Consider the following 57,671-nt stretch of genomic DNA (forward strand, 5'->3'; position numbering starts at 1 on the left):
TGTTCTCGATCTCCGGCACCAAGTACGAGGACCTGACCGGCGACGGCAAGACGGCGGACGACGTCGCCTGGTCGCATGGTCCGGTGACGATCTTCATCGACGACGACAACAGCGGCGACTTCAGCGCGGGCGACCGCACGACGACGACCGATGCTTCCGGCAACTGGTCGATCGGCGGGCTGACGCTGGCCGATGTCGGCAAGCACATCTACGAGCAGGTTCCCGGCGGGTCCGAGGAGACCGGCATCCTGGTGCAGACCATCGACAACCCCGGCAGCGGCGGCACCGATACCGGCAACGACTTCACCAACTTCCGCAACTTCTCGATCTCCGGCACCAAGTACGAGGACCTGACCGGCGACGGCAAGACGGCGGACGACGTCGCCTGGTCGCATGGTCCGGTGACGATCTTCATCGACGACGACAACAGCGGCGACTTCAGCGCGGGCGACCGCACGACGACGACCGATGCTTCCGGCAACTGGTCGATCGGCGGGCTGACGCTGGCCGATGTCGGCAAGCACATCTACGAGCAGGTTCCCGGCGGGTCCGAGGAGACCGGCATCCTGGTGCAGACCATCGACAACCCCGGCAGCGGCGGCACCGATACCGGCAACGACTTCACCAACTTCCGCAACTTCTCGATCTCCGGCACCAAGTACGAGGACCTGACCGGCGACGGCAAGACGGCGGACGACGTCGCCTGGTCGCACGATCCGGTGACGATCTTCATCGACGACGACAACAGCGGCGACTTCAGCGCGGGCGACCGCACGACGACCACCGACGCTTCCGGCAACTGGTCGATCGGCGGCCTCACACTGGAGGATGTCGGCAAGAACATCTACGAAGTGGTGCCGGCGGGCTCCCAGCAAACGGGTATCCTTGTGCAGACGGTCGACAATCCAGGCAGCGGCGGCGTCGACACCGGCAACGACTTCACCAACTTCCTGCCACCGCCGGGTCAGGGCTTGACGCCTGGCTTCTGGAAGAACCACATCGATATCTTGAATCAGGAGTTGGGTGAGTTCCATCCGGGCTGGAACTCCAACACCTCCTTTGAAACCATCTTCGGTTTCCAGAACCTGAACATTATCTCTGGAACGCCCTCGATCGCGAATGCGTTGGCAGCCAAGGGTGGCGGCATCCATCACCTCGAACGCTCGTCGGCGGCGGCGTATCTCTCAGCCGCCGTCACTGCGGTGCCCGACGGCCCCGGCGGCAAACCGGAGCTCAATTTCAGTTTCTCCGCCGCGACCAGTCCAAACCCGGCCATCATCTCTATTCTCAATCTGATCGATGCGAACCATGATCACACGCTCCAGCCGGGCGAGGTGACAGCCGCGGTGCGGGACGTGCTTAACGACACCGGCGCCCCGACCTCCAATTTCGGCCTGACCGGGCAACCGGGGATCGAGGATGTCGCCAACGCCTTCGATGCGATGAACAACCAGACTCATCCGGACGCCAGCGTCTTCCTCATTTAACGAGCTGTGCGCAAATCTCGTGATCGGGGGCACCTTGCCCCCGATCGTTCGGTGACAAAACGCAATAAACACAGGGCTTACGCGATCAATTGGGCGATCACGACCGCGGCACCATGTCCAGCGTCGGAAGCAGCGCCTAACCCCTCGCGACCGTGGCGTATTCCATCGCCACCACACCGTTGCCGAGCGGCGCGGCCGAGACCAGCTCGAGCGCGACCGGTGCATCATGCGGAAACAGTTGCTTGCCCTGGCCGGCAGCTCCTGGATAGACGAGCAGCCGCACGCGGTCGACCAGCCCGGCGCCGAGAAGCTGCCGGGCGACGCTCAGGCTGCCATGCACATGGATGTTGCCGCCGGATTGCTGCTTCAGCCGGGCCACCGCCTCGGGCAGGGGGCCTTCGAGGAGCTCGGCCGGTTTCCAATCGACCGTCTTGAGGCTGGCCGAGGCGACATATTTCGGCAGCGCGTTGAAGCGATCGGCGAAGGCGCCGGTCTCCGAAGGCCAATGGCCGGCAAAGATCTCGTAGGTAACGCGACCGAGAAGCATGGCGCCGCTATCGGCAAGCTCGTCCTCTTTAAACTTGTTCATCGCGTCGTTCCAGACGACGTTGGGCAGCCGCTCGTGTTCGGCGATGCCGTCGACGGTGATGAATTCGGTGACGATCAATTTGCGCATCGCATCCTCCGCATTCGACCAGAATGCCGCATCAATTCGAATATCGAATCGTATGGCAATGGAAATATGCCAACGAAACGCTCGGGGGCTCAGCCGCCCCCGATCGTCATTAGGCCGCAGACCTGCACAGGATGAATCAGGCAAAAAAGAAGCCCGCCGACCGGCAGGCTTCCTTTGCTTTGGCTGGAGGCCTTTGCTTAGAGCGTTTCACCGTTTCACGGAAACGGTGAAACGCCCTAACTCTTTGTTTTTACGCAATTCCGGACGGAAAACCGCTCACACTTTTCCTGCAATTGCTCTAGTTGAACTTGTACTTGGCGCCAATCTGGACGGTGTGGAAGGACGGCGTCGTGGTCGCAAGCCCGCTCGGGATCGGGAATTCGTCCGAGAAGTCTTCCTTGGCGAACTGCGAATAGCGGTATTCGATGCCGACGGTCATCTTGTCCGACAGGGCCGTTTCCAGGCCCGCGCCCACCGAGAAGCCGCTGGAGCCCCAATCGACGTCGAGCGGCGCCGGAGCATCGAGCTTGAAGTGCTGCCAGCTGTAACCGGCGAGCGCGTAGGCCAGCGTCGCTTCGTTGACCTTCATGCCGATGCGGCCGAGCACGTCGAAACCATAATCGGTGTTGAGACTGATCGAATCGACGCCGCCACCCAAGAGCCCGCCCAGATCGAGCTTCGACTTGATGCCGGAGAGACGCGCGTCCACCAGTCCGCCGACCACCCAGCTGCCCATGTCCTGGTCGTAGCCGATGCTGGCTTCGCCGAACACGCCTTCGCCGCCGAGGCCGTTGAACTTCGCGCCGGCAAGCGGCGGGATCTCGATCTGATGCACAACCGCGCCGGCGCCGAGCCCGCCGCCGACATAGAAGCCGGTCCAGTTGTAGGAAGGCGTCTCGAAGCTGGCGGCGCCACCATCAGCCGCGTTGAAGCGGTAGCTGGCGGCCACTTCGAAGGTGTGGCGCGAGGTGTCGAGATTGAGCGCGCCATCCGGCACCGGCAACCCGGCATCCGAGAGCAGGCTGTCATTGGTGCTGAAGCGGGTGTAGCGATACTCGCCCTTCAGCGTCCAGTTGCTGTTGATCGCCGTTTCGACACCGGCGCCGACGAAGTAGCCGCCCTGGTCCCAATCGAAACCGAAGCCGCCGATATTGGTGTCGAGCTTGTACTTCTGCCAGGCATAGCCGCCCAGGACATAGCCCAGCGTGGTCGGCGTCAGCAGGTAGCCGGCGCGCACGCCGACGTCGAAGCCGTAGGTCTCCTTGATGTCGGCATTGAAGCCGGCGGCATCCAGCGACGTCTTGATCGTGCCGACATGGGCGTCGATCAGGCCGCCAAGCAGGAAGCGCTGCGAGACCATGTAGTCATAGCCGACGGTCGCCTGGCCGAAGACGCCTTCGCCGCCGACGCCGTTGAGCGAAAGACCCGGCAAGAAATCGCTGCTGAGCTTGTGCACATTGGCGCCGGCGCCGACGCCGAAGCCGACATAGACGCCGCTCCAGTTGAAGCCGGGAGCCGCCTGCTCCTGGACAACGTCGGCGGCATGCGCGGCCGACATCAAGGCGACCGCCGAAACGGCGCCCAGCAGAATGGATTTCGTGGAAACACGAAGAAGAAGCATAGCCCATCACCCCAAGTTAAACCCGCGGCGTTTCTAGCAGGGGTTGTTGAAATTTGTGGTTGCAGAAATGCAACAGTCGGGGATCGAACTGCCTAACGCCTGGGCAACTTTCCGCAGGACTCGCGGCTTCCGGCAAAAATGCACCCAAAAAAGGTCAGTTTGGTTGTGGAGGCGCCCGGGCGGCTTCGCCGAGGGACTCGATGAACCTCGACATCGTCATCTCCAGTGCCGCCGCGCCATCCGCCTGCCCGACGACCGGCGTCTCCCGGCACCGAGTCCCGCGCGCTGACCTCCGCAACGCCGAACATGCCCGCCGCGCCGGCGAGCGAGTGGGCGAGCCGGATTAGCGAATCGTTGGCGGGGAGAAGAGTTACCTGATGCGTGATGCCTTCAGCTCGGCGAGCTGATCGGCGCAGCGGGCAAAGAAGCGTGGAGGGGAGTGAAGGGGTCGGTGGAGATGGGGGGCTCCTGGGGTGGTGGAGCGGGTATTCAAGCAGAACGTGGGGGAATGGCGGGAGGTGAAGCCGCTTGCACGTAGAATTCCTTAATGTGATCGGCACCGCGCCGCTTTTTTCGCCGCTAACAAGCCGAAGTTCCTTCTCGAAAGCGGGTACCAACTTACCATCGGCGATGGCGGTAGCTTTTGATAGCGATCCACAAGAGTGAACATCCAGCATTTGCCGGCGGTGAACCTCGGTGGCCTGCCTCCGAATAGGTAGAACTAGCCGTTTGCTGCGTGACCGCCTGGGAAGGCACTGAGGGATCCGACCCTTGTTTGACTTGCCGAGCATCGGACACCGGTGCTGACGATCGAACTTCTTCACACGGTGCCCGGGTCTGGAACATCACTGTGTAAATTCGTCGGAATGACTTTACAGAAGTCCGCCATCCTCAAATATGATCACCTTTCGATTTCGATCGAAGGAACAACACCATCAATCCCATCTCGACGATATCCGCTGCTCAGTTCGCGACCGTCTTCGATCTCCGACCGAATCTGGTGGCATGGTTCCTCGGTGCTGGCGCGTCGGCCGCCTCCGGCATTCCGACCGGCTATGCCATGATCCGGGATTTCAAGGCGCAAATATTCTGCCGCGAGACCAACCTGTCGAAGCGGGAGAATTGACACGGCGGATCCGATCTGGATCTCAAGGATCGATGCCTTCTTCCGGCAAACGTCGCTACTGCCGCCTGACGGCGACCCGACGGAATATGCCAAGGCCTTCGAAGCGGTATATCCGCAGCCCCGGCATCGCCGGCAATATATCGACGACGCGATCTCCAAAGGCACGCCCAGCTTCGGCCACAAGGTGCTTGGGAGCCTGATGGCGGCTGGCAAGGTCGACTGCGTCTTTACGACGAACTTCGATCCACTGATCGAGGAGTCGGCGCTTTCAGCAAACGCGATCCTGCAGGTCGCCGACCAGAACCGCCCGACAGTAGCGGCGATCGATTCCGCCAACCGGGCCATGCGCTGCCTCAATGAATCGGACTGGCCTTTGGTCGCGAAGCTTCACGGTGATTATCAGTCGATCGCTATCAAGAATACGGGATCGGAGTTGGAAGAGCAGGACGCCCAAATGCGGCGTGTGCTGGTGGAAGCCGGCAAGCGGTTTGGGATGGTAATTGTTGGTTATAGCGGTCGCGACGCTTCGATCATGGAGGCACTCACCGCCGTTCTCGACACGCCGTCGCCATTTCCCAACGGCCTCTATTGGGTCACCTCGTCATCCTCACGCCTGTTGCCCGCGGTCAACGAATTCCTGAATCGGGCCCAGGCGTCAGGCGTGGACGTGGCAGTCGTTGAGTGCGCGACCTTCGACGAACTTGCTGCCAACATCATCAACACGACTGATCTGCCCCGGCCGCTCTTCGGTCGGGTGATGGAGGGGCGCCCGACACCACGCCTGGTGCCGGTGCAACTGCCAACCGCCGAAGCCCGAGCCTTTCCCGTCCTGCGCTATTCCTCTCTTCTGGTCGAAAGGATGCCGCGTACGGCGCGGCGTATGAGACTGGCACAATCCACGACCTCTCCCGCCGTCCGAGAGCTGCTGAAGGAGAAAGGTGTTCGGGCGACGGTTGCGGCGCACGGCAGGGAACTAGCCGTCTTCGGCGAGGATCGGGATATCCTCAATGCGCTGGCATCACTCGGTGCGACGCTCGATGGCGAGGTCGAACTGGATCCGGTCGCCGACAGTTGGGCGATGGGCCTCCTTTACGACGCTCTGGTCAGGGGGCTGGCACGGCGCCTGCCGCTCATTCCGCGCTACAGGCGTGCCGTGCATTCCCTCGTTACCGCCCCACCTCGCGAAGGAGACGATCCGGAACAGGCCCGTTGGCGCACGCAAGTGCTGTCCAATCTTCGGAGCGCATATAAGAGCGATCTGACTGGTACCGTTCCGGGCCTCGGATTTCCATTTCAAGAAGGCGTGTTCCTGAAGCTGGACATGGTCGACGGGCGCTGGTGGTGCGGCTTCGAACCCTACACCTTCGTGCATGTCCCGCGGCCCGAGGAGCCCCACAATGGTGATCCGGGGTATGAGGAACGCTCTAATGCGGATCCGATGGGTGCGCTCCCTGACCGCGGCGGTGATCCGGCGGGCGACTGGCGCCGGGAGCGCTGGGCGCAGCGCTACAACAAGAACTGGGCGAGCATCATTGCTGCCTGGGCTCAGCTGCTCACCAACACTAGCGGCGGGACGAAGCGGGCGTTCGGGCTGGAGGACGGCGCCGGAATCGATGCCGTGTTCCAGGTGTCCCCTGTGACCGGCTGGAGCCGGCCAGGCCATCACCACGTCTATTTCGACAGGACCACGTAATGGCCACTCCTGCCTCGTTGACAAAACTTCCGCCGTTCACGCTGCTAGACGAGCCGGACCTGTCCTTCTCGCCTTCGGATGCTACCCAGGTCGACGTTCATCCGCTCCGAGGCCTCGCGAATTTCGGGCCCTATTCGAAGGGGTCGTTCGGCGACTTCACCTCCCGGATAAGGATCGCGACCGTAGGCCCGGAGAGCGCCTTTAAACGACGCGGCGAGTTGATGCTGTCGCTGCGCAATGCTCATCGCCCGACTGATAGGTCCGAATATGTTCCACAATATCCGGGCTTTGAGCCGCTCTTCCATGTGGCACTAGAATCGGCCCCACGCGACGCCCACATCAAATGGCCCGAGCATCTGCACGAGCTGCCCGGTGAGGGCGATCCGCAAACCCGGCTCTACCTCGCGATGGAGGCGGCGCTCCGGCGGCTCGATATGGTCCGCAACGCGTTTGATGTCGTGTTAGTCCACTTCCCTGACAACTGGAACCCGGCCACCCGCGGCAAATTCTTCGACGCCCATGATGCTCTCAAAGCGCTGGGCGCCAAATACAATATTCCGACCCAGGTGCTGAACGATCGAGCTTTCACCTTCACCCATAAGGCGTCGCTCGCATGGCGTCTGGCGACCGCCCTCTATGTGAAGGCAGCTGGCACGCCGTGGAAGCTGGCGCCGCTGAAGGGCGTGCCGGCCGATACTGCCTATATCGGTCTGGCCTATGCGCTGCGCGGCGACCAACGGGACGCGCATTATGTGACGTGTTGTTCGCAGGTGTTTGACATGGATGGCGGCGGCATGCAGTTCGTGGCCTTCGAAGCGCAGGACCCCGTCGCCGACGTTGCCGAGGCGCGCAGAAATCCGTACTTGAGCCGTGACGACATGCGCGCCGTTCTTGCTCGTAGCCTAGAACTCTATCAAGGCCGCAATGGCGGCAACCTGCCTAAACGGATGGTCATCCACAAGACGACAGCCTTTAAGGACGGCGAGATCGAAGGCGCGTTCGATGCGCTGGCCAGTGTCTCGGAAATCGAGTGCGTCGAGATCAGTTCGGCATCTTGTTGGCGCGGCGTCTGGCTTATTAAGTCGGGCGTGCAAAGGCCTCCTACCAAGCCGTCAGGCTATCCTGTTCCGCGGGGTACGATGGTGGTGCGGTCCGGCAATTCCGCGCTAGTTTGGGTTGCCGGCAATGCGCCTGAGGTCTCGACCAAGGGCGATTACTATCAGGGCAAAAAGAGCATCCCGAGGCCACTACAACTGATCCGTCATGCCGGCAGCGGACCGCTCGAATTGAGCGCTCACGAGGCGTTGGCATTGACCAAGATGGATTGGAACAACGATGCACTCTACGATCCGGTGCCGGTTAGCATCCGCTATTCGCAGAAACTAGCGCGCACGATCGCAAATGTCCCGGACCTGCCGCGCAACGTTTACCCCTATCGCTTGTTCATGTAGCGTCTTCGCATCCATCGTCGCTCGGTTCGGGATGAGCCCGTTGCGGTCGCGTCAATCCGGGCATTTCGCCAGGGATTCCTTGTGGCCATTCCGGAAACTTATGGCGAGTAAGATACTCGTGCCTGGGGCGGCGATTGGTGCGCTTCATCCCCCTTGCCAACCTTCCCACCTTCCCCTACTCTCCGCCCTGAGAAAACCTTTTCCCAACTCACCCCGCGCTCGCTGACCTCATCCGTCATCACCGCGCAGGGCGGTAAGAGAAAACCTTTTCCCAGCTAAAGGAATCCGCCGCGCCCATGCCTTCCGACGCCGAGCCAGCGCCAGTTTCCGCCAAGCCGCCGGTCACGCTGCGCGAGGTCGCGGCCGAGGCCGGCGTCAGCGTCGCCACGGCATCCAAGGCGCTGAACGGGCAGGGGCGGATGACGGCGGAAACGCGCGAGCGCATCCGCGAGACGGCGCGGCTGCTCGGCTTCCGGCCGAACAGCCTGGCGCAGAGCCTGCTCAGAAAACGCTCCTTCACCGTCGGGCTGCTCACCAACGATACCTATGGCCGCTTCTCGCTGCCGTTGATGGCCGGCGTCTCGGATGCGTTGGTCGACAAGGGCGTCTCGGTGTTCCTCTGCAATGTCGAGGACGACCAGCGGCTTGGCCAGCTGCATGTCGAGGCCATGCTCGACAAGCGCGTCGACGGCATCGTCGCCACCGGAAAGCGCATCGACCGCCATCTGCCGGTCGATCTCTCCAATCTGCGCATTCCGGTCGTCTACGCTTTCACCCAGCCCGATCCCGGCGCAGTCGGCCTCGTCTCCGACGACGCCGGCGGCGCGCGGCTGGCGGTCGAGCATTTTCTGCGGCTCGGGCGCCGCCGCATCGCCCATGTCAGCGGCCCGGCGAGTTTTGCCGTGGTGCACGCGCGGGCGCAAGCCTGGCGCGATGTCCTGATGGAGAACGGCCTCGCCGTGAGCGAGCCGCTGCTCGGCGCCTGGTCGGAAGCCTGGGGCCACGAGGCGGTGGCAAAGCTGTTCGGCCGTGCGGGGAGGGAAGAGTGGCCGGATGCCGTCTTCTGCGGCAACGACCAGATCGCGCGCGGCGTCATCGACGCGCTGCGCGAGCGCGGCATTGGCGTGCCCGAGGATGTCGGCGTCATCGGCTTCGACAATTGGGAGATCGTGGCCGAGGCGACGCGCCCGCCGCTCACCTCCGTCGACATGAATCTTTCGACGCTCGGCCGCGAGGCCGGGCTTGCTTTGCTTTCGCTCGTCGATGGCCAGCCGGCCGCGCCGGGCATCAGGAAACTGCCGTGCCGGCTGGTGGTGCGTCAGTCATGCGGAAGTCCGCCGGAATGAAGCAACAAGGCCACGCGCCCGCATCCGCCGGGCGGCGTCGCCGAAACTGGGAGGAGAACCATGAGGAGGAGTAACGTGAAGACCATGCTTGCCAAGCTGATGCTTGCCGCTTCCGTCATCTGCGGCGGCCTGCAGGCGGCGTCCGCCGAGACCGCCAACATCTGGGTGCGCGCCGACGGCTCGAACTTCATGCCGCGCATCGTCGACGCCTTCAACAAGGCGAACAAGGACCAGATCAAGCTCGACATCATTCCCAACGCCGAGATCATCCCGAAATATGGCGCGGCCGCGGCCGGCGGCACCGCGCCCGACGCGCTCTCGCTCGACCTGATCTACACGCCGTCCTTCGCCGCCGCCGGCCAGCTGGAGGACATCACCGACTGGGCGAAGTCCTTGCCCTATTTTTCCAGCCTGTCGCCGGCGCATGTGAAGACCGGCACCTACAAGGACCGCATCTACGGCCTGCCGTTCTCGGCCGACGCCTCGGTGCTGATCTGGAACAAGAAGCTGTTCAAGCAGGCGGGGCTGGACCCGGAGAAGGGGCCGGCCAACTGGGCCGAGATCGCGGCCGACGCCGAGAAGGTCAACGCGCTTGGCGGCGACATCAAGGGTTTCTACTTCTCCGGCAATTGCGGCGGCTGCAACATCTTCACCTTCACGCCGCTGGTCTGGGCGTCGGGCGGCGACATCCTGTCGGAGGACGGCTCGAAGGCGACGCTCGACAGCCCGCAGCTGCGCGGCGCGATCGACCTCTACCGCTCGATGATCAAGAAGGGGCTGGTGCCCGAAGGCGCGCAGACCGACACCGGCGCCAATTTCTTCGCCGCCTTCGCCGGCGGCAAGATCGGCATCTCGCCCTCCGGCGCCTTCGCCATCGGCGCGCTCAACACGCAGTACCCGGACATCGACTACGGCATCACCTTCCTGCCGGGCAAGGATGGCGGCTGGTCGTCCTTCGCCGGCGGCGATAACTTCGTCGTCACCAAGGGCACCAAGAAGATCGCCGTGGTGAAGGAGTTCCTGGACTTCGCCTATTCGCTGGAAGGCCAGACCATCCTCGCCAAATATGGCAGCCTGCCGGTGCGCAACGACATCGCCAAGGACGCGCTGAAGGACCTCGACCCGCGCTACCAGGTTGCGGCCGAGGCGATGGCCAAGGGCAGGACGCCTTATTCGGTGGTGTTCAACGACCTGATCAACTCCGCCAACGGTCCCTGGACGCAGATGATCAACGAGGTGTTCTTCGGCGACGACGTCGACGGCGCCATCGCCAATGCGCAGGAGACCATGCAGTCGATCATCGACCAGGCGCCGAACAAGTAGACACCAGGGCCAGCCGGCGGCGAGGCTCGCGCAACGCCTCGCCGCCAAGGCTCTGACCGGCCGCCCGCCCCGTCTCCCTGGCCGGGCGGCCGGGATGATGTATCGCTGAACGGCAGGACTGACGTGTTGAGACAAGACCCCCTCATCCGGCCGCTTCGCGGCCACCTTCTCCCCGGTGGGGAGAAGAGGTTAGCGCTCGCGATCTCCTCTCCCCTTGGGGAGAGGTCGGATTGCCCCGAATTGCCCTTTGCAATTCGGTTGGCAATCCGGGTGAGGGGGCGTCGGCGCTTCTCGCCGATCCACCACCCGGCCCTTCGCCGGCTCAGGGCGTTCGAAGCTCGAAAAGCCAAGCAATTTTCGTCCGCTGCGCGGACCGCTTCTCACCCCACAAGGGGAGAAGGGGAGTGAAACCATGACCGCCGTTGCCACGACTTCCGCGTTCGCAAAGCCCCGCGCCAGCGCCAGCCTGCGGCAATGGGTGGGTCTGCTCTATGTGCTGCCGGCCGTCGCTTTCGTCGCCGTCTTCTTCGTCATCCCGCTCGGCATGACGGCCTGGATGTCGCTCAACAACTGGCCGCTGATGGGCGAGCATGCCTTCGTCGGTCTCGACAATTATGTCGCCATCCTGCGCGACACGCGCTTCTGGAACGCACTGAAATTCACCTTCTACTACACGGTGATCGTCACCATCGCGATCTTCGCCGTCGCCTTCCCGCTGGCGATCTTCATCGAAAAGCCGCGCCCGCTCACCAACCTCTACCGCACCGCCTTCTTCATGCCGGCGGTGGTCGGCTTTGCTTCGGCGAGCCTGCTCTGGTCGTGGCTGCTCAACGTCGATTCCGGCCTGTTCAGCCCCGCCGCCTTCGACCTCGGCCTGACCGGGAAGAAGGTCAATCTCCTCGCCACCTTCCAGCCGGCCTTCTGGTCGATCATCGCCATGGTGGTGTGGAAAGTCGCCGGCTTCACCATGATCATCCTGATGACCGGCCTGCAGTCGATCCCGCAGGATTTGCAGGAGGCAGCCGTCATCGATGGCGCCGGCCCGTTCGCCAGGTTCAGGGCGATCACGCTGCCCTTGATGCGCCGCACGCTGGCGCTGGCGCTGATCCTGTCGGTGGCGGGCTCGATCCTCGCCTTCGACCAGTTCTACATCATCCTGCGCGGCGGCCCGCGCAACCAGACGCTGACGGCGGTCTACTGGATCTTCAACCAGTCCTTCGTCTCGTTCAAGCTTGGCTATGGCGCCGCGCTCTCCATGGTGCTCTTGGCCATCCTGGTGGCGCTCAGCCTCGTCCAGCTCTGGCTGCTGCGCAAGCCCGAGGGGCTCGACTGATGGCCGAGGCGATGTCGCAGAACCGCAAGGCCGCGTTCAGCCTCGCCAGGCATTCGACCGGCATCATCGCTTCGGTGCTGTTCCTGGCGCCGATCGTCTGGACCGTGCTGTCGACCTTCAAGCCGGCGCAGGAGGCCCGCCAGCCGCCGCTGCCGCCTTGGCCGACCACCGGCTTCTCGGTCGAGAATTACGAGACGCTGAATTCTTTCGGCGACGGGCTCTGGGTTTCGGCGCAGAACAGCATCTATGTCTCGGTGATGACGGTGCTGCTCTCGGTGCTGGTCAGCGTGCTCGCCGGCTACGGCTTCTCGCGCTTCCGCTTTCCCTTCCGGGATTTCTTCTTCGTCCTCATCCTGTCGACGATCATGATCCCGTTCCAGTCGATCTTGACGCCGATCTTCCTGGTGCTGACGAGGCTCGGCCTGCACAACACGCTGACGGGGCTGGTCTGCGTCTACGTCACGCTGCAGCTGCCCTTCTCGATCTTCATGATGCGCAACGCATTCGACGCGGTGCCGCGCGAGATCGAGGAGGCGGCGCGCATGGATGGCGCCAACAACGTCACCATGCTCATCAAGGTGATGCTGCCTTTGGTCTGGCCGGGCGTCGTCACCATTGCGCTCTTCGCCTTTCTCGGCGCCTGGAACGAGTTCCTGGCAGCGCTGGTGCTGATGACCGACCAGTCCAAATTCACCCTGCCGGTGATGATGACCGCACTTCAGTCCGGCCGCTTCGGCGCCATCGACTGGGGCGCGGTGCAGGCCGGCGTCACGGTGATGATGGTGCCCTGCCTGATCCTGTTCCTGGCGCTGCAGCGCTTCTACATCCGCGGCCTCATGGCCGGGGCCGTCAAGTAATTCGAATGGAGTGAAATCATGACCGCATCGCAGCCTGCAAATGAGACCGGCACCTCCGCCAGGCCGAAGCTCGCCTTCCGACCGCTGCCGGTGCCGCAGGTCGATGTCCGCGGCTTCTGGGGCGACCGTGTCGATGCGGTGGCTAGCAAGACTGCCGGCATCCTCTACGACCGCTGCGTCGAGGCGCGCATGCTGGAGCAGATCGATCCGGACCTGCCGTCGCCGGGCGTGGTCATCCCGTTCCATTCGCCGTCGCCCGACGAAGCCGACGGGCAGAGCGCCGAGTTCACCGGCTCGACGGTAACGACGCAGATGTTCTGGGACTCTGACTGGGGCAAGACGATCGAGACCGCCGCCTATTCGCTCTACCGCCGCCGCAATCCGGAGCTGGAGCAGAAGATCGATGCCGTCATCGACATGTACGAGAAACTGCAGCAGCCCGACGGCTACCTTTCGAGCTGGTACCAGCGCATCCAGCCCGGCCTGCGCTGGACCAACCTGCGCGACTGCCATGAGCTCTACTGCGCCGGCCATCTGATGGAGGGCGCTGTCGCCTACTTTCAGGCGACGGGTAAGCGCAAGCTGCTCGACATCATGAGCCGCTACGCCGACCACATCGCCTCAATGTTCGGCCCTGAGCCCGGCAAGAAAAAGGGTTATTGCGGCCATGAGGAGATCGAACTGGCGCTGGTCAAGCTCGCCCGCGTCACCGGCAACCGGAAATACATGGACCTGGCGAAGTATTTCATCGACCAGCGCGGGCAGCAGCCGCATTATTTCGACGAGGAGGCGCGGGCCCGCGGCGCCGACCCGAAGGCCTATCACTTCAAGACCTACGAATATAATCAGTCGCATAAGCCGGTGCGCGAGCAGGGCAAGGTCGTCGGCCATGCGGTGAGAGCCATGTATCTCTATTCCGGCATGGCCGATATCGCGACGGAATATGGCGACGACACGCTGCGCGTGGCGCTCGACCGGCTCTGGGACGATCTGATGACCAAGAGCCTCTATGTCACCGGCGGCCTCGGGCCGTCGGCGCACAATGAGGGCTTTACCAGCGATTACGACCTGCCCAACGAGACGGCCTATGCCGAGACCTGCGCTTCGGTCGGCCTGGTGTTCTGGGCAAGCCGTATGCTCGGCATGGGGCCGAACGCTCGCTATGCGGACATGATGGAGCGCGCGCTCTACAACGGCTCGATCTCGGGCCTGTCGCTCGACGGCTCGCTGTTCTTCTATGAGAACCCGCTGGAGAGCCGGGGAGGGCACCATCGCTGGAAATGGCACCGCTGCCCCTGCTGCCCGCCCAATATCGGCCGCATGGTGGCGTCGATCGGGAGCTATTTCTACGGCCTCGCCGACGATGCGCTGGCCGTCCATCTCTACGGCGACTCGACAGCCCGCTTCGAGATCGCCGGCCGCCAGGTCACCCTGGTCCAGACCAGCAACTATCCCTGGGACGGCGCGGTCGCGATCGAGGTCGGACCGGAAGCGCCGGTGGAGTTCACGCTCTATCTCCGCTTCCCCGCCTGGTGCCGCAAGGCGGCGCTGCGGGTCAACGGCAAGCTGGTCGATCTCGAGGCCGCTACGGTCGACGGCTATGCCGCGATCCGGCGCGAGTGGCGCCAGGGCGACAAGGTCGAGCTCGACCTCGAAATGTCGATGGCGCGCCTCTTCGCCAACCCGCAGGTGCGCCAGGACATTGGTCGCGTGGCGCTGGCGCGGGGCCCGCTGGTCTACTGCGTTGAGGAAACCGACAATGGCGGCGGGCTGCATCGCATCGCCCTGCCGCGCGAGGCAAGGTTGGAGGCCCACAGGGAGCCGAACCTGCTCGGCGGCATCGTCACCCTTTCAGCCATCGGCAGCCGGGCCGAGACGGGAAACTGGGGCGCCGATCTCTATCGTCCCGAACCGCCGGCGACTGAGGCGATGACACTGAAGGCGGTTCCCTATTTCGCCTGGGACAATCGCGACCCCGGCGAGATGCTGGTCTGGCTACGGGAAGAGTAGGCTTTTGTCGCGGAACTTGAGACGCTGGCGGGACAGCGCCTCCTCTGTCCTGCCGGACACGTAAAGGAACGCTACTTTGCCAGCTTATCCTTCTTCCTTCGCCTCCCTGATACCGGAGCGCCAGCCTTTTGCTCCTCCTCCAGCGCTGCCTTGACCAGCGCGTTGGCGGCCCACACCGACAGGTCCTCGCCCTCGGCCGCGCTGAGGCCGCAGATGTCGCGATGGACGATCAGGGCCTCCCAGCCGATCACCATGGCCAGCGCGCGGACGAGCCGGTTCCAGCGGTCCGGTTCCAGCCGGTCCCGCAATGGCGACAACGCCTGTTCGATCCATTCGATCCGCCGGTAGCCGCGACGCGGCACGCCTTGCTCGGCCGGCGCGCCGTCTACGGTCAGGCGGATCAGCGAGCGCCCGAGGCGCTCAACCTCGGGACTGACGTGATGCAGCGCACGGACCAGGTGCTCCACGCGCGCTTCGCCATCGTCGGTGGCCTGCTCGATGGCACGATCGACCGAGGCCTGGCTAAGCGCGCCGACCGTTGCATCGAGCAGCAACTGATCGAAACTCGGGAAGTAGAGGTAGACGGTTCGCCGCGAGACGTCGGCCGCGGCGGCCACGTCGTTGACGGTCGGCGTCTCGCCGCGGGCGAGCAGTGCGATCGCCGCGTCGACGATCGCCTTGCGGGTGCGGCGTTTCTGCGCGGTGCGGGGGTGTGGATTGACATTCATGCGAGCTAAGTATACCGGAGTGCATTAATTGCACAAGAGTGCAATATAGATATCGCACATCTGAAAGGGGGCTTTAATGACGATCTCCAGCCATACCGCCGATGACGCACGGTTCCTGGGACCGGGTGAGGGGGAAGCAATCTGGTTTCTGAGGAACCGCATGACGGTGAAGGCCACCGAGGCCAGCACCGGAGGCGGCTTCGGCTTGCTGGAATCCCTTATCGCGCCGGGTTTCTCGCCGCCGCTGCATGTGCATCGCCGGGAGGACGAGTCCTTCTACGTGCTCGAAGGGGAATTGACGATGAAGTGCGGCGATCGCATCTTCCGGGCCCCCGCCGGGTCGTTCGTGTTCCTGCCACGAAACGTTCCCCACACTTTCGTGGTCGAGGGAGACAAGCCGGCGCGGATGCTGACGCTGCTGACCCCAGGTGGCGGCGAGGGCGTTTTCATAGACGCCGGACGTCCGGCGGAGGGGGAAGGACTGCCTCCGGCATCGCCGCCGGATATCGAAGCCCTGAAACGTGTCAGCGCCCGCTATGAGGCCGAGATCATCGGGCCGCCAATGGCACCGACGGCCCGGTCTTCGGCAAGTCATGCCGCGGCTTAGTCTTCGCTAAAGATGCACGAAAGCCGTCAGCGGCAGGTGATCGGAGGCGACGCGCGACAGCGGCGTGTCATGCGCCTCGACGTTCGAAACCAGATCGTGCCGGTTGCCCATGATGCGGTCGAGCGCCAGCACCGGCAGGCCGGACGGGAAGGTCGGCACCGCCGGCGGCGTCGGGCCGAAGGTTGTGTGCAGCGTGTTCAGCGCCGAGCGGTTGCCGAGCCGCCATTCGTTGAGGTCGCCAAGCAGCAGCGTCGGCCTTTCGTCGGCGCTGCTCATGATGTCGAGCACGACGCGGGCCTGCTCGGAGCGCGAGCGGCGCAAAAGGCCGAGATGGGCGGCGATGACGCGCAGGCTGCGTTTCTCGTCAAGATCGATTTCGGCAACCAGCGCGCCGCGCGGCTCCAGCCCCGGCAGCTTGAGCTGGTGGACGTCGCGCACGGTTCCGCGTTTGAACAGCAGCACATTGCCGCGCCAGCCATGCCCCTTGCCGTTGCCGATGACCGGCACCGGCACCAGCCCGGTATCATGTTCGAGGCGGGCAAGGTCGAGCAGCCCGGCGCGGTCGCCAAAACGGTTGTCGGCTTCCTGCAGGGCGATCACGTCGGGGCTGATTTCGCGGATGACGCGGGCAGTCCTGTCAGGGTCGAACCTGCGGTCCGTGCCGATGCATTTGTGGACGTTGTAGGAGGCGACGACGATTTCAGTGTCGTTGACTCGCTTGCGCGGCGTCGCCTTCGCTTTGCGCGCGTTCCTGGCGCGGATCGTAAGCAGCACGGTCTCCGGGAGGCTGCGTCCTTTTATGTCGTTTGTCTCCATGGTCCCGATGCTCGTTTCCGTTCTAAAGATAGGGTGATCCCAGCCACAGCAAACGGTCGAAGACGCGGATTACGAATGGCCTTGCATTCAGCGTCTGCAGCGTTACCGGCTGCGCGCTTGAGATGGCGGCCACGATGCGGGCGTCGATCTCGGCGGCGAAGTTTTCATCCAGGACTTCCATGTCGATCTCGAAATTCAGCCTCAGCGAGCGTGCGTCCAGGTTGGAAGAGCCGACATAGGCCCACACGCCGTCGATCGCCATCAGCTTGGAATGGTCGAACGAGCCGTCGTGGCGCCAGACCCGGCAATAGTGCTTCAGCACCTGGTCGAACTGCGCCGTCATCGCATGATCGACGAGGAAGAGATTGTTCACCGCCGGCACCACGATGTCGATTTCGACGCCGCGCCGGGCGGCGGTGGTCAGCGCGCTGATGAATTCGCGATCCGGCAGGAAATAGGGCGACATGATGCGGATCGATTTGCGGGCCACTGAGAATGCGCCCATCAGCAGCTTCAGGTTGGTCTCGTTTGACGCGTCGGGCCCGCTCGCCACCGCGCGCACCAGCATCGCCTGCCCGGGCGGCGGTATCGTCCGCTCGACTTGCCAGGGACCGTCCTTCAAGACTTCGTTGCCGGCAAAGCGCCAGTCTTCGGCGGCAACCGCGAACAGATCGGCCACGACAGGCCCGCTGACCTCGAAATGCGTGTCGCGCGAACTTTCGGAACCGGCGAATTCGGCCGAGAATCCTTTCCGGATATTCATGCCTCCCGTGAACGCCACCACGCCGTCGACGATCAGGATCTTCCTGTGGGTCCTCAGATTGGCATAGGGAAGTCTCAGGCCCATGACGATATTGCCGTTGAAGAGGTCGACGGTGACGTCGGCCTCCCTGAGCTGTTTCAGGATGCTGGGCACCGAATAGCGCACGCCGACGGCGTCGATCAGCACCCGCACGGTGACGCCGCGCTTGACGGCGTTGCCGAGCGACTGGACGAAAAGCGCCCCAACCGCATCATTGTCGAAAATATAGGTTTCCAGAAGGACGCTTCTTTGCGCCGCGTCGATTGCCCGGCACATCGCCGTATAGGCCTCGTCGCCGGTCTTGAGCACGGCGATGGTGTTTCCGGAGGTCAGCGGACGCCGCGCCACCCGGTCGCCAAGCGTCTTCAGCCCGGTGAAACGCTGGCCGTATTCGGCGTTGATCAAGGCCTCCAGCGCGACGTCGCGGTCATGCCTGGCAGCGGCCGCCTCGGGTGAGACCGGCCGCATCGCGCTGATCGTCGCGCGGCGGATGCGGTTGATGCCGGCGATGGCGTAGATGATCGCGCCGAGAAAGGGCGAGAGCAGCATCACGCCCACCCAGCCGGTGGCGGCGCGCACGTCCTCCTTGGTCATGATGGCGTGCACGATGCCGACCGCCGCCATCGCCAGCGAGAGGATCAGGATAAGCGTCGACCAGTGACTCGCAATCGCCTCGAACATCGACCCGACTATTGTGCGAGCCGGCGCGGAAGGCAATGCGGACGGTCTTCGTCAGGCTTTGGACTTTTTCCTAGGTATCAGCGGTATGTGGGACTACGATAGGGCTCAACGGGGGGTGTGCGATGATGGACGTCTCGATACGCCGGGCGGACTTCATGATGGTCCTTGCCTATGCTTCGGACCTCGCCACCGGCCATTCGCGCGATTTCGCGCTGAAATCCTGCGTGCTGGCAATGCGGATCGCCGAGCTTGCCGGCGTTTCGGAGCAGGTTCGGCGCAATGCCTACCACCAGTCCATGCTGCGCTATGTCGGCTGCAACGCCGACACCGACCTTCTCTCGGGCCTCTTCGGCGACGAAATCGCGCTTCGTCAGGATCTTGTCGGGCTCGACATGGGCAACCGTGCGGAACTGGGCAGGGTCTTCGTGCAGGCCTTCAAGCGGTTCTATTACGATCTCGAGCCTGACGCGCAGGCCAAGGCCATCGAGGCCGCGATGTCGCAGGCGCTCGCCGTGGCCCGCCCGGTTCTGACGGCCCATTGTGAGGTGGCGCAGCGGATCGGCGAACGACTCGGTCTCTCCGACGAGATTCGGCGAAATCTCGGACAAATCTACGAACGCTGGGACGGCAAGGGCCTGCCGCGTGGCTTGAGCGGCGAGGATGTCCTGCCGGCCGTGCGCCTGATCACGCTGGCGCAGGACGCGATAACGCTCAGTGATGCAGTCGGCATCGACGGGATGGCCGAGACCATCGCCGGTCGCGCCGACGGCCCGTACGAGGCCGATCTGGCCCGGCTCGTCTCGGCCAATGCGGCGACGCTGATGCGGGGTATCGGCGCCACGGTCGATCGCGAGACCATCCTGGCGCTGGAACCCGATCCGCCGGTAACGCTGGATGAGGCGGCCTGCGACGAGGCGTTCCTCGCCATCGCGGACATGATCGACATGCGCATGCCATTTACGCAGGGCCATTCGCGGATGGTGTCGGAGCTGGCCGCGGGCGCTGGGAAGCGCATCGGCTTGCCTGATCCTGACGTCCGCGCGCTGCGCTGGTCGGGCTGCATCCATGACATCGGCGAACTCGTGGTGCCCGTGGCGACCTGGATGCGCAACGGCCCGCTGTCGGTGCGCGAGCGCGACGCCGCGCAGCTGCATGCCTATTACGGCGAGCGGGCGCTGGCGTCCTTCGGCCAGGACGGCGAGGCGATGGGCGCGCTCGTGCTGCGTCATCACGAACGCCTGGACGGTTCGGGATATCACCGCAAGGTTGGCGGCTCCGACCTGTCTCCGGCAGCCAGGATCCTGGCCGCCGCCGAGGCATTCCAGACGTCGCGCGAGGAGCGTCCGCATCGCAAGGCGCTGTCCAGCGAGGCTGCGGCCGCACAGCTGCGCGCGGCTGTTCGTGACGGCTGTATCTGCCCGGAGGCTGCCGAGGCCGTGCTGTCGTTCGCCGGGCAGCAGTCGCGCCGGGCCTTGCCGCAGGCATTGGCCGGCCTGACGCCGCGCGAAATCGAGGTGCTGCGCCTCATCGCCGCCGGCCTGACCGCGAAGGAGACGGCTCGCAAACTCGATATCTCGCCCAAGACCGCCGACCACCATATCCAGAGCGTTTACTCCAAGATCGGCGTTGGAACCCGCGCCGCCGCCGCGCTCTATGCGGTCGAGCACGGCCTTGTCCGGCCAAGCGAAATGCCGGCATAGGGAATCCACCCCATGTGCGCCCGCTGCGGGGAGCGCATCGTGATCCTGTCGACGGACCAATGGCGGCCGCGACCGACAGGAGGAAATCCGATGCTTCTTGCAACGACCAAGGTGGCGGACGTCGACCACTTCATCCGTATCTTTTCAACCAAGGGCGCCGACAAGCGCCGGCTGCACGGCTCGAACGGCGCGACCGTGTTCCGCGACCCGAGCGAACCCGACCGCGTCTGGGCGATCTTCGACTGGGACGCCGAGGGCTGGAAGAATTTCGTGTCGGATCCGGAGGTGCCGGCGATCCTTCAGGAAGCCGGCCATGTCGGCAAGCCGCAGGCGGCGCTGCTGCTCGGCCACTACGAGGCCTGACATCAACGCCGCGCGTCGCCTGCCGTCGGCGGGGGCGGCGCGCTCGACAAAATCCAGAACACGAAACCCGCAATCGGAGATTTCAAATGGATCCGAAACCCATCAAGATCGGCCTCATCGCCGAGCTGACAGGCCCATTGTCTTTCATGGGCATCGCAAACGCGAACCTTACCGCAATGCTCGTTGACGATATCAACGCCAAAGGCGGGCTGCTCGGCCGGCCGGTGGAACTCGTCATCGAGGATGGAGAAACGATCGACAGCGTCGCCAAGGCAAAGGCAGCGAAACTGGTCGATGTCGACAAGGTCGATGTGGTTGTCGGCGGCATCTACAGTTCGACCCGGCTGGCCATCAAGAGCGAGGCGGTCACCCGTGGCAGGACGCTCTACATCTATACCGAGCAGTATGAGGGACAGGAAAACGATCCGCTGATCTTCTGCACAGGTCCCGTGCCCGCGCAGCAGGTCGAGCCTCTGATCCCGTGGCTTATGCAGTCCACCGGAGCCAGGAAATTCTATTTGCCGTCGGCCGATTACATCTGGCCCCATTTGCTGAACAAAGCCGCGAGCCGGGCGGTGCGCGCCAATGGCGGCGAGATCGTCGGCGAGGAGTATTTTCCGCTGGACACCGTCGATTTCCGGCGCACGGTGCAGCAGATCATGGCGAGCGGCGCCGACGTGGTTTTCAACACCATCGTGCCGCCGGGCCTGACGCCGTTTCTCGAAGAACTGCACAAGGCCGGTTTCGGCAAACGCGGCGGCAGGATCGTCTGCACTTACTTCGACGAGAACTTCTTCAATCTGGTGCCGTCCGAGCAGATCGAGGGCCTCTACAGCTGCCTCGACTACTACCAGGAACTCGACGAACCGTTCGGCCGCGCGCTCTTGCGCCGTTACAGCGAACGGTTCCCTGGAGGCGCCACCTTGACGGCGGGCAGCGGGTGCACCGGCCACTACCGGGCAATCAAGATGTGGGAAGCAGCGGTTAAGGAAGCGGGCAGTGTCGAGCGCGATACGGTTATCCGGGCACTTGACCACGTCCGGATCAGCGAAGGCCCTGGCGGTCCGGCCGAGATGGTTCCCGGACAGCACCATGTTCGCATGAACATGTACATTGCTGAGGCGCAGAGCGGTCGATTCCGGGTCGTGAAGAATTTGGGTCCGATCGATCCCAACGAGAGCATGCTTACCGATGGGTTCCGTCTAAGCAACGTGGGGTAACCAGCGACCGTCGACCGTTTTTCTCCGAATTGGCGGGGGCAGCTGAACGGCGCCCCGTCCTGCCATCCATCCTGGCCAGCAACAATGCACCCGACATGCACATCATGTCATGGCCGCCGAAGCGGCCGTAACCAACGCCATCACCCGCCAAGGTCGGTGTCGCTGCGAGGCGGACCAGTCGGCTAACCGCCGTTCTACAGTTTTCGAAAGAAGCCTGACAAGATATTCGGGCCGGCTTCTCCGGGCCGCAGCCTGATCCCGTCCTCGAATCCGTTCAGGGTCACGCAGTCGAAGCCGTTATGCGCGAGCAGCGCCACCAGCGACTCTCGGTCGAAATGGTGCAGGTGCTCGTTGGGTAGGCGCATGCGCCAGGTCCTGAACCAGGCGTCGCCATCGGCGCCGAGCTCACGCCAGCGGCAATAAGGGACGGCGACGGCGAGGTGCCGGGTCTTCAGGCGGGCGAGGAAGCTCAGATCCGGGATGTGTTCGAGCACGTCGAACATGGCGACGAGATCCCACGAGCCGGCGAGCGCCTCGTCCCAATCGACAAAGCGGACACCCTGGGGCAGCGGAAACTCGGCGATGTCGCAGCCGGCGCAATCGGCAACGCCGGTGATCTTCGCGGCTTCGATGAATGTGCCGGTGCCGTATCCGATTTCGAGCACCGAGCGCGGAATGTCGCCGGTGATGCCAAGCACCCAGCCAAGCCGCTGATAGCCGAGCTTGATGGTCCGGTCGCTCAGGTCCTCGTAGTAGGAAATGTATTTCTTGTCGTATTTGATCGGCGTGAAGTCGATCTGGTGGATCACGCCGAATTCGTCCGCCTCATAGTTGTCCAGCATTCAGACGCCGCCTCCGCATGCCGAATTCTCTACATGGCAGAGCTAAACGCAACGTAACGGGAACGCTGAGCGCTTGCGTCAAATCCCGTTGGTGCGCCTGGCCACCAGCCGCAGCCATGGCGCCAGATGGAAGCCGGCCATCAACAGATACATTGGCGTCATGCCGCCGAGCACCGAGGCGCCCGACATGCACATCATGTCGTGGCCGTCATAGACGGCCGTCAGCAGCGCCATCATGGCTGGCGCGGAAGGCAATGCGGTGGGTTATTCCGTGGTAAAGTGAGGGTGTCGCCCTGGCCGACGTCAGCTTGGCGCGCAATGGCCCCCACCGGGCGGCGGTCTCCCTTTCGGATTGAGGGGATGGCGCCCGACTGTTCGCCATGCACCCACAAAGATCCGCCGCCCGTTACAATGGAACCGAACCACGGGTCGCGCGTTCTGCCTCTCGCGGGAATTTGGCCGCGAGGGGCATTTTCATTCACGACCGTCGTTGTCAGCCGGGGCTGTGAGGGGGCGCTGTGAGTACGCTGAGATCCAAGTCGCAATTGGACCGCCGCCAGATTTTGAACGCGCTCAAGGCCTTCCGGCGCGGTGATTTCTCTGTCCGCATCGACAATGTCTATGAAGGCCTCGACTCAGATATCGCAGACACCTTCAACCAGATCGTGGAGATTAACGATCAGGTCACGCGCGAGTTCGATCGGCTGAGCCGGGTGGTCGGCAAGGACGGGCGGATCGGCGAGCGCGGCCACGTACGCAATGCCACGGGCAGCTGGGAAACAAGCGTCCGCTCCGTCAATGATCTGATCGAGGACATGGTCCAACCGACCACGGAGGTGGCTCGTGTCATCGGTGCAGTTGCCAAGGGCGACCTGTCGCAAACGATGATGGTGGAGATCGACGGCAGGCCTCTGCGAGGCGAGTTCCTCCGTATCGGCAAGGTCGTCAACACGATGGTCGGACAGTTGGGGTCCTTTGCTTCGGAGGTGACGCGCGTCGCCCGCGAAGTGGGCACCGAAGGCAAGCTCGGCGGCCAGGCGCGGGTGAAGGGCGTGGCCGGCACCTGGAAAGACCTGACCGACAACGTCAATGCCATGGCGACCAATCTCACCGGGCAAGTCCGCAACATCGCCGAAGTCACCACGGCCGTCGCCTCAGGCGACCTGTCGAAGAAAATCACCGTCGATGTGAAAGGCGAGATCCTGGAGCTCAAGAACACCATCAACACGATGGTGGACCAGCTAAATTCATTCGCCTCGGAAGTGACGCGCGTGGCGCGCGAGGTCGGCACCGAAGGCAAGCTCGGTGGTCAGGCGCGCGTCGAAGGCGTCGGGGGCACCTGGAAAGACCTAACCGACAACGTCAATTCGATGGCCGAGAACCTTACGGGCCAGGTCCGCAACATCGCCGAGGTGACAACGGCCGTCGCGCTCGGCGACCTTTCGAAGAAGATCACCGTCGATGTGAAGGGCGAGATACTCGAACTGAAGAACACCATCAACACGATGGTGGACCAGCTCAACTCGTTCGCCTCCGAGGTGACCCGCGTGGCGCGCGAGGTCGGTTCCGAGGGCAAGCTGGGAGGCCAGGCTCAAGTGCGTGGTGTCGCGGGCACCTGGAAGGATCTGACGGACAATGTGAACTCGATGGCCGAGAACCTGACCGGGCAGGTTCGCAATATCGCCGAAGTGACGACGGCGGTCGCGTCTGGCGATCTGTCGAAGAAGATCACCGTGGCCGTCCAGGGCGAAATCCTGGAGCTAAAGGACACCATCAACACGATGGTGGACCAGCTCAATTCCTTTGCGTCGGAGGTAACGCGCGTTGCCCGCGAAGTCGGCACCGAGGGCAAGCTTGGCGGCCAGGCCGATGTGAAGGGCGTCGGCGGCACCTGGAAGGACCTGACGGACAGCGTCAACCTGATGGCGGCAAACCTCACCGGCCAGGTGCGCAATATCGCCGAGGTAACCACGGCCGTCGCGCGCGGTGATCTGTCGAAGAAGATCACGGTCGACGTCAAGGGCGAAATCCTGGAACTGAAGGACACCGTCAACACGATGGTGGATCAGCTCAACTCTTTCGCCTCGGAGGTGACGCGCGTGGCCCGCGAGGTCGGCTCGGAAGGCAAGCTCGGCGGTCAGGCCCATGTCGAAGGCGTCGGCGGCACCTGGAAGGATTTGACCGACAACGTGAACGCAATGGCCGGCAATCTCACGGTGCAGCTGCGTGACGTCTCCAAGGTCGCGACGGCAATCGCGACCGGCGACCTTACCCAGAAGATCACGGTCGATGCTCTGGGCGAGATTCTGCAGATCAAGGACGTCATCAACACGATGGTCGACCAGCTCAACTCGTTTGCCTCGGAAGTGACGCGCGTCGCGCGCGAGGTAGGTTCGGACGGCAAGCTGGGCGGGCAGGCGCAGGTGCGCGGTGTGGCGGGCACGTGGAAGGACTTGACCGACAATGTCAATGCCATGGCCGCGAATTTGACGGGCCAGGTCCGCAATATCGCCGAGGTGACGACCGCTGTCGCGCTCGGTGATCTTTCCAAGAAGATCACGGTCGACGTCAAAGGCGAGATCCTGGAGCTGAAATCCACCATCAATACCATGGTCGACCAGCTCAACTCCTTCGCCGGCGAGGTGACGCGTGTCGCCCGAGAGGTCGGCACCGAGGGCAAATTGGGCGGCCAGGCCCAGGTGCGCGGCGTCGCGGGCACTTGGAAAGACCTCACCGACAACGTCAACTCGATGGCGGAGAACCTAACCGGTCAGGTGCGCAACATCGCCGAAGTGACCACCGCCGTCGCACGCGGCGATCTGTCGAAAAAGATCACCGTGGACGTCAAGGGCGAGATTCTGGAGCTGAAGTCGACGATCAACACCATGGTCGATCAGCTGAACTCCTTTGCCGGGGAGGTGACGCGCGTGGCGCGCGAGGTGGGCACCGAAGGCAAGCTTGGCGGCCAGGCCCGCGTCGAGGGCGTTGCCGGCACCTGGAAAGATCTGACCGACAATGTCAACCTGATGGCCACCAACCTTACCAATCAGGTGCGCGGCATCGCGGATGTCGTGACCGCGGTGGCGCAAGGAAATTTGCGCCGCAAGCTCACGGTCGACGCCAAGGGCGAGATCGCTTCGCTGGCCGATACCATAAACGGCATGATCGAGACCCTCGCCACCTTTGCCGACCAGGTGACCAACGTCGCGCGCGAGGTCGGCATCGAAGGCAAGCTCGGCGGCCAGGCTCGCGTGCCGGGCGCGGCAGGGCTCTGGCGCGACCTGACCGACAATGTCAATCAGCTGGCAGCCAACCTTACCACCCAGGTGCGGGCCATCGCGGAAGTCTCGACCGCGGTGACGAAGGGTGATCTTACGCGCTCCATCAGCGTCCAGGCCTCAGGCGAGGTGGCGGCGCTCAAGGACAACATCAACGAGATGATCCGCAACCTCAAGGATCAGACGCTGAAGAATGCGGAACAGGACTGGCTGAAGACAAATCTGGCGCGGTTCTCGCGCATGCTGCAGGGCGAGCGCGATCTGGCGACGGTGTCGCGTCTGATTATGTCGGAGCTGGCACCGCTGGTGAATGCGCAATACGGCGTGTTCTATGTGACCAACCGGGAAGAAGACGAGTCCTATCTCGAGCTCGCGGCGTCCTACGGCGCAGAAAGCAAGTCGGCGATGAAACAGCGCCTTGATTGGCCCGAGGGCCTAGTCGGCCAAAGCGCCGCCGACAAGCGCGCGATCGTCCTCGACAATGTGCCGCCGAACTTCCTGCGCATCACATCGGGCCTCGGCAACGCCACGCCGGCCAACGTCATCATCCTGCCCGCGCTCTTCGAAGACGAAGTCAAGGCGGTGATCGAACTTGCCTCCTTCAGCGAATTCCGCGACACGCACCAGTCGTTCCTCAACCAGCTGATGGAGTCTGTGGGCATCGTGCTCAACACGATAGCGGCGACGATGCGCACCGAAGGGCTGCTGAAACAGTCGCAATTGCTGACTTCGGAATTACAGGCGCGCCAGGCGGAACTGACCAAGAAGCAGGAAGAGCTGCACGCCACCAACGAGGAGCTGCAGGAAAAGGCTCAGTTGCTCGAAAACGAAAAGAAGCAGGTGGAGAACAAGAATCTCGAAATCGAAATGGCTCGGCGGGCTCTTGAGGAGAAAGCCGAACAGCTCGCCCTGACCTCCAAATACAAATCCGAATTTTTGGCCAATATGAGCCACGAGCTCCGCACGCCGTTGAACTCGCTGCTCATTCTCTCGAATCTCCTGGCCAGCAACCAACAGGGAAATCTCAACGACAAGCAGGTCGAGTTTGCCCGGACCATCAATTCGGCGGGGACCGACCTGCTCAGCCTTATCAACGACATTCTCGATCTATCGAAGATCGAGTCCGGCACCGTCTCCGTCGAGATCAACGATATGCCCTTGGCGCATCTGCGCCAGCACATGGAGCGCACTTTCCGCCAGTTGGCCGCCGACAAGGGATTGGGCTTCACAATAGAGCTTGACCCGGGACTTCCGGAGACGGTGCGCACCGACGAAAAGCGGCTGCAGCAAATCGTCCTCAACCTGTTGTCGAACGCATTCAAATTCACGTCGAGCGGTAAGGTCAGCCTCACACTCAGGCCGGAGAAGACCGCGCGGCGGAACGGCGCTCAGGCGCCGAAGGCGCTCGCTATCGCGGTCACCGATACCGGCATCGGCATTCCCGAGGACAAGCAGAAGCTGATCTTCGAAGCTTTCCAGCAGGCCGATGGTACCACCAGCCGCAAATACGGTGGCACAGGGCTCGGCCTGTCGATCAGTCGTGAAATCGCCCGGCTGCTCGGAGGCGAGCTGAGGGTGGAAAGCACGCCAGGCAGGGGCTCGACATTCACGCTCGTCATCCCCGTCGAAGGTCCGAGAGCCGTTCCGCAGCCCGGGATTGCCGGACAGGAGATGTTGGCTCCCGCGGCCGGTGTTTCCGTTCCGGAACTCGTCGATGATCGCGATGTCCTCTCGCCCGAAGACAGGGTAGTGCTGATTGTTGAGGACGATCCTACCTTTGCGGGACTGTTGCTGGGTATGGCGCGTTCGGCGGGCCTCAAAGGCGTGTTGTCCACCGCGGGCTCCGGGACGGTGGCGCTGGCGAGGAAGCTGGTTCCGGATGCAATCACGCTGGACCTCGGCCTTTCGGACATAGATGGCTGGGTGCTGTTCGATCTTCTGCGGCACGACCGCAAGACCGCGGGCATCCCGATACATGTCATCTCGGGTGCGGAAGATACGGCTGGCCTGTTGCGCAGTGGCGCCGCCAGCGTCTCGACCAAGCCGGTATCGTCGGACGACCTTATGAAGGTATTCGAGGACATTCATTCGAGCAAGTTGCGCCTCCAGCGCAATGTCCTGATCGTGGATGCCGATCCCGAGCGGCGGCTTTCCCTGGTCGAAGCGACCCGCGACGGCGTCACTTCCGTAACGCCTGTCGGTAGGATCGCCGCAAACGGTCGGGGAATAGACTTCGATATCTATGACGCGATCGTGCTGGGTTTTGGCAGGTCGGGCAAGGACAACGCGAAGATGATTGAGGAGATCGCGGCGTCGCTTGAGAGCCTGTCAGCCAAGCTCGTGTTCTTCGCACCACATCCGGAGGCCCTGGAGCAACTGATCGGGCTCAAACCGCAGTTGGCGGATGTTGCCCGTGCCGAGAATCTTGACCAGTTGGCGCTGCTGATGTCGGCGACAGTGCCGCGGGACGATCATACCGATGGGGCTGTGCCCTCCCAAGGATCGGATAAGACTGATCTTGCCGGCGCCAAAGTACTCATCGTCGACGACGACATTCGCAACATCTATTCGCTGACCAGCGTGCTCGAAACATATGGTATTCAGGTTCTGCACGCCGAGCGAGGTCGCGACGGCATCGAGTTGCTTCAGCAAAATCCAGACATGGACGTCGCGCTCATCGACATCATGATGCCTGAGATGGACGGCTATGAGACGATGCGACAAATACGCGGCACGCCGCCAATCGCGCGTGTCCCCCTAATCTCGGTGACTGCCAAGGCGATGAAGGGCGATCGGCAGAAGTGCCTTGATGCGGGTGCTTCGGATTACATAGCCAAGCCTGTGGATCTTGACCTTCTGCTGGCGCTGCTCCGGGTCTGGATAGGGCGATCGAGACAGCACGCGCAGCCGGCAGAGAAGCTCGTGGCGGCCATGTGATGGGTTGCCAATGCAAAGCACGGTGAACACCAAGGCCGAGCAGCGCGCAGTCCCGTCAGAGGTGGCGCAAGGCGCGCGAATCCTCGCCGTGGATGATGACGATCGCAATCTCCTGGCGATCAGCGAAGTCTTGGCAGGAGTGGGCGAGGTTGTCTGCGCCCAGTCCGGCGAGGAGGCGTTGCGCTTCCTTTTGAAGGAAGAGTTCGCCGTTATCCTCCTGGACGTGCTGATGCCGGGATTGGACGGATATGAGACGGCCTCATTGATCCGCCAAAGAGAGCAGTCGAGACGCACCCCGATCATCTTCCTGAGCGCGATCAACAAGGAAGAAGCGCATATGCTGCGCGGCTACGACGCCGGTGCGGTCGATTTCGTCTTCAAGCCCTTCGATTCCGTTATGCTGCGTTCGAAGGTGGCCGTCTTCGTCGAATTGCACGAGAAGACCCTGGAAATCCAGCGTAAGGCGATCGTGGAGCAGACGCTGCTGGAGCAGGCGCTGGAGTCGCAAAAGTCGAGGCTCGAGGCGGAGCGAGCGCTGCGTGCCGCGGAGCAGCGTCAGGAAGCCATACTGCAATCGATCCCGGTCTGCTTTCATGCCCGGTCACTAGATCCGCCTTTTGACTCCCGCTTTGTCACCAGCGGGATCGAGCGGTTGACAGGATTTTCTCCCGAGCGGCTGACGTCTGAGCCTGGCTTCGGCCTGAGCCGTGTACATCCGGACGACTTGTCCGATGTCGAAGCCGCTCTTCGTGGGGCCAAGGTGGCCGGGTCCTATAGCTGCGAGTTCCGCTGGCAGTGCGCGGACGGCAAATACCGAAGCTTCCTCGACCAGGGCGTCATCTCGCATAATCCAATGGACAACACGGACGAGATTGTCGGCACGCTGCTCGACATCACCGAGCGGCGCGAGCTCGAAGACAGGTTGCTCAAGGCGCAGCGTCTTGACGCGATCGGCAAGCTTACCGGCGGACTTGCCCATGACTTCAACAATCTGCTCGCGACGATCCTCAGCGGGCTCGGCCTGCTCGAGCGCAGCACCGCGCTCGATGAGCAGGCGAAGAAAGTGCTCGACCTAACAAGGCGCTCGGCTAAGCAGGGCGCCGATCTCGTTAATCGCATGCTCGCCTTCTCCCGGCGTCAACATCTGAAGCCCGAACCTTTGCAACTGGCTGCACTCGTCGAGCCGCTGAACGGGCTCGTCGCGCCAGTGCTTGGAGGTCTGGTTCGTTTCGAATGGAAAATCGACGACTCAATCTGGCCTGTGCTGGTGGACGCAGGCCAACTCGAACTCGCGCTCATGAACCTGGTTTTCAATGCGCGCGACGCAATGCCCACGGGCGGTTCGATCACGGTCCGCGCTGAAAACCGCGCCATCGCCGATCGTTCCGACGAACTAGGCGCCGGAGACTATGTCGTCATCTCGGTCATCGATACCGGTTCCGGCATTCCGGCCGATCTCCTGGCGAAGGTCATAGAGCCCTTTTTCACGACGAAACCCGTTGGCAAGGGCACCGGCCTTGGCTTGAGCACCGTCTACGGCTTTGCAAAGCAGTCAGGGGGCACGCTTCGGATCGAGAGTGTTGTCGGGCGAGGCACTGCGATGCAGCTGTGGCTGCCGCGATCGTTGAAGCATCCGGCCCGATTGATCGAACAGGGACAGGTCAGCCAGCCTCGCGTTGACGGCACTGGCGCCCAGCCGTCTGTTCTGTTGGTCGACGACAGCGATGCTCTTCGCGATCTGACGGCTGCGTCATTGAGGCAAAGCGGCTTCGAGGTGACATGCGCCGCCGGCGGGGCAGAGGCACTGGCCAGGATCGAGAAGGCTCCGCAGGATTTCGAGGTGATCGTCACTGATTTCGCCATGCCACTCGTGTCAGGTTTGGACGTGATCCGATTTGCGCGCAACCTCAAGGCAGACTGGCCCGCAGTCATCATTACCGGCTATGCCGACACCAAGGCGATCGGCGATCTGCCGGCCGATGTTCCTTTGCTCGCGAAACCTTTCAAGGACGAGGAGCTTGTCGAGTCCATCCTGCAGGCCAAACAGACGCGTGGCCGGACCTGAAATCGAATCGGGCGATCTCGTCAGTCTCACCCGCGCCTGGCCACCAGCCGCAGCCATGGCGCCAGATGGAAGCCGGCCATCAACAGATACATTGGCGTCATGCCGCCGAGCACCGGGGCGCCCGACATGCACATCATGTCGTGGGCGTCATAGACGGCCGTCAGCAGCGCCATCATGGCGAAGGTTGGCGCCGCGGCGAGGCACAGCCAGTCGGCGAGGCCAAAGCCGCTCAGGCCGGTCGGGCGAGGGGAGTCAATGCTCATGATAGCCACCTTCTGAGGGCAGGTTTTCAAGCTCATAGGAATAGGGCGAAGTGATCGGCTCCGGCGGCGCGGTTCGCGCCGCCGGAGTCGCTTCACGTTCAGGCGCTCTTGTTGCGGAACGCCGCTTCGCCGGCATCCGAGACCTCGACCCATCTCTGATCGGGGGCGGCGCCCGCTTCGTAATTGTCGTGCCAGTTCCACCACTTGTAGGTCTGGGTCTGCGGGTAGCCCTCGGGCGAATCCTCCCACACCTCCTGGCGGCCGAGCGGGGTAACGTCGAGATAGCTCCACACGGTGCCGAAAGCCTCGTCGCCGCGGTTGTTGACGAAATAGGTGCGGAAGATGCGCTTGCCGTCATGGATGAAGACGTTGTGGCCGTGCCATTGATCGACGCCGAAATCCTTATCCCAGCTGTCGGTGATGCTGTACCAGGGCATTTTCCAGTCCATCTGTCGCTTCAACCGCTGGATGTCGGCCTGCGGCGCGCGCGAGGCATAGGCAAGCGTGGTGTCGCGGGCGTTGAGATGGGCGAGGTTGCCGACCATGTCGGCGCCGAGCGAGCAGCCGCGGCAGGCATGTTCCGGCCAGCCATAGACGCCCGGCTCGAAGAAGGCGCGGTAGATGACGAGCTGGCGGCGGCCTTCGAAGAGGTCGAGCAGGCTCGCCTTGCCGTTCGGGCCTTCGAAGACATAGTCCTTCTTGACTTCCATCCACGGCATGCGGCGGCGTTCGGCGGCCAAAGCATCGCGGGCGCGAGTGAGGGTCTTTTCCTTCACCAGCATCTCTTCATACGCGCCTTCCCATGCTTCCTGCGAAACAACCGGCGGTGTCTTCATGTGTTGGGTCATTGCTCTTGTCCCGTTCTTGGGTTTGGTTGGGGGTGACAGGGACAGACATAGGCCGCATGGTTCGATGGTGAGAGTTACAAGTGTGACGCGATTTGCTCCGGCGCACCCTGAGACGGCGGCATGGACTCGCTGATCAACGCCGCTGGGCGCGCTCTTGCCGCGGGCGATCCGCTCGGCGCCTTGAAGCGCGTCGCCCTGCGCGACGACGCGCCGGCGCTGGCGCTGCGTGGCATCGCGATGGCGCAGCTCGGCGATTTCGCCAAGGCCAAGGCGTTGCTGAAGGACGCGGCGAGGGCCTTCAGTTCGAGGGAAACCGTCGCCCGCGCGCGCTGCGTCGTCGCCGAGGCCGAGATCGCGCTGGTCTCGCGCGACCTCGGCTGGCCGGAGAAGGCTTTGCGATCCGCGCGCGCCACGCTTGCCGCGCATGGCGACCGGCTGAACGCCGCCTATGCTGGCAGCCTCGAGGCGCGCCGCCTCATCCTGATCGGCCGGCTCGACGAGGCCGAGCGGCTGCTCTCGGACTTCGATCCGGCGCCGCTGCCGCCGGTCGCGCGCGTCGCGCATGAACTGGCCGCGGCCGGCATCGCGGTCCGGCGCCTGAGGACAAAGGCGGCGCGCTCGGCGTTCGGCCGGGCATCGCTGGCCGCTTACGAAGCCAACATCCCGGCCTTGAAGGCGGAGGTTGAAGCGGCGTCCCTGGTTATGAATACGCCGGTCGGCCGGCTGATCGCGCGAGGCACCGAGAAAGAGCTGCTGCTTGACGAGGTCGAAGCGTTGCTGACCTCGGGTGCGCTCGTCGTCGATGCTTCGCGCAACGTCGTCCGGGTGGCCGACGCGGTCGTTTCGCTGGCGACAAGGCCGGTGCTGTTCGCGCTGGCGCGCACGCTTGCCGAAGCATGGCCGGCGGATGCCTCACGCGAGGCGCTGCTGAGGCGCGCCTTCCGGGCAAGACACGCCGATGAATCGCATCGCGCGCGGCTGAGGGTCGAGATGGGGCGGCTGCGTGCCGAGCTGTCCGCCCTCGCGGAAATCAACGCCACGACAGCCGGATTCACGCTCACGCCGTTCGACGCTACTGAAGTCGTCGTGCTGGCGCCGCCTGTCGAGGAAGAGCACGGCGCGGTGCTCGCCTTCCTGACCGATGGCGAGGCTTGGTCGAGCTCGGCCCTGGCGATCGCGCTTGGCGCCAGCGCGCGCACCGTGCAGCGGGCGCTGGAAGAGCTGTCGACGCAGGACAAGGTGCAGGCGGTCGGCCGCGGCCGGGCGCGCCGTTGGATGATGCCGCCGGTGACTGGATTCCCGACTGTCTTGTTACTCCCGGGTCCGCTGCCGACCGACTAGTCTGCCGCCATTATTGGAATGGAGATCGAAAATGAAACGAGCCGCTGCCGAGATCCTGCGCGAATACGGACCGTTCCCCGGCATCGACCGCGTCAACGGCGTGACCTATGACGGCAAACATGTCTGGTTCGCCAGCGGCGACAAGCTGAACGCGCTCGATCCCGACAGCGGCAAGATCGTGCGTTCGATCGATGTCGCCTCGCATGCCGGGACTGCCTTCGACGGCGAGTATCTCTACCAGATCGCCGAGGATCGCATCCACAAGGTCGACCCGAAGATCGGCAAGGTCGTTGCAACCATTCCTGCCCCCGGCAACGGGGGTGATTCAGGGATGGCCTGGGCCGAGGGCTCGCTCTGGGTCGGCGAATACCGGGCGCATAAGATCCATCAGATCGATCCTGAAACGGGCAAGGTGATCCGCACGATCGAATCGAAGCGCGTCGTCACTGGGGTCACCTGGGTCGACGGCGAGCTCTGGCATGCCACTTGGGAGGGTGAGGAGGGCGACCTGGTGCGCGTCGATCCCGACACGGGCGACGTGCTGCAGGAACTGGCGATGCCCTCCGGCGTGTCAGGCCTGGAATCCGATGGCGGCGGCTGCTTCTTCTGTGGTGGCGGCAGCAGCGGCAAGATCAAGGCCGCAAAACGTCCGGGACATAAAGCAATTCCAGGAAAAGTGTGAGCGGTTTTCCGTCCGGAATTGCGTAAAAACGAGGAGATAGAGCGGTTCGCCGTTTCCGCGAAACGGTGAAACGCTCTAGCGCGGCAAGTAACGGACCGGTGGAAGGGGCGGCTCGGTCAGGCCGCTTCGCGCGCTGGCCGCGGCATGGGCTTGCTGGTCGCCTTCGCGGCGTTCGGCTGGTCGACATGCGCCCAGGCCGGCCGCTCGAACAGGAAGGTGCCGAAGCCGATGCGCTTGACGATGAAATAGAGTACCACCGGGCTGACGACCGAGACGAGCAGCACGGCAAGGCTCAGCATGCCGGTGTCGGTCAGGAGGCCGCTCGCCAGCATGACACCGCGGAAGATCGACATCGGGATGGTGAAGGCGACATAGACGACCAGCGAATGCTCGCCGAGCCAGCGCAGCCATTCCATCGAGGCGAACTTCGACAGGAAGCCGCCGGCGACGCAGAGCGCCACCCCGCCGGCGACTGCCAGCGTAAGATGCAGCGGCGGCCATGCCGCCAGGCCCATCTGCATGCCGACCGGCTGCATGGCATAGCCAGGCGAATAGACGAGCAGGCCGTTGACGAGCGCCCAGGCAAGCAGACCGGCCACAGCCAGGGCCGGGCGATCCTGTGTCCACGCCACCAGCCGGAAGATCAGCGGCGCCAGCACGAAGCCGAGATAGAAGAACACGAAATAGGCCGCGAGCTGCTCGAGCGCGTAGCTGTCCGGCTTCGGCGCCCACATCTGCAGCGCGGCGGCGATCGGGATGACGACCCAGTGCGGCACTCTGAATTCGCGCAGCACGCGGATGACGATCCCGAAGACCGCCAGCATATAGATGAACCACAGCACGCCATAGGGCTGGACGACGGCCATTGCGAGGTCGTGCAGCATGCCGGCGGGGTCGCGGCTGAAGAGGCCGATCTTCAGCCCGATCGAGATGAGCGCCCAAAGCACGTAGAAATAGAGATAGTGGATGACGCGGCGGTCGACATAACGCCGCCACGGCCGGTCGATGACCTGCGACAGGAACAGGCCCGAGATCAGGAAGAATTCCGGCATGCGGAAGGGCGTTGCGAAGCCGATGACATAATGCAGGAAGCCGACCCCGCCGGTGTATTCACCGGTGTTGTAGGCCGAGTACATCATCACCACCAGGATGATGGAAAGGCCTTTTGCCGTGTCCACCCACGGCATGCGGTTGGGGTTGCTCATGCGCGATCTCGAGGAAAATTCAACTGCCAAGATTGTAGCGGACCGGCGAATGCCCCGCAGCAACAAGCTTACGATATCGTAAACGGAAACCTTGTTTGGGGCCTGCGTTAACCATTGCCTTACGGAGACTGGACGGCGGCACGCGTTCCGCGCATCGCTAGCGCGACGACTACGCCCGACAGGAACGTCAGCGCCGCGATTGCCGCGATCGCCGTTGCGAAGCCGAAGAAGTCGGCGATCAGTCCGGCCGACAGCGCACCGATCGCGTAGCCGAGATCGCGCCAGAACCGGTAGACGCTGAGCGAGCGTGCACGCCACGAAGGATGAGAGGCGTCTGAAACTGCCGCAATCAGGCTTGGATAGACCATCGCCGTGCCGAGGCCGAGCAGCAGGCTCGCCAGCAGCCACCAGCCAAAATCGCGCGTCATGGCGGTCAAGAGAAGTCCCGCCGCCTGCACCCACATGCCGGCGACGATAAGCCCCTTGCGGCCCCACCGGTCGCTCAGCGGCCCGGTCGCGACCTGCAGGATGCCCCATACCGCCGGATAGACGGCCTTGAGGATGCCAATCCGCTCGATGCCCAGCCCGTTGGCGACGAAGAAGAGCGGGAACAGCCCCCAGCTCATGCCGTCGTTCAGATTGTTCACCAGGCCGGCTTGCGAAGCGGCGAACAGGTTGCGGTCCCCGAACGAGGTCAGCATGAAGATCTCGCGGAAGCTGAGCGGTGAAGCCTGTTTTGGGTGGTTGGCCAGTTCCAGCCGCACATGCTCGCGCGTGTCGCGCACGAGCAGGATGGACAGCGTCGCACCCAGGATCGCATAGCCGACGCCGAGATAGATCGGCACCGGCCGCAGCCCGTAGCGGCTGGCGAGATAGCCGGTGAGGAAGGCGGTGACGCCGACGGCGAGGTAGCCGGCGAATTCATTGAGGCCGACGGCAAGCCCGCGCGATTTCGGCCCGACCAGATCGACCTTCATGATCACCGTCATCGACCACGCGAGACCCTGGTTGATACCGAGCAGCGCATTGGCCGCGACGATCCATCCCCAGCTCGGCGCTGAGATGATGATGAAGGGCACCGGCAGGCCGAACAGCCAGCCGAGGATCAGCACGCGCTTGCGGCCCCATATGTCGGCGAGCTGGCCGGAGACGAGATTGGCGCAGGCCTTGACCACGCCGAAGCTGACGATGAAGGAGGTGACGAGAGTGGTGGACGCGACGCCGAATTCCTCCGCACCGATCAGCGGCACGACGGTCCGTTCGATGCCGACCATGCCGCCGACGAAGGCGTTGATCAGCACCAGCAGCGCGAACTGCTTCCAGTTGGCCTTGAGGCCGAGCGCGACGGCGGGCGCCGCTGCGCTCAAGATTTAGCTCCGGCGTTGAGCGCCCGGGTCCGGGCGGCCTCCGGCGGCGGGGGAGGGATGTCGGCGGTCATGGTGGCGATGAACTCACCCTCGTCCTCGATGCGGAACGCCTTGTTGAAACGCCGCTCGAAGCCGATCGTCGATGTAGGCTTGCCGCTCAGCGAGCGGCCGCAGACCGAGCCGGAATAGGCGCCGGGCAGCACTTCGATATGGTCGGGCAGTTCCTTCAGCCGGCGCACGCTGGCAAAAAGCGCGCGCGCTCCATCCTCGGCACTGGAAGCAAGCTCGGTGCGGCCGAGATCGCCGACCATCAGCGTGTGCCCGGTGAGCACGAACCAGGGTTCGGCCGACCGTGTCCGGTCGGTGACGAGAAGGCTCAGATGCTCCGGCGTGTGACCCGGCGTGTGTATCACCGTCGCCGTGACATTGCCGAGCCCGAGCACCTCGCCGTCCTTGACGCGCCGGAACAGGAAGTCCGCCTCCGCGCCCTCGAACAACACGTATTCGGCGCCGGTCGCCTCGGCGAGCGCGCGTCCCGCCGAAATGTGGTCGGCATGAATATGCGTGTCGACAACATAGAGGATGCGCATACCGGTCGCGCGCGCCGCCTCGACATAGGGCGCGATGTCGCCGACCGGATCGACGACCGCCGCGGACGCCTTGCCGCCGCAGCCGAACAGATAGGAAGCGGCGACCGGATCGGTGTGCAGGAACTGCCTGAGAATCATCGCTTTCTCCTCCGAGCGAGCAACCGAGCGGCGGGCAAGCCGCTTCGCTTGACAGCAGGTCGAAATCGTCATTCAATCGTTCTGTTGAATGACGATGCGTCTCTGAAAGGCCGATGTCAATCCGCAATCCGAAGCAGGCGCTCTACGAACAGTTCGCGATCGTCGCCAAGGCGCTCGGGCATCCGTTGCGCCTGGAGATGATCGAGCATCTGGCGCAAGGCGCGCGCAGCGTCGACGCGCTCGCCGCGAAGCTCGGCCAGCCGGTCGCCAACATCTCGCAGCATCTCCAGTCGCTGCGCCGTGCCGGCATCGTTTTGGCCGAGCGCGACGGCAAGTTCGTGCATTATTCGCTGGCCGATGACAGCGTGCTTTCCGCCTTCGCTTCGGTGCGCGGCGTTGCCGAACGCCGGCTTGCCGAGGTCGATCGCATCGTTCGCGGCTATTTCGATGCGCGCGACGACATGCGGCCGGTCACGCGCGACGAGCTTCAGGCGCTGATGCGCGACGGGCTGGTGACGCTGATCGACGTGCGCCCGGCGGACGAGTTCGCGCTCGGCCATGTGCCCGGCGCGATCAACGTTCCGCTCGGCGAAATCAAGGCGTGGTCGGCCGGCACCGATGCCAGCAGGGAAGTCATCGCCTACTGCCGCGGCCCGTGGTGCGTGATGTCCTTCGAGGCTGTCGCGGCGCTTCGCTCGCTCGGGCATTCCGCGCGCCGACTCGAGGACGGCATGCCGGAATGGAAAGCCGCCGGCCTACCGGTGGAGGTGGCCGCCTGACTACGGGCTGTGATGCCGAGCGCCAGCAGCGAAAACTGCTTCCAGTTGGCCTTGAGGCCGAGCGCGACGGCGGTGGCGTTCACGCCGAAAAGCCGGCCTTTCTGAAGCCTGACGCGAAAAGCTCAAGAGCGCCTTGATCGGCGAACGGGAGACCTGAAATCAGTCGAACAGTCACGTCGTGTTTCCTTGACTGCGTTTCCTCGACTTCAGCACGCGCCTTCTCCATCTCGCCCAAATGTGCGTATGACGCTGCGAGGAATGCGTGAACGAAGAAGTGGTCGCCGGCCTTCTGGTACGATCCGACGGCTTCCGAGTACCTTCCAAGCAGGAAAAGGGAGCTGCCCTTCACCTCCCAAAACCATATCGGAGGTAACGGGTCGCGCAGTAGGGCACTTTCGAGCACGTTGAGCGCCGTCTCGGCCCGTCCGCCGTAGTTTAGCCAGCTTGCGTAATCCCCTGCGATGTTGACGTCTAGCGGGTTCAGCGCGCGTGCTCGCTCGAAATGCATTCCCGCATCGCTATGCTGGCGCATGTGAGTTAGCACCAGCCCCATGCTTTGGTGGCAGACGCCATCGCTCCTGTCGAGAGCGAGCGCCGTTCGCGCTGAATCCCAGGCCTTTTGCAGCGTCCGCGGATCATTGTCGTACCAGAACCTGCCGACAAGGGCCTGGGCGAGGAAGGCGTGGCCCTGAGCGAAGGTCGAATCGAGCTCGACACACCGAACGAACAGCGGCTCGGACTTGTCCAGTTCATATTGGTGGAAGTGCGCGCGCCCCTGCAGGTAGTAATCGTAGGCATCCCAATCGGCTGGAGGCTTGCGTCTGGTGCGGCTCGTCGAATCGGCCTCGGCCTGGCCTTCGACAATCGAGGCGATAAGAGCCGCAATCTCGTCTTGTAAAGCAAAGATGTCGTCGGCGGCCCGGTCGTACCGTTGGGCCCACAGGTGGGTGCCGGTGGCCGCGTCGATCAATTGTGTAGTGATCCGAATGCGGTCGCCGAGCTTTCTTACACTGCCTTCGACGAGGTAGCGAACTCCAAGTTTGCGATGGACTTCACCATTGTCCACTGTCGGATGGCGAAACTGAAAAGATGAATTACGCGCGATGACAAGGAGAGAGCGAAACCTGGCCAGTTCCGTAATTATGTCCTCGGTTATGCCATCGCTGAGATACTGCTGGTCCTGATCGCCGCTCAAATTGGTAAAAGGCAGCACTGCGATCGATGGTTTGCCGGACCGCAGTATCGGTTTGCTGGATGCGCTCGCCACCGGCTCGACAGTTCCGGTGAAGCGATAGCCGACGCGCGGCACCGTGGCTATCCACTCACCGCCGTTGTCGGCGGGACCAAGAGCTTTTCTTAGTATCGCAATTTGGACCGTAAGGTTGCCCTCCTCAACGGCGGCGCCCGGCCAGGCAGCGTCCATCAGTTCGGCTTTGGTCAGGATATCACCGGGCCGTGCCGTAAGCGCGGCGAGCAGCATCAGCCCACGATGCCCAACGGCGATCGGGATCTCCTCTTTTAGGAGCGCCCCGATGTCGGGATCGAACACGAACGGACCGAAAGCGACGCGAGTCCCCTGCATGTTGGGCATACTAAGCGTTTCGAAAGTTTTCGGAAAAGGGTTCAAGTACTTCGATGCCTCAGCCCACGGGTTGTCCGGCGATGGCTACGCTCGCTCGGGCATTCCGCGCGCCGACTCGAGGACGGTATGCCGGAAGGGAAAGCCGCCGGCCTGCCAGTGGAAGTGATCAGCGCTCGGGCAATCCTGCCAATTTCAAGGCTTCAACCACCTGGTCCGCCCATTCCGGTGTGCTACGAAGAATAGGTAGAGATCGGTATCGTTCGATCGTGAAGTCCGGCTGGGCAGTAAGCAGTTTTTGCGCAGCCCAGCGTGCGGTCTCCAGGTCGCCGCTCATCGCCGACCATGCGGCGAGGTACCGATAGGACATGATGATGTCGGGATGGGCGGCGATGACCTCACGGGCAATCGCGACAGCCTGGGGAAGGGACCCTGTCTTGGCCATGGCGGTGGCCATTCCCAGCCTCATGCTGAATGCGAACGGATCCCTCGGACTGAGCGCCATCGCCTGCCGGAAGTGCTCCGGCGCGCGGGCAGCCTCGCCCGTGTAGGTCGCTATCCAGCCCTGGCGCGCCCAGGCCCACGCATTGTTCGGATCGAGCGCGAGCGCCCTTTCGATGAAGGTGGCGGCGCGCTCCTGGTCGCCGCACATGCTCAATGCCGAACCGGCGGCGGCCAAAGCGGTCGGATCATCGCCGATCGAGCCCGCGGCTTCCACCGCCGCGCGCGCCTTTTCCAACTCGTTTTCCGGGTGCTCGACCCACAGATACGAGGCGTTCGAGGCGTGGCACCACGCCAGGAGCGCATGGGCGCGGCCATAGGCCGGATCGATGGCGATCGCTTTCTTGAGCAATTCTACCGCCTGGCCGTTAGCGTCTTTGCGGCGGCCCCAGATGCTCGGATAGGCACGCATGACGATATCGTAGGCTCGCAGGCTGGTCGGCGGCTTGCGCCTGGCCAGCTCGATCTCGGCACCGCGGATGGCCGGATGGATGGCGCCGGCCACTTGCGCCGCGATCCTGTCCTGGAATTCGAAAACGTCCTCGACCGCGCCCTCGTAGCGCTCGGACCATAGTTGTGCCCGAGTCTCGGCATCGACCAGTTGCACGGAAATGCGCAGCCGGTCACCGCCCCGCCGCACCGTGCCTTCGACGACGTAATTCACGCCGAGCTCCTTGCCGATCTGACGCACGTCGACGAAACGTCCCTTGTAGGTGAAGGCGGACTGGCGCGCGATGACGAAGAAGTCGCGCACGCGCGAAAGCGCGGCCGTTATCTCCTCGACGACGCCGTCGGCAAAATACTCGTCGTCCGCCCCGCCAAGATTGTCGAAGGGCATCACCGCCACCGACGGCTGGTCATGTGGCCTCGCGGGGATGGAGGCAGGCTCGGCCGGCTGGACGGTGTCGTGCGTCGACGTAGTCTGGCGATCTCCGCCCCGCATTTGCAGCGACGCCATGAGTGACTGCGTCTGCGCCTCGGGTTCCACGCCCAGATGCTTCTTCAGCAGCGCGCGGCAGGTCTCGAACTGGCGCAGCGCCGCATTTTCGTGGCCCCTGGCGGTGTGGATCCGCATCAGCGCCCGATGCGCCGCCTCCGCGGTCGGATCCGAGGCGAGCAGTCTTTCCGCGAGCCGTTCGCAGGCCGCTTCATCCGCGGTCCCGGCTTCAGCCAGCGCGAGGCTCAGGCGCTCCACCAGCTGCAGCGCCTTCTGCCGGTATCTGATCTGATACGGGCCGAACCATTCATCCAGACCGTCGGGAATGACTTCACCGGCAAGCACATCGCCGCCGTAGAGGTCGGCGGCAAAGGCGAGTTCCGCTGTCCCGCCTTCAGCGAGCTTGCGCTCGAAGAGCCAGATATCGGTCTCGTCCGGACCGGCCGTCAGCGCGACCGTTTCCTGGTCGCCCTCGATAGAAATGGCCGCGTTGCCGGCTGAGGGAAACCACCGCCTGATGTCTGCAAGGGCCTGGCGCAAGCTGTTTCGCGACTGCGCATCGCCTCGTCCCGACCAAAATCCTTCGCAAAGCCGTTCGCGATGGTGGCCGCGGCGACCCGCCAGAACCAGGGCGGCAAAAAGCAGCGCGGACTTGCGCGTTGCGAAGCGGACAGGCTGACCCTCTGCGGAAGTTACTTCGAGACCGCCAAGCAACCGGATGCGCACGCCGCCCCTCCGAATTTCGAACGCGGCGACAGAATAGCATCTTCGCCGGTCGATTTAATGCGGATTTAACGGCGCCACGCCGGCATTTCCTTGCCGGTTCACGCCTGGCTGAACAGCCGCAAATCGCCCCCATGACAAGCTCCTGCCGTAACCTGGAACGGGAGAGCGAAATGGCTAACACGGAAACTCATGCGAAGACCCACGCATCGAACCCTTGGCCGCTTGGGGCAGTGTCGAGAAGCGTGGCAGCGGCGGTCGCTGCCTTCGTGGCATGGCGGCGCGCCATTGCAGGACGCAGGGCGTTAGCGGATCTGACGCCCCATGAGTTGAGGGATATCGGTTGTCTGGAACTCTCTGCGCCGAAGTTCGCCGTCAGGGTGGGGCTCATGACGGACCTGATGTCGATGAGATGAGGTTCGCCACCCATCTCACGTCGCTCGAAAACCTGCGCGTCGCTGCCACCGCCAACAATGGAGGGCAATCATGCATGTGAGGGCTGATACGCCGATTGCACCCACGACATTTTCGCGTGGGGAAGCGCTGAACATCCTTTCGGCCGGCACTGCGGGGCCCTGCTGCGGCGAGGTCAATGAGATGCTTGCCTGGCTCTATCTGCTGCTGCCCAGCGAGCCAGCATGCAGCGATACGGGCGCCGAGCCGCCTGTCGATCGCCCTCGGCTGCGGCTTGGCCTATGTAGTCTCTTTCGGACTTGAACTTCACGACATTGGCCCTCCCGCGGGGGGCACGGGTGAAGCCCTGAGAAGGCCCCGTCGATAATCTGCAGCGGTTCAGGCATCGGGATTGGGTTGCTATGCTTGGGAGCCCCGTGCCGGCGGGATCGAACTGGAACGTGCCACGGCATCGACAAGCTGATACATTCCTCGATACCTCTTAATCGGGCTGAGGATCACCATGTCTGCTCGCTTGTATTTGCTGCTGCTTGCGTTTCTCCTGATTGCACCCAGCGCCTTCTCTGAGACGCTGAAGCTTCCGGACAATCTGACGGGGTTCAGTTCCCCTGCCGGCGAGAGCTTTCTTGCCGAGAGCATGGCGAAGGAAGCCTATTTCCCTCTCGCGAGCAATTTTCTTACGCAAAAGACTCAGTCCTATTGCGGCGTGGCCAGCATCGTCATGGTGCTGAACGCGCTCAACGTTCCGGCGCCGGCTGTGCCCGAATACGAACCCTATAAAACGTTCACGCAGGATAATGTCCTGAATGAGCGCACCGAGACCATTCTTCCTCGCCAGGTCCTGGACAAGCAGGGAATGACGCTCGACCAGATCGGGTCCATTCTATCCACCCAGCCGGTCAAGGCCGAGGTCCGCCACGCCTCGGATGCCAGCGTTGAGCAGTTCCGCACCCAGGCCAGTTCGTTTCTTGCCAAACCCGGGCACTTCGTCATCGTCAACTATCTGCGCAAGGCGATGGGCCAGGAGAGGGGCGGGCATATATCGCCGCTGGCCGCTTACGACGAGAAAGCGGACAGGTTCCTGATCCTCGATGTCGCCCGCTACAAATACCCACCGGTATGGGTGAAAACGACCGACTTGTTTGGAGCGATGAACACGGTCGACAGCGACAACGAGAACAAAACCCGCGGGTATGTGCTGATATCGTCGTCTACGGGAGAGTAGGTCAGCCGAGCTTCCAGCGGAGAAGGCCCACAGGGACACAGTTGCGGAAGTCGGCGGGCGCGCTCGCGACGTAGCCCGCCCTTGCGGGCGAGCTGTGGGGCTCGTGCCGCCGTAAAATATCAGTCCTTGGCGCGCTCGACGTAGGAACCGTCGGCGGTCATCACCACGATGCGCGTGCCGGCGGAGATGTGCGGCGGCACGGCGGTGCGCACGCCGTTGGAGAGCACGGCGGGCTTGTAGGATGAAGACGCCGTCTGGCCCTTGGTGACCGGCTCGGTCTCGACCACTTCGAAGGTGGCGCGCTGCGGCAGCACCAGCGAGATCGGCACGCCGTTGAACTGCGCCAGCTGCACGGCCATGCCTTCCTGCAGATAAGGCGCGAAGTCGCCGACCACGGCTTCCGAGGCCACGACCTGGTCGTAGCTTTCCGGGTTCATGAAGTGAAAACCTTCGCCGTCGGAATAGAGGAAGGTGTGCTCGCGCTCCTCGACATAGGCGCGCTCGACCATCTCGGTCGTGCGGTAGCGTTCCGACACCTTCACCCCGTCGCCGATGCGGCGCATGTCGAGCTGCGTCACGGGCGTGCCCTTGCCAGGGTGGATGTTTTCGGCAAAGAGGATGACATAGAGCTTGCCGTCCTTATCGACGACGTTGCCTTTGCGTAAGGAGCTGGCGATGACCTTGACCACGATATTCGATCCCGTTCGAGTTTTTCGGCCTGCAAGCGTCGATTTCCGCGAAGCGGCGGCGGCGGCCATCGCGTGCGCCCTAGCGCATCTTGCGCCGAACCGCCAGTCTTCCGCGCGATTTTCCTGCCTATGACCGCCACTTCGCCCTGGTGGACGCCCGATATCCATGCCGATCGCCGGCCACGGCTGATGGCGCGCAATGCCATCGCAGCCGCGCTTCGCGGCTGGTTCTCGACACGCGATTTCGTCGAGGTGACGACCTCGGCGCTGCAGGTGTCGCCGGGCAACGAGGCGCATCTTTCCGCCTTCGCCACCGAGGCGATCGGGCCGGACGCGTCGCGCCTCCCGCTCTATCTCCACACCTCGCCCGAATTCGCCTGCAAGAAGCTGCTCGCCGCCGGCGAGGAGCGCATCTTCAGCCTCGGCCCGGTCTGGCGCAATCGCGAGCGCGGGCCACTGCATCATCCCGAGTTCACCATGCTCGAATGGTACCGCGTCGGGGAGAGCTATGAACGCCTGATGGACGACTGCGCCGAATTCCTGGCGCTCGCGGCGGAGAAGGCCGGCGCCAGGAGTTTCCGTTTTCGCGGACGCGAGGCCGACCCCTTCGCCGAGCCGGAGCGGCTGAGCGTGGCGGAGGCCTTCACTCGATATGCCGGCATCGATCTTCTGGCGACCATCGCGGCTGACGGGATCACGGATCGCGACGGACTTCATGCCGCGCTGGTCCAGGCTGGCCTGCGCACCGCGCCCGACGACAATTGGGCCGACCTGTTCAGCCGTGTGATGGTGGAAAAGATCGAGCCCGTGCTGGGGCAGGGGCGGGCGACCATTCTCTATGGCTACCCGATTTCCGAGGCGGCACTAGCGCGGCCGAACGCGCGGGATCCGCGCGTCGCCGAGCGCTTCGAGCTCTATTGCTGTGGCGTCGAACTCGCCAATGCCTTTGGCGAGCTCACCGACCCGGCAGAGCAGCGCCGCCGCTTCCTCGCCGAGATGGACGAGAAGGAGCGCGTCTATGGCGAGCGCTATCCGCTGGACGAGGATTTCCTGGCGGCCCTGGCCATCATGCCGCAGGCAAGCGGCTCGGCGCTGGGCTTCGACCGGCTGGTGATGCTGGCGACGGGGGCAACGAGGATCGAGGACGTGATCTGGGCGCCGGTGGCGTGATCCCGGCTGCGTCAGCCCTTCAGCCCGCCGGGATTTCTCCGGTACTGCAGGTGGTCGTTGAAATATGCATCCAATGGAATCCCGTCAGCCACGCTGGAGCATCCCGACCGGGTTATCACCGTTTCCGAGTCCACCCCAGGAATGCGCGGAAATCGCGGAACAGCGACTTGTGCAGATGGCTTATCGGAATTCGGCCTCCGAAACCGGCTCGCAGGATTGACCTGGCTTGTGCGCCGGGGAAGCGGTTCGTGATCTCTCTGCGGAATTTCTCGTCGCCGAAAACGGACCTTAGTTGCGGTGCGTTTTGTCTGAAAATTTCAACCGCGAGCTCATTCCTGAAATAGTCGCGCAACTCTCTCCCGCTCTCACGCGTGACCCTGTCGACAATCGGCCAGAATTCCGGTCCGAGCAGCCAGTCGAAACGATCGCTCTGTTCTACCAGGAACCGCACGCTCTCATATGTGAATTGCTGCGACTTGGCCGCGTAGCTTCTCGTTCCGCCGCGCATGCCCTCGATGCTTTCTCCGGCCGCAAAATAGTTGCTCGAGTGCAGGCGATAGCCCGACAGCGGCATGTCGATCAGCGCGCTGCCGGCAACTGCATGGCATATTGTGTTGAAATACCCGTCCGCCGCTGTCATCCGCGGCTTGCTGCCATCATCCAGCCGCAACAGACGCAGCACCGAGGTGCGGAACATGTTGGCGCTGCCGGGCGCCCAGAGCCAGCCTGTGTGCCACCGCGGTATAGTCGCCGTGTTGGCGTCGAGAAACCGATACTGCGACGGAGAAACCGTAGGCAGCCGCAGGACCGTCTGCTCTCCGCGAAGGCCGCGCTGCGCGTCCGTCTTGTCCAGCCGGTGGTGCAAATACGAGGCGGTAAGGGTCTTGCCCGTCGAATCCATCTCGGCGACGTTGGCCGAGGTGAAGCCGACGCTTCGCCGCAGCGCCATATGCACCTGGATGTGCATCGAGGCGTAATTGTCGAACAGCACGTCATCCGCGTCCACGAAGGTCACGAATCCGCCATTCACCTTGTCCAGCGACCACAGGGCGGCGCCGAGCTGGCCATGGTTTTGCGCCAGCGTTTCCATCCGGAAACGCGGATCGCCTTCGATATGCCGGGCAATCACCTCCGCGCTGTCGTCGGTCGACCCGTTGTTGATGACGATGCACTCGAAATGCGGATAGTCCTGCCTGCGTATGGAGTCGATTGTCGCGCCGACATAGCGGCCGTAGTTCCAGTTGATGACAACGAAGCTGACGAGCGGCGGCGACAACGCGCCGCCCGCAAGCTCGCCGATATCGCGCCCAGCGATCGTGAATGACTTGGTTGCGCCGATCGATGCCCCGCCGATCTTGATTTTGCGTATGACGATCTGCTGGTCCTGGTGCAGCAGCTCATATTCGCCGGCGATCTGCTGCAGGAAGGCTTCCATTCCCACCGCGGGACGTTTTGCCGCCGGCCGGTCTCTTCCCCACCGATAGTCGTCCAGGATCATCAGGCCGTCCTTGTCGAGCAGGTCCCAACCCAGTCTGGCATCGGTGTAGGTGGATACGGCGGAATGATCGCCATCGACATAGATCACGTCGTACAGTCGCTGTTCGGCGGCGAGTGCCGGCAGGACCACCACCGAGCAGCCCTTGCGCTTCTCGACCCGGTCGGCGAAGGGCATGAGGTTCTGGTCGAAACGTCTTTCGACCTCGGCCATGTCGGATCCATATTCCGAGCCGCGCTCCACATGCTCTTCGCTGCCCTGAAAGGTATCCACGCAGGTGATGCGGGATTTTGGCAGGAATTGCAGGAAAAACAGCGCGGAGCGGCCCTCGAATGAGCCGATTTCCAGCACTGCGGTCGCGGTGTCGATCCTGTCGCGGAGGAATTCCTCCCAAAGGTTCAGGTGATGGGAGGTCCAGTCATAGGTAAACCGTCCACCTGCGAAATAATCCATTCTTCCCCCATGAGGTCCGGTGCCCGAAGCGAGCAACGTGACCAGTTCCAATTGCCGGTGCGCGAACACCCTGCCCCGGTGATCGGCACCTCTTTAATTCCAACCCATTGCCCGAAAATCACAGGCAAGCCTGCAGCGTACCATCGGTCGCTCCGCCCCGTCGACGACAGACTTGTGCGTGGGGCCGCGCCGAAGTCCCTCCATCGACGGGACTGCGCCGAAATCTGACGATGGAGGTCGAACTGGCCCGGGTGCCGGATGAGCCGCGAATTAAACGGGCGCTCGTCATAGAAAGCGCGGATTTCGTCAGGATCACGGACCGGGAAGTTGAAGGGGCGTTATGCGAAAACTCCGGAACGAGGATGGACCGCGGACGTCCTGCCGGCCCTTGGGCGATTTGGTCGCGGCGCCTGGATCGGCCCTCGCCCATTGCGCAAGCGCCGGCGGAACAATAGATGGTGCAAGGTATTCATGGATGTTGCACTGCACCCACGACGGTGCGGCAGGGACGATCCTGCTGGCCTTCGACGGAATGACGCCTTAACGGACTGCTCGAACAAACAGGAATAACTGTATGACCAACCAGCTCGACGCGGCGAAATTGACCGATCGCGTGACGGCGCTCGTCGAGGCCGCCAGGCGTGCCGGCGCCGACGCGGCCGATGCGGTGGCGGTTCGCGGCCGCTCTGCCGGCGTCTCGGTGCGGCTGGGCAAGGTCGAGGGCACCGAATCGTCGGAGAGCGAGGATGTGTCGCTACGCGTCTTCGTCGGCCAGCGTGTGGCGAGCGTCTCGGCCACCGCCGCTTCCGATCCGAAATCGCTTGCCGAGCGCGCGGTGGCCATGGCTAAGGTCTCCCCGCAGGATCCGTTCCAGGGTCTTGCCGATCCCGCGCTGCTTGCCCGCAATTTGCGCAATCTCGATCTCTTCGACCCGACCGAGGTGTCGGCCGACCAGTTGAAAGAGGCGGCCCTTGCCGCCGAAGCAGCCGCATTGGCCGTCAAGGGCGTCACCAATTCCTCGGGCAGCAGCGCCGGCGCCGGACTGGGTGGGCTCGTGCTCGCCACCTCGCATGGCTTTGTCGGCCAATATGTCGCCTCGCGCTTCTCGCGCTCGACCAGCGTCATCGCCGGCGAGGGCACGGCGATGGAGCGCGACTACGAATTTTCATCGCGCCAGCATTTCGCCGATCTCGACGCGCCGGAAGACATCGGCCGCAAGGCCGGCGAACGCGCGGTGCGTCGGCTCGGCGCCCGCAAGGCGGCGACCGGCCCGGTCGATGTGGTGTGCGATCCGCGCGTCGCGCGCGGCATTGCCGGCCATCTCGCCGGCGCCATCAACGGCGCGGCGGTCGCCCGCAAGACCAGCTTCCTGCGCGACATGATGGGCAAGCAAGTTGCGTCGGCCGCGATCACCGTCACCGACGAGCCCTTGCGCCGGCGTGGCCAGGCCTCGCGCCCCTTCGACGGCGAAGGCGTCGAGGGCGACAAGCTGCTGATGGTCGAGAAGGGCGTGCTCAATCACTGGTTCCTGTCGACCTCGGCCGCGCGCGAGCTTGGTCTCGTCACCAACGGCCGCGGCTCGCGCAGCGGTTCCTCGGTCTCGCCGTCCTCGACCAACCTTGCCATCGAGCCCGGCGAGCGTTCGCCGGACGACCTGATCGCGTCGCTGAAGCGCGGCTTCTACGTCACCGAGGTGTTCGGCCAGGGCGTCGACATGGTGACCGGCGAATACAGCCGCGGCGCCTCCGGCTACTGGATCGAGAACGGCGCGCTGGCCTATCCGGTGGCCGAGGTGACGATTGCCTCCAACCTGAAGACCATGTTCCTCAACATGGTGCCGGCGAGCGATCTCGACCGCAATTTCGGCACGGCTGCGCCGACGCTCCTGATCGAAGGGATGACCCTTGCCGGTGCTTGACGAGCTGACATCGAGCGAGGCCGCAGAAGATCTTGCTCTGCTGCGCGAGGCGGCCCGCGAGGCCGGTCTTATCGCGTTGCGCTATTTCGGCAACAACCCCCAGGTGTGGATGAAGGGCGGCACCTCGCCGGTGAGCGAGGCAGACCATGCTGCCGACGCCTATCTGCGCGAGACCTTGCTCAAGGCGCGTCCGGATTATGGCTGGCTGTCGGAAGAGACCGCCGATGACCACGCCAGGCTGTCGGCCCGCCGCACCTTCGTCGTCGACCCGATCGACGGCACGCGCGGCTTTCTCGACGGCCTGCATTCCTGGTGCGTCAGCGTCGCCGTGGTCGAGGACGGCCGCTCGCTCGCCGGCGTGCTCGAATGCCCGGCCAAGCATGAGACCTACTGGGCGCTGCCGGGCGAGGGCGCCTATCTCAACGACAAGCGCATCCATGTGCGTCCGCTGGGTGAGAGCGTCGATATCGGCGGCCCCAAGCCGCTGGTCGATCGGATGCCGCAAGGCTGGCACGACCGGTTGCGGCGGACGGCCTACATTCCGTCGCTCGCCTACCGGCTGGCGATGATTGCCGCCGGCAAGCTCGATGCGACCTTCGTCAAGCCGAATGCGCATGACTGGGACATCGCTGCCGCCGATCTCATCCTCACCGAGGCCGGCGGCGCACTGCTTGATCGCGGCGGCAAGCCGCCGCGCTACGCCGGCGAGGTGATCAATCACGGCGCGCTCGCCGCCGGCAGCGGTGAATTGCTTAGCGTCCTCGCCAGGGTCATCGCGGAGATTGATCAAGGGTGAGTCGGCCCGCAGTTCCAAAATCGGTCTCTTTGGGCTAAACGTTTCACAAAATTCATGAATCTGCGAAGGATCGGCATGGCCGTGGAAGACGGAAAGAAACAGCTTTTGCACCTGGTTTTCGGTGGAGAGCTGAAAAAGCTGGGTGGAACCGAGTTTCGTGACTTGGACGCGCTCGACATCGTCGGCATCTACCCCGACTATCAATCGGCGCACGCTGCTTGGAAGGCGAAGGCGCAAGCCAGTGTTGACAATGCCCATATGCGTTATTTCGTTGTGCATCTGCACCGTCTGCTCGACCCAGAATCGAAGGTCGGCGGTTGACGTCGATGGAGCATGAAGCGGTGAAAGGGGCGACCAGGCGGCGGCGCGCCGCCAGACGCGGCGGAACGCGCACGCTGTGGCGGCGCATCCGCGAGCCGTTGGCGCAGTCGAGCTTCGTCAAGAATTTCATCGCCAGCCTGTTCGCCTGGTTCCTGCGGCTGATTCGCCTCACCAGCCCGCTCGTCGAAGGCTCGACGAAGGTGGCCGGCGGCGCTTATGCGCATCTTGAGCCCGGCATCATCGCGCTCTGGCATGGCCAGCATCTTCTGACGCCTGCCTATTACCCCAAGGGCCGGCCGCTGGTCGCCATGGTTTCGCGCAGCGCCGACGCTGAGCTCCAGGCGCTGATGATCGAGAAATTCGGCATCGAGGCGGTGCGCGGTTCCGGCGGCCGCAACAGTTCGAAACATCTCGACAAGGGTGGCGCCAAGGCCTTGATCGCGCTCAGGAAGTCGCTCATCGCCGGCAAGAATGTCGCCATGATCGCCGACATTCCGAACGGTAAGCCGCGCGACGCCGGGCTTGGCATCGTTCTTCTGGCAAGGCTTTCCGGCCGGCCGATCCTCCCGTCGGCCATCGCCACCAGCCGCCGCAAGGTGCTTGAGAAGAGCTGGGACAAGACAACCATCAACCTGCCTTTCGGGCGCTCCGCGGTTATCGTGGGACCCCCGGTCTTCGTGCCGGCCGATGCCGACGATGCCGAGATGGAGCGCAAGCGCCAGGAGGTCACCGCCTCCCTCAACGCCGCAATGGCCGAGGCCTATCGCCTCGTGGATGGCGGCAAATGAGCGAGCGCTGGGCGCGTGCGGCCCTGACCGCCTACCGCTATGCGGGGGCGGCCGCTTATCCGTTGATCGGTCCTTATGTCGCCTGGCGCGCCTCGCGCGGCAAGGAGGATCGCGCCCGGCGCCGCGAGCGCTATGGCGTCGCCGGCCGGCCCCGGCCGGAAGGGCCGGTGATCTGGATCCATGCGGCAAGCGTCGGCGAGACGATCGCTGTGGTGCCGTTGGTCGAGAGCATCCTCGACTACGGCGTCAACATCGTCCTGACCACCGGCACCGTGACCTCTGCCAAGGTCGCCGACGAGCGCCTCGGCGAGCGCATCATCCACCAATATGTGCCGCTTGACCTCAAGCCCGCCGTCAGCCGCTTCCTCGACCACTGGCGGCCGGAACTGGCGATCATCGCCGAATCGGAGATCTGGCCGATGACCATCCTGGAACTCGGCGCCCGCAACGTGCCGCAGGTCCTGGTCAATGGCCGGCTGTCGGACCGCTCCTTCACCTCCTGGAAGAAGCGCGCCGGCGTCGCCGAGGCGCTGTTCGAGAACCTCGCCCATGTCATCGCCCAATCGGATGTAGACGGCGAACGGTTTCGCGCGCTCGGTGCTCGGCCGGTCACGGTTTCCGGCAACCTCAAGGTCGACACCAATCCGCCGCCGGTCGACGAGCGGGCCCTGGCCACCCTGCAGCGCCAGATCGGCAACCGCCCGACCTGGGCGGCGATATCGACCCATGACGGCGAGGAGGTCGTGGCCGCCGAGGTCCATGCCAGCCTGCACAGGCGCCATCATGGGCTTCTGACCATCATCGTGCCGCGTCATCCCGATCGTGCCGACGCGCTTGCCGCGCAGATTTCCGGCATGGGCCTGACCGTAGCAAGGCGCAGCAAGGGCGACCGCATCTCGCCCGACACCGATATCCTTCTGGGCGACACGATCGGCGAGATGGGGCTTTACCTGAGGCTGACCGAGATCGCTTTCGTCGGCCGTTCGCTGACCTCGGAAGGCGGCCAGAATCCGCTTGAGCCCGCAATGCTCGAAACCGCGGTGCTTGCCGGCCGCAACGTGCAGAATTTCCGCGAGGCCTACCAGCGCCTGCTCGACAGCGGCGGCGCCAAGCTGGTGCGCGACCGCGACATGCTGACCGGCGCCGTCAACTTCCTTCTGACCAACGAAGTGGCGCGCCACGAAATGATCGCGGCGGGTGCCGCCACCGTCGACGAGATGCGCGGCGCGCTTGCCCGCACGCTGAGATCGCTGGAGCCCTATATCCAGCCGCTGGTCGTCAAGGCGCGCCTGAAAGGCGCTAACGGGCGCTAAAGCAATTCCAGGAAAAGTGTGTAACGGTTTTCCGTTCGGAATTGCGTGAAACGAGGGGTAGAACGTATGACGCCAAAAATCGGACCCGGTTTTTGGATAGGGTCATGCGCGAAGGCGCCACGCGCGAAAGCCGCGCGATGACCAGCGAAGCGCCGCCCTTCTGGTGGGAAAAGCCGGACTGGCGCGTCTTCGCGCTGTCGCCGGCCTCCGCGGTCTATGGGCTGGTCGCCGGTCGCCGTATGCGCCACGCTCCTCGCGAGAAGGTCGCGGCGCCCGTGCTGTGCGTCGGCAATCTGACCGTCGGCGGCAGCGGCAAGACGCCGGTCGCCATTGCCCTGGCCAAGCAAGCCAAGCGCATGCAGCTCACGCCAGGCTTCCTCTCGCGTGGCCATGGCGGCTCGTTCGCCAGGCCGCATGTCGTCGATGCGCATCACGACGCCGCCAAGCATGTCGGCGACGAGCCGCTGCTTCTGGCCGAACATGCGCCGGTGGCGGTGACGGCGAACCGCGCCGCCGGCGCGAAACTGCTCATCGAGGGACATGGCTGCGACTTCCTGATCATGGATGACGGCTTCCAGTCGGCGCGCATCCATGTCGACTATGCGCTGGTCGTGGTCGACGCCCGCTTCGGCGTCGGCAACGGCCGCGTCATTCCGGGCGGACCGCTTCGCGCCAAGATCGTCGACCAACTGGTCTTCACCAGCGGCCTGCTGAAGATGGGCGAGGGAGCTGCCGCCGACGGCGTCGTGCGCCAGGCGGCGCGCGCCGGCCGGCCGATCTTCCTGGCGCATGTCGAGCCGGCGGACCCGTCGCGCTTCGCAGGCGGCCGCTTCCTTGCCTTCGCCGGCATCGGTCATCCGGAGAAATTCTTCGACACGGTGCGCGGCGCGGGCGGCGAAGTGGCCCAGTCACGTGCCTTTCCCGACCATCATTTCTACGCCCAGGACGAGCTTGCCGACCTTCTGGCGCTTGCCCGCCAGGAAGGGCTGCGCCTCGTCACCACGGCGAAGGACGCCGCGCGGCTGCGCCACGGCGAGGTGCCCGCCGGTTTCCTCGATCAACTGGACGTGCTCGATATCGAGGCCGTCTTCGAGCTTGATCACGTGCCCGAACGCATCATAGACGAGACGCTCGACGCCTGGCGTCAGCGCAAGATGCGTGGCTGAGCTTCCGGTGCGCCTGGTCGATCCGGTGCCCCGCCGTCAGTTGATAAGCCCACGGAAATAGCGAACGGTCTCGCCAAGCCCGTCTTCGAGGGCAACACGAGGAGACCAGCCCAACGCCGAACGCGCCAGGCCTATATCGGGTTGGCGCTGTTGCGGATCGTCTTCCGGGAGGGGTTTGAACTCAATCTTGGACCTGCCGCCGACGATGCCCAGCACCAGTTCGGCCAGCTCGAGGATCGTGACTTCCATCGGGTTTCCGATGTTGACGGGGCCGACGAAATCGTCGGACGTGGCCATCATCCCGGCCATGGCTTCCACCAGGTCGTCGACGTAGCAGAAGCTGCGCGTGTGGCTTCCGTCGCCGTAGATGGTTATGGGGTCGTTGCGCAACGCCTGGACGATGAAATTGCTGACCACGCGCCCATCCGAAGGATGCATGCGAGGCCCGTATGTATTGAAGATGCGCACCACCTTGATCGGCAGTTGCGACCGGCGCCGATAGTCGAAGAACAGCGCTTCGGCGCATCTTTTGCCTTCATCGTAGCAGCTGCGCGGGCCGATCGGGTTGACATGGCCCCAATAGGCCTCGGTCTGAGGATGGACTTGCGGATCGCCATAGACCTCGGACGTCGACGCCTGAAGGATTCTCGCGCCCGAAGCACATGCAAGATCGAGCATGTTGATGGCGCCATAGACGCAGGCCTTTGTCGTCTCGATCGGAATGCGCTGATAGTGAACAGGCGATGCGGGGCAAGCGAGATTGAAGATCTCATCGGCCTCGGCCTGAAGCGGCACGGTGACGTCGTGCCTCAGCAGGCTGAACCGTACATTGCCGAGAAGGTGCCGGATGTTCTCATCCGAACCAGTCGAGAAATTGTCGAGACATACTACTTCATGGCCTCTTGCCAGCAACAGGTCGCACAGATGCGAACCAATAAAGCCGGCGCCGCCGGTCACCAGAGCCTTCACAGCAAATCCCCAATACCCACGGCATTGTCTATAGCCGCAGAGTCACGAGCCTGTCACGCGTATCGGAAAAGGGTTTTTGCCGCTGGTGATCGGCCACCGGCGACATTTGGCTGCGAACCTGCATGGGCTCGATTCCACAAGAGGAGGACGCCGGATCGTGAGGCATTCTAAGCAGAGCCTGGCCTATCCCCGCTTGCGCAGTTCCGGATGCATCTCGATCTCGCGGGCAAGCGAGACCGCGGCGTTCACATAGGGTTCCTGCCGGGCGACGCTCCAATATTTGAGCTCGTCGAGCGGAATGTTCTCGCCCGTCACCGCGCAGCGCACGAACGCGCCTGGGCTGGTGACCTGGAAGTCGCCGTCGAGATAGCGGATCCGGGCTTCCCTGCCGCCCGGGCCTTCGAAACGGTTCATCATGAAAGGACGCTTGCGTTCATCGGGTTTCAATCGCCACAAATTGCCGGCAACGTCAAGCTTGACGCAATGCTCATGCGGTATGGCTCAAGTAGAGAAATGGTTTCCGGAAGCCGGCATGGACATCCCCTTGACCCGCTTGAACGCACTGATCGGTGAAGCGCTCACCCCGCAGCCGGTGCCGTTGCCCAAGGCCGATCCGGCCGCGGCGGCTTTGATCAAGACGCTGATCCAGCCGCCGGCGCCCTCGACGGGGCAGGCGGCGCAGATCGCGGCCCAGTCGCTGCAAAGCGCGCAACCGCGCCCTGCCGCCCAGGCACCGCAACGCCTGTCGTCCTCCGAGGTCGAGGACGCTTACCGGGCCGTGATGGAGCCCGATGCCGTCACCGACGGAGCGCCGGCAAGACCCTCGACGGGAAGGGCGGCGGCGGATGCCGACCAGGCGCCGCGCGGCTTCGCCTCACCGCAGGCAGCGGCTGCAGACAATGTGTCCAGGCCCGTGGTTGCGCCGGCGCCGTCCACTTTTTCGCCGGCCGTTGCTTCCGCCGCGGTGCTGGTTGCGGCCAACGCCAACGCGCCGCAGCCTCGTAGCGCCGCGGTCCGCTCGGCTGGTCACGCGCCGCGATCGGAATCCGCGCCGATCTCCCTTTGGACGATCTCGGTCGTCACGGCCATCGTCTCGGCGGTGACGGCAACCATCATGGTTCTGTTGCTTCGCTAAGCCAGTCCTTAGGCATCATCCTGAAGGAAAGCCTCGAGCTTTTCCGGGGCAAGCCCCGCCTGTTCGGCAATGCGCCCGGCAAGATCTGCCGCAGCCGCGCGCGGCCGGCCGACCGGGCGGTCCATCCAGTAAGACACCGGATTGAGCGCAACGCGCTCGTCGACGGCAACGATACGGCCCGATTGGAGCTGGTCCGCGGTCAGCGGCGGCCGCGCCAGCGCGATGCCCAGCCCATGCGCCGCCGCGTCCAGCACCAGATTGTAATCCTCGAAACGCCTGTCCTGCGGACGGGGGCGGTAATCGATGTCTTGCGCGGCGAGCCATGCGCGCCATCCGGATGCATCGGAATCGTTGATCAGCGGGTACTTCAGCAGCCGCGCAGGGTCGCCCCGTCCGATCTCCTTGGCGAGTTCCGGCGAGGCGATCGGGAAAATCTGCTCCTCGAAAAGCTGCACCGAGACGCGGCCGGGAATGCGGCCGCGGCCGCAGCGCACCGAAAGATCGATGCCTTCGTCGGCAAGGTCGGCCTGGCGATTGTCGACATCGAGCACGATACGCAACTTGGTCGGATGGTTTTCCAATGCGGCCATGCGCGGCATCAGCCACAGCCCGCTCACCGAGGGGATCGAGGCAAGCCGCACCACGGCTGAGCCGCGCGGCTCGACCCAGCGGTCGGAATTGACCGAGATCAGCGCGAAGGCCTCCGTGGTGCGAAGATGCAGGCGATTGCCCTCGATGGTCAGTGTCACGCCGCGCGCATTGCGCTCGAAGACTTTCAGCCCCAGCCAGTCTTCAAGCTTGGCGATCTGCCGGCTCACCGCGCCATGGGTGAGATTGAGTTTTTCGGCCGCCGCAGAAAAGCTCCCCGTGCGCGCCGCGGCATCGAAGGCGCGCAAGGTTTCCAACGGCAATATCTGGTCCGAGCTGTGATCCATGCTCACAGCTGACCCTCGATTTGCTCGTTTGTCAATTGGCCGGCAATAGCGTTTTCTGCATCCATGACACAAAAAGACGAGGTTACGGCAATGAGCGCTTACACCGGTACGTTGAATGAGACACAGCGCATGGACGGCACGGCGGTCATCGCGGTGGCGCTGACGGTGCTTGGCTGGGCCTCGGCTTTCCCCGCGATCCGCGCCGGCCTCGCCGCCTTCCAGCCGCTGGAGCTCGGTGCGTTGCGCTTTGCCATCGCGGCGGTTCCGGCCGCCATATTCCTCGCCGTGAAACGCCCGGCGCTGCCCAGGATCGACGAGCTTTGGCGCTTCGCCTTCGGCGGCGCCATCTTCGTCGCGCTCTACACCGCCATGCTCAATTTCGGCGAGCTCACCGTCTCGGCGGGCGCCGCCGGCTTCATCATCAATGTCAGCCCGATCTTCACCGCAATCATGGCGATGGCGCTGCTCGGCGAGCGCTTTTCCGGCATCGCCTGGCTGGGCACGGTGATCTCCTTTGCCGGCATCGGCATCATCGCGGTCGCCGACGGACACGGCCTGCATTTCAACACCGGTGCGCTGCTGGTGCTGGGCTCGGCACTCTGTTCAGCCGTCAATACCATCGTGCAGAAGCCGCTCTTTGCCCGCCACCATCCGCTGACGATCTCCGCCTCCAACATGGTGCTCGGCGCGCTCTGCCTGTCGCCGTTCCTGCCCGAGGCATTCCGGCAGGCCGCCGTCGCTGACCATGCCGGCCTTGGCGCCGTCATCTATCTCGGCATCGTGCCCTCGTTGATCGCCTATGCCGCCTGGGCAACCGCGCTCTCGCGCCTGCCTGCCGCCCGCGCCTCGAACTTCCTCTACCTGGTTTCGCCTACCTCCGCGCTGATCGGCTTCTTCTGGCTGGGCGAAGTGCCGTCGCTGCTCGGTATCCTTGGCGGCGCACTGGCGCTGGGTGGCGTGATCGTGGTG

47 protein-coding genes and 2 pseudogenes (1 of these 49 running past the window's edge) are annotated in these 57,671 nt (G+C 63.8%); 30 read left to right on the top strand and 19 right to left on the bottom strand.

The window, feature by feature from the left end; translation table 11 throughout:
• The coding region (locus tag EN852_RS11805) for a hypothetical protein (RefSeq protein ID WP_210238234.1) at nucleotides 1–1,487 on the top strand (1,487 nt) is incomplete at its 5' end.
• 136 nt (nucleotides 1,488–1,623) lie between these two features.
• On the opposite strand, the gene EN852_RS11810 is transcribed toward EN852_RS11805, so the two are convergent.
• Nucleotides 1,624–2,163, bottom strand: a complete 540-nt coding sequence (locus EN852_RS11810; protein ID WP_127873929.1) for a dihydrofolate reductase family protein — start codon at nucleotides 2,161–2,163, stop codon at nucleotides 1,624–1,626.
• Between the two features lie 298 nt (nucleotides 2,164–2,461).
• Nucleotides 2,462–3,721, bottom strand: coding sequence for an outer membrane beta-barrel protein (locus tag EN852_RS11815; RefSeq protein ID WP_127874402.1), 1,260 nt, complete (start codon nucleotides 3,719–3,721; stop codon nucleotides 2,462–2,464).
• Between the two features lie 263 nt (nucleotides 3,722–3,984).
• Between EN852_RS11815 and EN852_RS42255 the strand changes: the two genes are divergently transcribed.
• From EN852_RS42255 to EN852_RS11855, 9 genes are all read left to right on the top strand, one after another.
• The gene (locus EN852_RS42255; protein ID WP_246694250.1) at nucleotides 3,985–4,131 is read left to right on the top strand and encodes a hypothetical protein; all 147 of its coding nucleotides are present in this window, start codon (nucleotides 3,985–3,987) and stop codon (nucleotides 4,129–4,131) included.
• 653 nt (nucleotides 4,132–4,784) lie between these two features.
• Nucleotides 4,785–4,910, top strand: coding sequence for a hypothetical protein (locus EN852_RS43165; protein ID WP_281407782.1), 126 nt, complete (start codon nucleotides 4,785–4,787; stop codon nucleotides 4,908–4,910).
• A gap of 199 nt (nucleotides 4,911–5,109) precedes the next feature.
• Nucleotides 5,110–6,603 (top strand): SIR2 family protein, encoded by a 1,494-nt coding sequence (locus tag EN852_RS11825; protein WP_246694251.1) that lies wholly within the window; start codon nucleotides 5,110–5,112, stop codon nucleotides 6,601–6,603.
• Nucleotides 6,603–8,054, top strand: a complete 1,452-nt coding sequence (locus EN852_RS11830; RefSeq protein WP_127873928.1) for a nuclease PIN — start codon at nucleotides 6,603–6,605, stop codon at nucleotides 8,052–8,054. The genes EN852_RS11825 and EN852_RS11830 overlap by 1 nt, the downstream gene beginning before the upstream one ends.
• Nucleotides 8,055–8,350: 296 nt before the next feature.
• Nucleotides 8,351–9,400, top strand: coding sequence for a LacI family DNA-binding transcriptional regulator (locus tag EN852_RS11835; RefSeq protein WP_127873927.1), 1,050 nt, complete (start codon nucleotides 8,351–8,353; stop codon nucleotides 9,398–9,400).
• A gap of 75 nt (nucleotides 9,401–9,475) precedes the next feature.
• Nucleotides 9,476–10,723, top strand: coding sequence for a sugar ABC transporter substrate-binding protein (locus tag EN852_RS11840; protein WP_127873926.1), 1,248 nt, complete (start codon nucleotides 9,476–9,478; stop codon nucleotides 10,721–10,723).
• Between the two features lie 412 nt (nucleotides 10,724–11,135).
• Complete coding sequence (locus EN852_RS11845) at nucleotides 11,136–12,056, top strand: sugar ABC transporter permease (RefSeq protein ID WP_127873925.1); 921 nt, start codon at nucleotides 11,136–11,138, stop codon at nucleotides 12,054–12,056.
• Nucleotides 12,056–12,913: a carbohydrate ABC transporter permease gene (locus EN852_RS11850; protein ID WP_127227381.1), complete on the top strand. Its 858-nt coding sequence runs from the start codon at nucleotides 12,056–12,058 to the stop codon at nucleotides 12,911–12,913. Before EN852_RS11845 ends, EN852_RS11850 begins: the two co-directional genes overlap by 1 nt.
• A gap of 18 nt (nucleotides 12,914–12,931) precedes the next feature.
• On the top strand, nucleotides 12,932–14,923 hold the full coding sequence (locus tag EN852_RS11855; RefSeq protein ID WP_127873924.1) for a glycoside hydrolase family 127 protein: 1,992 nt from the start codon (nucleotides 12,932–12,934) through the stop codon (nucleotides 14,921–14,923).
• Between the two features lie 71 nt (nucleotides 14,924–14,994).
• Here EN852_RS11855 and EN852_RS11860 read toward each other — a convergent pair whose 3' ends face one another.
• Nucleotides 14,995–15,651 (bottom strand): TetR/AcrR family transcriptional regulator, encoded by a 657-nt coding sequence (locus EN852_RS11860; RefSeq protein ID WP_127873923.1) that lies wholly within the window; start codon nucleotides 15,649–15,651, stop codon nucleotides 14,995–14,997.
• Between the two features lie 76 nt (nucleotides 15,652–15,727).
• On the opposite strand from EN852_RS11860, the gene EN852_RS11865 reads away from it, so the two are divergent.
• Complete coding sequence (locus EN852_RS11865) at nucleotides 15,728–16,258, top strand: quercetin 2,3-dioxygenase (protein WP_127873922.1); 531 nt, start codon at nucleotides 15,728–15,730, stop codon at nucleotides 16,256–16,258.
• A gap of 6 nt (nucleotides 16,259–16,264) precedes the next feature.
• Here the strand turns inward: EN852_RS11865 and EN852_RS11870 are convergent, their stop codons facing one another.
• Nucleotides 16,265–17,074, bottom strand: a complete 810-nt coding sequence (locus EN852_RS11870) for an endonuclease/exonuclease/phosphatase family protein (RefSeq protein ID WP_127873921.1) — start codon at nucleotides 17,072–17,074, stop codon at nucleotides 16,265–16,267.
• Between the two features lie 22 nt (nucleotides 17,075–17,096).
• Nucleotides 17,097–18,557, bottom strand: a complete 1,461-nt coding sequence (locus EN852_RS11875) for a phospholipase D-like domain-containing protein (RefSeq protein WP_127873920.1) — start codon at nucleotides 18,555–18,557, stop codon at nucleotides 17,097–17,099.
• Between the two features lie 122 nt (nucleotides 18,558–18,679).
• On the opposite strand from EN852_RS11875, the gene EN852_RS11880 reads away from it, so the two are divergent.
• From EN852_RS11880 to EN852_RS11890, 3 genes are all read left to right on the top strand, one after another.
• Complete coding sequence (locus EN852_RS11880; protein WP_127873919.1) at nucleotides 18,680–20,257, top strand: HD domain-containing phosphohydrolase; 1,578 nt, start codon at nucleotides 18,680–18,682, stop codon at nucleotides 20,255–20,257.
• A gap of 90 nt (nucleotides 20,258–20,347) precedes the next feature.
• A complete protein-coding gene (locus EN852_RS11885) occupies nucleotides 20,348–20,620 on the top strand; it encodes a hypothetical protein (protein WP_027024197.1) in 273 nt (90 codons plus the stop codon).
• Between the two features lie 86 nt (nucleotides 20,621–20,706).
• Nucleotides 20,707–21,840, top strand: a complete 1,134-nt coding sequence (locus EN852_RS11890) for a substrate-binding protein (protein ID WP_127873918.1) — start codon at nucleotides 20,707–20,709, stop codon at nucleotides 21,838–21,840.
• Nucleotides 21,841–22,034: 194 nt separating this feature from the next.
• On the opposite strand, the gene EN852_RS11895 is transcribed toward EN852_RS11890, so the two are convergent.
• Together EN852_RS11895 and EN852_RS40825 are read right to left on the bottom strand one after the other, a co-directional pair.
• Nucleotides 22,035–22,682 carry a class I SAM-dependent methyltransferase gene (locus tag EN852_RS11895; protein WP_127867664.1) on the bottom strand — a complete coding sequence of 216 codons (648 nt, stop codon included), beginning with the start codon at nucleotides 22,680–22,682 and terminating at the stop codon, nucleotides 22,035–22,037.
• Between the two features lie 78 nt (nucleotides 22,683–22,760).
• Nucleotides 22,761–22,940 (bottom strand): annotated as a pseudogene (locus tag EN852_RS40825) (hypothetical protein); the annotation flags it as partial.
• A 260-nt stretch (nucleotides 22,941–23,200) separates the two neighbouring features.
• Here EN852_RS40825 and EN852_RS11900 point away from each other — a divergent pair.
• Both EN852_RS11900 and EN852_RS11905 read left to right on the top strand, forming a co-directional pair.
• Complete coding sequence (locus EN852_RS11900; RefSeq protein ID WP_246694252.1) at nucleotides 23,201–28,897, top strand: HAMP domain-containing protein; 5,697 nt, start codon at nucleotides 23,201–23,203, stop codon at nucleotides 28,895–28,897.
• 22 nt (nucleotides 28,898–28,919) lie between these two features.
• Nucleotides 28,920–30,962, top strand: a complete 2,043-nt coding sequence (locus EN852_RS11905) for a response regulator (protein WP_246694253.1) — start codon at nucleotides 28,920–28,922, stop codon at nucleotides 30,960–30,962.
• A 26-nt stretch (nucleotides 30,963–30,988) separates the two neighbouring features.
• Here EN852_RS11905 and EN852_RS11910 read toward each other — a convergent pair.
• Together EN852_RS11910 and EN852_RS11915 are read right to left on the bottom strand one after the other, a co-directional pair.
• Nucleotides 30,989–31,177, bottom strand: a pseudogene (locus tag EN852_RS11910) (hypothetical protein); the annotation flags it as partial.
• 146 nt (nucleotides 31,178–31,323) lie between these two features.
• Nucleotides 31,324–32,073: a DUF899 family protein gene (locus EN852_RS11915; RefSeq protein ID WP_127873916.1), complete on the bottom strand. Its 750-nt coding sequence runs from the start codon at nucleotides 32,071–32,073 to the stop codon at nucleotides 31,324–31,326.
• A 120-nt stretch (nucleotides 32,074–32,193) separates the two neighbouring features.
• On the opposite strand from EN852_RS11915, the gene EN852_RS11920 reads away from it, so the two are divergent.
• Nucleotides 32,194–33,414 (top strand): helix-turn-helix domain-containing protein, encoded by a 1,221-nt coding sequence (locus EN852_RS11920; protein ID WP_127873915.1) that lies wholly within the window; start codon nucleotides 32,194–32,196, stop codon nucleotides 33,412–33,414.
• 31 nt (nucleotides 33,415–33,445) lie between these two features.
• Complete coding sequence (locus tag EN852_RS11925) at nucleotides 33,446–34,096, top strand: DUF5074 domain-containing protein (RefSeq protein ID WP_127867669.1); 651 nt, start codon at nucleotides 33,446–33,448, stop codon at nucleotides 34,094–34,096.
• 116 nt (nucleotides 34,097–34,212) lie between these two features.
• Here EN852_RS11925 and EN852_RS11930 read toward each other — a convergent pair whose 3' ends face one another.
• From EN852_RS11930 to EN852_RS11940, 3 genes are all read right to left on the bottom strand, one after another.
• A complete protein-coding gene (locus EN852_RS11930; RefSeq protein ID WP_127873914.1) occupies nucleotides 34,213–35,301 on the bottom strand; it encodes an acyltransferase family protein in 1,089 nt (362 codons plus the stop codon).
• Between the two features lie 119 nt (nucleotides 35,302–35,420).
• Nucleotides 35,421–36,668 carry an MFS transporter gene (locus EN852_RS11935; RefSeq protein ID WP_246694254.1) on the bottom strand — a complete coding sequence of 416 codons (1,248 nt, stop codon included), beginning with the start codon at nucleotides 36,666–36,668 and terminating at the stop codon, nucleotides 35,421–35,423.
• Nucleotides 36,665–37,396 carry an MBL fold metallo-hydrolase gene (locus tag EN852_RS11940; protein ID WP_127873912.1) on the bottom strand — a complete coding sequence of 244 codons (732 nt, stop codon included), beginning with the start codon at nucleotides 37,394–37,396 and terminating at the stop codon, nucleotides 36,665–36,667. The genes EN852_RS11935 and EN852_RS11940 overlap by 4 nt, the downstream gene beginning before the upstream one ends.
• Nucleotides 37,397–37,509: 113 nt before the next feature.
• Between EN852_RS11940 and EN852_RS11945 the strand changes: the two genes are divergently transcribed.
• The gene (locus tag EN852_RS11945; protein WP_127867673.1) at nucleotides 37,510–38,175 is read left to right on the top strand and encodes a metalloregulator ArsR/SmtB family transcription factor; all 666 of its coding nucleotides are present in this window, start codon (nucleotides 37,510–37,512) and stop codon (nucleotides 38,173–38,175) included.
• Between the two features lie 79 nt (nucleotides 38,176–38,254).
• Here EN852_RS11945 and EN852_RS11950 read toward each other — a convergent pair whose 3' ends face one another.
• Nucleotides 38,255–39,766, bottom strand: coding sequence for a winged helix-turn-helix domain-containing protein (locus EN852_RS11950; RefSeq protein WP_246694255.1), 1,512 nt, complete (start codon nucleotides 39,764–39,766; stop codon nucleotides 38,255–38,257).
• Nucleotides 39,767–39,923: 157 nt separating this feature from the next.
• A complete protein-coding gene (locus EN852_RS11955; protein ID WP_127873911.1) occupies nucleotides 39,924–41,918 on the bottom strand; it encodes a BTAD domain-containing putative transcriptional regulator in 1,995 nt (664 codons plus the stop codon).
• Nucleotides 41,919–42,088: 170 nt separating this feature from the next.
• On the opposite strand from EN852_RS11955, the gene EN852_RS11960 reads away from it, so the two are divergent.
• Together EN852_RS11960 and EN852_RS11965 are read left to right on the top strand one after the other, a co-directional pair.
• Complete coding sequence (locus tag EN852_RS11960) at nucleotides 42,089–42,331, top strand: DUF1127 domain-containing protein (RefSeq protein WP_127867675.1); 243 nt, start codon at nucleotides 42,089–42,091, stop codon at nucleotides 42,329–42,331.
• A 500-nt stretch (nucleotides 42,332–42,831) separates the two neighbouring features.
• Nucleotides 42,832–43,554, top strand: coding sequence for a phytochelatin synthase family protein (locus tag EN852_RS11965; protein WP_127873910.1), 723 nt, complete (start codon nucleotides 42,832–42,834; stop codon nucleotides 43,552–43,554).
• 119 nt (nucleotides 43,555–43,673) lie between these two features.
• Here the strand turns inward: EN852_RS11965 and efp are convergent, their stop codons facing one another.
• On the bottom strand, nucleotides 43,674–44,243 hold the full coding sequence (gene efp, locus EN852_RS11970; protein ID WP_073986329.1) for an elongation factor P: 570 nt from the start codon (nucleotides 44,241–44,243) through the stop codon (nucleotides 43,674–43,676).
• 129 nt (nucleotides 44,244–44,372) lie between these two features.
• On the opposite strand from efp, the gene epmA reads away from it, so the two are divergent.
• On the top strand, nucleotides 44,373–45,413 hold the full coding sequence (epmA, locus tag EN852_RS11975; protein WP_127873909.1) for an EF-P lysine aminoacylase EpmA: 1,041 nt from the start codon (nucleotides 44,373–44,375) through the stop codon (nucleotides 45,411–45,413).
• 115 nt (nucleotides 45,414–45,528) lie between these two features.
• Here the strand turns inward: epmA and EN852_RS11980 are convergent, their stop codons facing one another.
• Nucleotides 45,529–47,361, bottom strand: coding sequence for a glycosyltransferase (locus EN852_RS11980; RefSeq protein WP_127873908.1), 1,833 nt, complete (start codon nucleotides 47,359–47,361; stop codon nucleotides 45,529–45,531).
• A 574-nt stretch (nucleotides 47,362–47,935) separates the two neighbouring features.
• On the opposite strand from EN852_RS11980, the gene EN852_RS11985 reads away from it, so the two are divergent.
• The 6 genes from EN852_RS11985 (at nucleotide 47,936) to lpxK (ending at nucleotide 53,663) form a co-directional block, all read left to right on the top strand.
• Nucleotides 47,936–49,279 carry a TldD/PmbA family protein gene (locus tag EN852_RS11985; RefSeq protein WP_127873907.1) on the top strand — a complete coding sequence of 448 codons (1,344 nt, stop codon included), beginning with the start codon at nucleotides 47,936–47,938 and terminating at the stop codon, nucleotides 49,277–49,279.
• A complete protein-coding gene (locus tag EN852_RS11990; protein ID WP_127873906.1) occupies nucleotides 49,266–50,075 on the top strand; it encodes a 3'(2'),5'-bisphosphate nucleotidase CysQ in 810 nt (269 codons plus the stop codon). Before EN852_RS11985 ends, EN852_RS11990 begins: the two co-directional genes overlap by 14 nt.
• A 75-nt stretch (nucleotides 50,076–50,150) precedes the next feature.
• Nucleotides 50,151–50,396, top strand: coding sequence for a DUF4170 domain-containing protein (locus tag EN852_RS11995; RefSeq protein WP_041002569.1), 246 nt, complete (start codon nucleotides 50,151–50,153; stop codon nucleotides 50,394–50,396).
• 5 nt (nucleotides 50,397–50,401) lie between these two features.
• Nucleotides 50,402–51,184, top strand: coding sequence for a lysophospholipid acyltransferase family protein (locus tag EN852_RS12000; protein WP_127867682.1), 783 nt, complete (start codon nucleotides 50,402–50,404; stop codon nucleotides 51,182–51,184).
• A complete protein-coding gene (waaA, locus tag EN852_RS12005) occupies nucleotides 51,181–52,497 on the top strand; it encodes a lipid IV(A) 3-deoxy-D-manno-octulosonic acid transferase (protein WP_127873905.1) in 1,317 nt (438 codons plus the stop codon). Before EN852_RS12000 ends, waaA begins: the two co-directional genes overlap by 4 nt.
• A 137-nt stretch (nucleotides 52,498–52,634) precedes the next feature.
• Nucleotides 52,635–53,663, top strand: coding sequence for a tetraacyldisaccharide 4'-kinase (gene lpxK / locus EN852_RS12010; protein ID WP_127874399.1), 1,029 nt, complete (start codon nucleotides 52,635–52,637; stop codon nucleotides 53,661–53,663).
• A 36-nt stretch (nucleotides 53,664–53,699) separates the two neighbouring features.
• Here the strand turns inward: lpxK and EN852_RS12015 are convergent, their stop codons facing one another.
• Both EN852_RS12015 and EN852_RS12020 read right to left on the bottom strand, forming a co-directional pair.
• Nucleotides 53,700–54,632, bottom strand: a complete 933-nt coding sequence (locus EN852_RS12015; protein ID WP_127873904.1) for a UDP-glucuronic acid decarboxylase family protein — start codon at nucleotides 54,630–54,632, stop codon at nucleotides 53,700–53,702.
• 183 nt (nucleotides 54,633–54,815) lie between these two features.
• Nucleotides 54,816–55,049, bottom strand: a complete 234-nt coding sequence (locus tag EN852_RS12020; RefSeq protein ID WP_095818449.1) for a DUF2093 domain-containing protein — start codon at nucleotides 55,047–55,049, stop codon at nucleotides 54,816–54,818.
• Between the two features lie 115 nt (nucleotides 55,050–55,164).
• Between EN852_RS12020 and EN852_RS12025 the strand changes: the two genes are divergently transcribed.
• Complete coding sequence (locus EN852_RS12025; RefSeq protein ID WP_127873903.1) at nucleotides 55,165–55,767, top strand: hypothetical protein; 603 nt, start codon at nucleotides 55,165–55,167, stop codon at nucleotides 55,765–55,767.
• 8 nt (nucleotides 55,768–55,775) lie between these two features.
• Here EN852_RS12025 and EN852_RS12030 read toward each other — a convergent pair whose 3' ends face one another.
• Nucleotides 55,776–56,702: a LysR substrate-binding domain-containing protein gene (locus EN852_RS12030; protein ID WP_127873902.1), complete on the bottom strand. Its 927-nt coding sequence runs from the start codon at nucleotides 56,700–56,702 to the stop codon at nucleotides 55,776–55,778.
• A gap of 90 nt (nucleotides 56,703–56,792) precedes the next feature.
• Between EN852_RS12030 and EN852_RS12035 the strand changes: the two genes are divergently transcribed.
• Nucleotides 56,793–57,671 carry the 5' portion of a DMT family transporter gene (locus EN852_RS12035; RefSeq protein WP_127873901.1) on the top strand. The gene runs 15 nt beyond the window's last position, so only the first 879 of its 894 coding nucleotides appear in the window; the start codon lies at nucleotides 56,793–56,795; the stop codon falls past the right edge of the window.

The sequence above is a fragment of the Mesorhizobium sp. M2E.F.Ca.ET.209.01.1.1 genome (assembly GCF_004010375.2).
Classification (GTDB): Bacteria; Pseudomonadota; Alphaproteobacteria; order Rhizobiales; family Rhizobiaceae; genus Mesorhizobium.

Coding starts and splice junctions, on each gene's coding strand:
- EN852_RS11940 (WP_127873912.1), bottom strand. CDS start 37,396: ATGATTCTCAGGCAGTTCCTGCACACCGATCCGGTCGCCGCTTCCTAT.
- EN852_RS11870 (WP_127873921.1), bottom strand. CDS start 17,074: ATGGAGACAAACGACATAAAAGGACGCAGCCTCCCGGAGACCGTGCTG.
- waaA (WP_127873905.1), top strand. CDS start 51,181: ATGAGCGAGCGCTGGGCGCGTGCGGCCCTGACCGCCTACCGCTATGCG.
- EN852_RS11810 (WP_127873929.1), bottom strand. CDS start 2,163: ATGCGCAAATTGATCGTCACCGAATTCATCACCGTCGACGGCATCGCC.
- EN852_RS11945 (WP_127867673.1), top strand. CDS start 37,510: ATGTCAATCCGCAATCCGAAGCAGGCGCTCTACGAACAGTTCGCGATC.
- EN852_RS11845 (WP_127873925.1), top strand. CDS start 11,136: ATGACCGCCGTTGCCACGACTTCCGCGTTCGCAAAGCCCCGCGCCAGC.
- EN852_RS11960 (WP_127867675.1), top strand. CDS start 42,089: ATGGCTAACACGGAAACTCATGCGAAGACCCACGCATCGAACCCTTGG.
- EN852_RS11980 (WP_127873908.1), bottom strand. CDS start 47,361: ATGGATTATTTCGCAGGTGGACGGTTTACCTATGACTGGACCTCCCAT.
- epmA (WP_127873909.1), top strand. CDS start 44,373: ATGACCGCCACTTCGCCCTGGTGGACGCCCGATATCCATGCCGATCGC.
- EN852_RS11885 (WP_027024197.1), top strand. CDS start 20,348: ATGCTTCTTGCAACGACCAAGGTGGCGGACGTCGACCACTTCATCCGT.
- EN852_RS11950 (WP_246694255.1), bottom strand. CDS start 39,766: ATGCCCAACATGCAGGGGACTCGCGTCGCTTTCGGTCCGTTCGTGTTC.
- EN852_RS12030 (WP_127873902.1), bottom strand. CDS start 56,702: ATGGATCACAGCTCGGACCAGATATTGCCGTTGGAAACCTTGCGCGCC.
- EN852_RS11995 (WP_041002569.1), top strand. CDS start 50,151: ATGGCCGTGGAAGACGGAAAGAAACAGCTTTTGCACCTGGTTTTCGGT.
- EN852_RS11855 (WP_127873924.1), top strand. CDS start 12,932: ATGACCGCATCGCAGCCTGCAAATGAGACCGGCACCTCCGCCAGGCCG.
- EN852_RS11920 (WP_127873915.1), top strand. CDS start 32,194: ATGGACTCGCTGATCAACGCCGCTGGGCGCGCTCTTGCCGCGGGCGAT.
- EN852_RS11835 (WP_127873927.1), top strand. CDS start 8,351: ATGCCTTCCGACGCCGAGCCAGCGCCAGTTTCCGCCAAGCCGCCGGTC.
- EN852_RS11860 (WP_127873923.1), bottom strand. CDS start 15,651: ATGAATGTCAATCCACACCCCCGCACCGCGCAGAAACGCCGCACCCGC.
- EN852_RS11865 (WP_127873922.1), top strand. CDS start 15,728: ATGACGATCTCCAGCCATACCGCCGATGACGCACGGTTCCTGGGACCG.
- EN852_RS11965 (WP_127873910.1), top strand. CDS start 42,832: ATGTCTGCTCGCTTGTATTTGCTGCTGCTTGCGTTTCTCCTGATTGCA.
- EN852_RS11925 (WP_127867669.1), top strand. CDS start 33,446: ATGAAACGAGCCGCTGCCGAGATCCTGCGCGAATACGGACCGTTCCCC.
- EN852_RS11985 (WP_127873907.1), top strand. CDS start 47,936: ATGACCAACCAGCTCGACGCGGCGAAATTGACCGATCGCGTGACGGCG.
- EN852_RS11815 (WP_127874402.1), bottom strand. CDS start 3,721: ATGTCGGCCGCGCATGCCGCCGACGTTGTCCAGGAGCAGGCGGCTCCC.
- EN852_RS11915 (WP_127873916.1), bottom strand. CDS start 32,073: ATGACCCAACACATGAAGACACCGCCGGTTGTTTCGCAGGAAGCATGG.
- EN852_RS11850 (WP_127227381.1), top strand. CDS start 12,056: ATGGCCGAGGCGATGTCGCAGAACCGCAAGGCCGCGTTCAGCCTCGCC.
- EN852_RS11880 (WP_127873919.1), top strand. CDS start 18,680: ATGATGGACGTCTCGATACGCCGGGCGGACTTCATGATGGTCCTTGCC.
- EN852_RS11895 (WP_127867664.1), bottom strand. CDS start 22,682: ATGCTGGACAACTATGAGGCGGACGAATTCGGCGTGATCCACCAGATC.
- EN852_RS11930 (WP_127873914.1), bottom strand. CDS start 35,301: ATGAGCAACCCCAACCGCATGCCGTGGGTGGACACGGCAAAAGGCCTT.
- EN852_RS11875 (WP_127873920.1), bottom strand. CDS start 18,557: ATGTTCGAGGCGATTGCGAGTCACTGGTCGACGCTTATCCTGATCCTC.
- EN852_RS11825 (WP_246694251.1), top strand. CDS start 5,110: ATGGCGGCTGGCAAGGTCGACTGCGTCTTTACGACGAACTTCGATCCA.
- EN852_RS11830 (WP_127873928.1), top strand. CDS start 6,603: ATGGCCACTCCTGCCTCGTTGACAAAACTTCCGCCGTTCACGCTGCTA.
- EN852_RS12025 (WP_127873903.1), top strand. CDS start 55,165: ATGGACATCCCCTTGACCCGCTTGAACGCACTGATCGGTGAAGCGCTC.
- EN852_RS12000 (WP_127867682.1), top strand. CDS start 50,402: ATGGAGCATGAAGCGGTGAAAGGGGCGACCAGGCGGCGGCGCGCCGCC.
- EN852_RS42255 (WP_246694250.1), top strand. CDS start 3,985: ATGAACCTCGACATCGTCATCTCCAGTGCCGCCGCGCCATCCGCCTGC.
- lpxK (WP_127874399.1), top strand. CDS start 52,635: ATGACCAGCGAAGCGCCGCCCTTCTGGTGGGAAAAGCCGGACTGGCGC.
- EN852_RS12020 (WP_095818449.1), bottom strand. CDS start 55,049: ATGATGAACCGTTTCGAAGGCCCGGGCGGCAGGGAAGCCCGGATCCGC.
- EN852_RS11890 (WP_127873918.1), top strand. CDS start 20,707: ATGGATCCGAAACCCATCAAGATCGGCCTCATCGCCGAGCTGACAGGC.